50 protein-coding genes and 1 pseudogene (2 of these 51 cut by a window edge) are annotated in these 57,671 nt (G+C 67.3%); 25 read left to right on the top strand and 26 right to left on the bottom strand.

Features of this window, described 5'->3' with window-relative positions; translation table 11 throughout:
- Positions 1-17, bottom strand: partial view of a fasciclin domain-containing protein gene (locus IT361_10995; GenBank protein MCC6318206.1) — the 5' end (the start) only. It extends 526 nt beyond the left edge of the window; only the first 17 of its 543 coding nucleotides appear in the window; it begins with the start codon at positions 15-17; its stop codon lies beyond the left edge, outside the window.
- 231 nt (positions 18-248) lie between these two features.
- On the opposite strand from IT361_10995, the gene IT361_11000 reads away from it, so the two are divergent.
- Entirely contained in the window at positions 249-488 is a 240-nt protein-coding gene (locus IT361_11000; GenBank protein MCC6318207.1) for a DUF2958 domain-containing protein, read from the top strand.
- A gap of 58 nt (positions 489-546) precedes the next feature.
- Positions 547-957, top strand: a complete 411-nt coding sequence (locus tag IT361_11005; GenBank protein ID MCC6318208.1) for a hypothetical protein — start codon at positions 547-549, stop codon at positions 955-957.
- A 685-nt stretch (positions 958-1,642) separates the two neighbouring features.
- On the opposite strand, the gene IT361_11010 is transcribed toward IT361_11005, so the two are convergent.
- The gene (locus tag IT361_11010; GenBank protein ID MCC6318209.1) at positions 1,643-3,493 is read right to left on the bottom strand and encodes a hypothetical protein; all 1,851 of its coding nucleotides are present in this window, start codon (positions 3,491-3,493) and stop codon (positions 1,643-1,645) included.
- A 485-nt stretch (positions 3,494-3,978) separates the two neighbouring features.
- Between IT361_11010 and IT361_11015 the strand changes: the two are divergent.
- A pseudogene (locus tag IT361_11015) lies at positions 3,979-4,678 on the top strand (IS630 family transposase).
- Here the strand turns inward: IT361_11015 and argH are convergent.
- The 3 genes from argH to IT361_11030 all read right to left on the bottom strand — a co-directional run bounded on the left by argH (position 4,675) and on the right by IT361_11030 (position 7,909).
- Entirely contained in the window at positions 4,675-6,075 is a 1,401-nt protein-coding gene (gene argH / locus IT361_11020) for an argininosuccinate lyase (protein MCC6318210.1), read from the bottom strand. The pseudogene IT361_11015 and the gene argH overlap by 4 nt on opposite strands.
- 36 nt (positions 6,076-6,111) lie before the next feature.
- Positions 6,112-7,371 carry an argininosuccinate synthase gene (locus IT361_11025; protein MCC6318211.1) on the bottom strand — a complete coding sequence of 420 codons (1,260 nt, stop codon included), beginning with the start codon at positions 7,369-7,371 and terminating at the stop codon, positions 6,112-6,114.
- 82 nt (positions 7,372-7,453) lie between these two features.
- Positions 7,454-7,909 (bottom strand): arginine repressor, encoded by a 456-nt coding sequence (locus tag IT361_11030; GenBank protein MCC6318212.1) that lies wholly within the window; start codon positions 7,907-7,909, stop codon positions 7,454-7,456.
- Positions 7,910-8,102: 193 nt separating this feature from the next.
- Between IT361_11030 and IT361_11035 the strand changes: the two genes are divergently transcribed.
- From IT361_11035 to IT361_11050, 4 genes are read left to right on the top strand one after another with little or no spacing between them, the layout of a single operon-like run.
- Complete coding sequence (locus IT361_11035; GenBank protein ID MCC6318213.1) at positions 8,103-9,062, top strand: N-acetyl-gamma-glutamyl-phosphate reductase; 960 nt, start codon at positions 8,103-8,105, stop codon at positions 9,060-9,062.
- Entirely contained in the window at positions 9,059-9,823 is a 765-nt protein-coding gene (gene argB / locus IT361_11040) for an acetylglutamate kinase (GenBank protein ID MCC6318214.1), read from the top strand. The genes IT361_11035 and argB overlap by 4 nt, the downstream gene beginning before the upstream one ends.
- A gap of 24 nt (positions 9,824-9,847) precedes the next feature.
- A complete protein-coding gene (locus IT361_11045) occupies positions 9,848-11,044 on the top strand; it encodes an acetylornithine transaminase (protein ID MCC6318215.1) in 1,197 nt (398 codons plus the stop codon).
- Positions 11,045-11,103: 59 nt separating this feature from the next.
- Positions 11,104-11,772 carry a nitroreductase family protein gene (locus tag IT361_11050; protein ID MCC6318216.1) on the top strand — a complete coding sequence of 223 codons (669 nt, stop codon included), beginning with the start codon at positions 11,104-11,106 and terminating at the stop codon, positions 11,770-11,772.
- 3 nt (positions 11,773-11,775) lie between these two features.
- Here the strand turns inward: IT361_11050 and IT361_11055 are convergent, their stop codons facing one another.
- A complete protein-coding gene (locus IT361_11055) occupies positions 11,776-12,393 on the bottom strand; it encodes an outer membrane beta-barrel protein (protein ID MCC6318217.1) in 618 nt (205 codons plus the stop codon).
- A 171-nt stretch (positions 12,394-12,564) separates the two neighbouring features.
- On the opposite strand from IT361_11055, the gene IT361_11060 reads away from it, so the two are divergent.
- Positions 12,565-14,100, top strand: a complete 1,536-nt coding sequence (locus IT361_11060) for an alkaline phosphatase family protein (GenBank protein MCC6318218.1) — start codon at positions 12,565-12,567, stop codon at positions 14,098-14,100.
- A 6-nt stretch (positions 14,101-14,106) separates the two neighbouring features.
- On the opposite strand, the gene IT361_11065 is transcribed toward IT361_11060, so the two are convergent.
- Entirely contained in the window at positions 14,107-15,873 is a 1,767-nt protein-coding gene (locus IT361_11065; GenBank protein ID MCC6318219.1) for a hypothetical protein, read from the bottom strand.
- Positions 15,874-16,720: 847 nt separating this feature from the next.
- On the opposite strand from IT361_11065, the gene IT361_11070 reads away from it, so the two are divergent.
- The 5 genes from IT361_11070 (at position 16,721) to IT361_11090 (ending at position 20,916) form a co-directional block, all read left to right on the top strand.
- Entirely contained in the window at positions 16,721-17,296 is a 576-nt protein-coding gene (locus IT361_11070; protein ID MCC6318220.1) for a hypothetical protein, read from the top strand.
- A gap of 36 nt (positions 17,297-17,332) precedes the next feature.
- A complete protein-coding gene (locus IT361_11075) occupies positions 17,333-17,905 on the top strand; it encodes a hypothetical protein (protein MCC6318221.1) in 573 nt (190 codons plus the stop codon).
- Between the two features lie 5 nt (positions 17,906-17,910).
- Positions 17,911-18,624, top strand: coding sequence for a hypothetical protein (locus IT361_11080; protein MCC6318222.1), 714 nt, complete (start codon positions 17,911-17,913; stop codon positions 18,622-18,624).
- 127 nt (positions 18,625-18,751) lie between these two features.
- A complete protein-coding gene (locus tag IT361_11085; protein ID MCC6318223.1) occupies positions 18,752-19,312 on the top strand; it encodes a hypothetical protein in 561 nt (186 codons plus the stop codon).
- Positions 19,312-20,916 carry a carboxypeptidase regulatory-like domain-containing protein gene (locus tag IT361_11090; protein ID MCC6318224.1) on the top strand — a complete coding sequence of 535 codons (1,605 nt, stop codon included), beginning with the start codon at positions 19,312-19,314 and terminating at the stop codon, positions 20,914-20,916. Before IT361_11085 ends, IT361_11090 begins: the two co-directional genes overlap by 1 nt.
- Here IT361_11090 and IT361_11095 read toward each other — a convergent pair.
- A complete protein-coding gene (locus IT361_11095; protein ID MCC6318225.1) occupies positions 20,885-21,421 on the bottom strand; it encodes a hypothetical protein in 537 nt (178 codons plus the stop codon). The genes IT361_11090 and IT361_11095 overlap by 32 nt on opposite strands.
- Before the next feature lie 228 nt (positions 21,422-21,649).
- On the opposite strand from IT361_11095, the gene IT361_11100 reads away from it, so the two are divergent.
- The 4 genes from IT361_11100 (at position 21,650) to IT361_11115 (ending at position 25,408) form a co-directional block, all read left to right on the top strand.
- The gene (locus tag IT361_11100; GenBank protein MCC6318226.1) at positions 21,650-22,408 is read left to right on the top strand and encodes a fatty acid desaturase; all 759 of its coding nucleotides are present in this window, start codon (positions 21,650-21,652) and stop codon (positions 22,406-22,408) included.
- A gap of 97 nt (positions 22,409-22,505) precedes the next feature.
- Positions 22,506-22,784, top strand: coding sequence for an oxidative damage protection protein (locus IT361_11105; protein ID MCC6318227.1), 279 nt, complete (start codon positions 22,506-22,508; stop codon positions 22,782-22,784).
- A gap of 5 nt (positions 22,785-22,789) precedes the next feature.
- Entirely contained in the window at positions 22,790-24,592 is a 1,803-nt protein-coding gene (locus IT361_11110) for a glycoside hydrolase family 3 C-terminal domain-containing protein (GenBank protein MCC6318228.1), read from the top strand.
- A gap of 129 nt (positions 24,593-24,721) precedes the next feature.
- Positions 24,722-25,408 carry a hypothetical protein gene (locus tag IT361_11115; protein ID MCC6318229.1) on the top strand — a complete coding sequence of 229 codons (687 nt, stop codon included), beginning with the start codon at positions 24,722-24,724 and terminating at the stop codon, positions 25,406-25,408.
- 260 nt (positions 25,409-25,668) lie between these two features.
- On the opposite strand, the gene IT361_11120 is transcribed toward IT361_11115, so the two are convergent.
- The 15 genes from IT361_11120 to IT361_11190 all read right to left on the bottom strand — a co-directional run bounded on the left by IT361_11120 (position 25,669) and on the right by IT361_11190 (position 41,064).
- Positions 25,669-26,052: a hypothetical protein gene (locus IT361_11120; GenBank protein MCC6318230.1), complete on the bottom strand. Its 384-nt coding sequence runs from the start codon at positions 26,050-26,052 to the stop codon at positions 25,669-25,671.
- A 15-nt stretch (positions 26,053-26,067) separates the two neighbouring features.
- Positions 26,068-26,349, bottom strand: a complete 282-nt coding sequence (locus tag IT361_11125; GenBank protein MCC6318231.1) for a hypothetical protein — start codon at positions 26,347-26,349, stop codon at positions 26,068-26,070.
- Positions 26,350-26,519: 170 nt separating this feature from the next.
- Entirely contained in the window at positions 26,520-26,726 is a 207-nt protein-coding gene (locus IT361_11130) for a cold-shock protein (protein ID MCC6318232.1), read from the bottom strand.
- Positions 26,727-27,754: 1,028 nt separating this feature from the next.
- Entirely contained in the window at positions 27,755-28,804 is a 1,050-nt protein-coding gene (locus IT361_11135; protein MCC6318233.1) for an SPFH/Band 7/PHB domain protein, read from the bottom strand.
- Between the two features lie 9 nt (positions 28,805-28,813).
- Positions 28,814-29,872 (bottom strand): PD40 domain-containing protein, encoded by a 1,059-nt coding sequence (locus tag IT361_11140; GenBank protein ID MCC6318234.1) that lies wholly within the window; start codon positions 29,870-29,872, stop codon positions 28,814-28,816.
- 10 nt (positions 29,873-29,882) lie between these two features.
- Positions 29,883-31,463 (bottom strand): S41 family peptidase, encoded by a 1,581-nt coding sequence (locus IT361_11145; GenBank protein ID MCC6318235.1) that lies wholly within the window; start codon positions 31,461-31,463, stop codon positions 29,883-29,885.
- A gap of 134 nt (positions 31,464-31,597) precedes the next feature.
- Positions 31,598-31,774 (bottom strand): hypothetical protein, encoded by a 177-nt coding sequence (locus IT361_11150; GenBank protein ID MCC6318236.1) that lies wholly within the window; start codon positions 31,772-31,774, stop codon positions 31,598-31,600.
- Positions 31,775-31,789: 15 nt separating this feature from the next.
- Entirely contained in the window at positions 31,790-32,683 is an 894-nt protein-coding gene (locus IT361_11155; GenBank protein ID MCC6318237.1) for a replication initiator protein A, read from the bottom strand.
- A complete protein-coding gene (locus IT361_11160; GenBank protein MCC6318238.1) occupies positions 32,680-33,396 on the bottom strand; it encodes an SDR family NAD(P)-dependent oxidoreductase in 717 nt (238 codons plus the stop codon). Before IT361_11160 ends, IT361_11155 begins: the two co-directional genes overlap by 4 nt.
- A complete protein-coding gene (locus IT361_11165) occupies positions 33,393-33,938 on the bottom strand; it encodes a hypothetical protein (protein ID MCC6318239.1) in 546 nt (181 codons plus the stop codon). The genes IT361_11160 and IT361_11165 overlap by 4 nt, the downstream gene beginning before the upstream one ends.
- A gap of 244 nt (positions 33,939-34,182) precedes the next feature.
- Positions 34,183-34,908, bottom strand: coding sequence for a hypothetical protein (locus IT361_11170; GenBank protein ID MCC6318240.1), 726 nt, complete (start codon positions 34,906-34,908; stop codon positions 34,183-34,185).
- A 163-nt stretch (positions 34,909-35,071) separates the two neighbouring features.
- The gene (locus IT361_11175; protein ID MCC6318241.1) at positions 35,072-36,133 is read right to left on the bottom strand and encodes a response regulator; all 1,062 of its coding nucleotides are present in this window, start codon (positions 36,131-36,133) and stop codon (positions 35,072-35,074) included.
- A gap of 24 nt (positions 36,134-36,157) precedes the next feature.
- Positions 36,158-39,265, bottom strand: a complete 3,108-nt coding sequence (locus IT361_11180; protein ID MCC6318242.1) for a GAF domain-containing protein — start codon at positions 39,263-39,265, stop codon at positions 36,158-36,160.
- A gap of 81 nt (positions 39,266-39,346) precedes the next feature.
- Positions 39,347-40,132, bottom strand: coding sequence for an ABC transporter substrate-binding protein (locus IT361_11185; GenBank protein ID MCC6318243.1), 786 nt, complete (start codon positions 40,130-40,132; stop codon positions 39,347-39,349).
- Between the two features lie 122 nt (positions 40,133-40,254).
- On the bottom strand, positions 40,255-41,064 hold the full coding sequence (locus IT361_11190) for a zinc ribbon domain-containing protein (GenBank protein ID MCC6318244.1): 810 nt from the start codon (positions 41,062-41,064) through the stop codon (positions 40,255-40,257).
- Between the two features lie 126 nt (positions 41,065-41,190).
- Between IT361_11190 and glnA the strand changes: the two genes are divergently transcribed.
- Complete coding sequence (gene glnA, locus IT361_11195; GenBank protein ID MCC6318245.1) at positions 41,191-42,534, top strand: type I glutamate--ammonia ligase; 1,344 nt, start codon at positions 41,191-41,193, stop codon at positions 42,532-42,534.
- 121 nt (positions 42,535-42,655) lie between these two features.
- Here glnA and IT361_11200 read toward each other — a convergent pair whose 3' ends face one another.
- The gene (locus IT361_11200; GenBank protein ID MCC6318246.1) at positions 42,656-44,308 is read right to left on the bottom strand and encodes a L,D-transpeptidase family protein; all 1,653 of its coding nucleotides are present in this window, start codon (positions 44,306-44,308) and stop codon (positions 42,656-42,658) included.
- A gap of 82 nt (positions 44,309-44,390) precedes the next feature.
- Here IT361_11200 and IT361_11205 point away from each other — a divergent pair, with 82 nt between their 5' ends.
- Positions 44,391-45,350, top strand: coding sequence for a pyridoxal-phosphate dependent enzyme (locus IT361_11205; GenBank protein MCC6318247.1), 960 nt, complete (start codon positions 44,391-44,393; stop codon positions 45,348-45,350).
- 39 nt (positions 45,351-45,389) lie between these two features.
- Here the strand turns inward: IT361_11205 and IT361_11210 are convergent, their stop codons facing one another.
- Positions 45,390-46,004 carry an outer membrane beta-barrel protein gene (locus IT361_11210; protein MCC6318248.1) on the bottom strand — a complete coding sequence of 205 codons (615 nt, stop codon included), beginning with the start codon at positions 46,002-46,004 and terminating at the stop codon, positions 45,390-45,392.
- 121 nt (positions 46,005-46,125) lie between these two features.
- On the opposite strand from IT361_11210, the gene IT361_11215 reads away from it, so the two are divergent.
- The 6 genes from IT361_11215 to IT361_11240 all read left to right on the top strand — a co-directional run bounded on the left by IT361_11215 (position 46,126) and on the right by IT361_11240 (position 55,691).
- Positions 46,126-46,758, top strand: a complete 633-nt coding sequence (locus tag IT361_11215) for a sigma-70 family RNA polymerase sigma factor (protein MCC6318249.1) — start codon at positions 46,126-46,128, stop codon at positions 46,756-46,758.
- A 105-nt stretch (positions 46,759-46,863) separates the two neighbouring features.
- The gene (locus tag IT361_11220; GenBank protein ID MCC6318250.1) at positions 46,864-49,386 is read left to right on the top strand and encodes a serine/threonine protein kinase; all 2,523 of its coding nucleotides are present in this window, start codon (positions 46,864-46,866) and stop codon (positions 49,384-49,386) included.
- A gap of 224 nt (positions 49,387-49,610) precedes the next feature.
- Positions 49,611-51,401, top strand: coding sequence for a trypsin-like peptidase domain-containing protein (locus IT361_11225; GenBank protein MCC6318251.1), 1,791 nt, complete (start codon positions 49,611-49,613; stop codon positions 51,399-51,401).
- Positions 51,402-51,485: 84 nt separating this feature from the next.
- The gene (locus IT361_11230) at positions 51,486-52,892 is read left to right on the top strand and encodes a serine/threonine protein kinase (GenBank protein ID MCC6318252.1); all 1,407 of its coding nucleotides are present in this window, start codon (positions 51,486-51,488) and stop codon (positions 52,890-52,892) included.
- Positions 52,885-53,832, top strand: coding sequence for a Stp1/IreP family PP2C-type Ser/Thr phosphatase (locus IT361_11235; GenBank protein MCC6318253.1), 948 nt, complete (start codon positions 52,885-52,887; stop codon positions 53,830-53,832). Before IT361_11230 ends, IT361_11235 begins: the two co-directional genes overlap by 8 nt.
- Positions 53,829-55,691 (top strand): protein kinase, encoded by a 1,863-nt coding sequence (locus tag IT361_11240; GenBank protein ID MCC6318254.1) that lies wholly within the window; start codon positions 53,829-53,831, stop codon positions 55,689-55,691. Before IT361_11235 ends, IT361_11240 begins: the two co-directional genes overlap by 4 nt.
- Positions 55,692-55,847: 156 nt before the next feature.
- Here the strand turns inward: IT361_11240 and IT361_11245 are convergent, their stop codons facing one another.
- Positions 55,848-57,671: the 3' portion of a hypothetical protein gene (locus IT361_11245; GenBank protein ID MCC6318255.1), read on the bottom strand. 678 nt of this gene lie beyond the right edge of the window; only the last 1,824 of its 2,502 coding nucleotides appear in the window; its start codon lies off the right edge, out of view; it ends in the stop codon at positions 55,848-55,850.

Raw genomic sequence — 57,671 nt, forward strand, 5'->3', positions numbered from 1 at the left:
AGCATCTGGGTGCGCATGGGGGCTCCAAGGGCGCCGCTCGACGGGCGCGGGTTCGGGTGGACTGAGACCATCAGCTCCACAGTGCCGATGCCCGTCGTCGCGAACCGTCAGGCGCCTGCCATGCATGTCGCGCGGATTTCGCGGGTTCCGGCGTAGGGGAACGCGAGAGACGTCCAGGTACTCCAGTTGTTGGAGCCGCCCATCATCTCGGAGGGCGGCGCGTCGGCGTCGCGCGGGGGTCCGACCCGATTGTACACATCAAGTTCTTCACGCCGGATTCCAACTGGACGTGGTTCGTGACGGAAGGTCAGGAGGAGGATGGCGACTTCAGGTCCTTTGGCTACGTCATCGGCATGGAATCCGAGTGGGGGTATTTCCTCCTCTCGGACCTCCAAGCCGCTCGCGGCCACCTGCGTCTACCGATCGAGCGCGATCTCTATTTTGAGCCCTGTCCTTTCAGCACGTTACCCGGGGTGAAGCCGCTATGACGGAGGCACCAAGGGACGCCGTATCGCAACACTCAGGCTCGTCCGCGAGGGTGGGTTCGTGGCCCCCGCCGACTACCCAGGGCGAGAGCCACAAGTGACGAGCGCAGGCGCCATCTACCGCTTCATGCTGCCGTACGCGGCCCGGGAGGTGGTTGAGGCGTTCTGGATTCTCGCGCTGGATGCCCAGACGCGCGCGATGAAGGGCGCGCCCATCGTGATAACGAGAGGCATCCTGATCAGCGCTCTGGTTCACCCACGCGAAGTGTTCAGGGCGGCCCTTCACGCGAACGCCATGTCCATCGTCGCCGTGCACAACCATCCGAGTGGAGACCCGATGCCTTCGCCGGATGATAGCGTGATCACCCGGCAGCTCGTTTCCAGCGGTGAGATGATCGGCATTCCGCTTCTCGATCACGTGATCGTCGCCAGCGGTAGGCATGTGTCGTTCGCCGAACAACGGCTTCTATGAACCAAGGGCGCAGCAGAAATGCTGCGCCCTTCTGTCATGACCGCACCGCCTCGCATGGAACGTGCTAACGCCGAAAAGAGACCGTAATAGCGTCGACGCTAGACGCCGAGAAGGCACGTTCTGTGAACCCGGTTCGCGTGAGTTGTACGAATGGTGCCCTTGAAGCCGAGCCAAGAGGTATTTCCACACCTGCCCGCCAAGTGGCTCGGACTGCCGCGCTCTCGTCCACTCGGACTTTTCTTCGTTGGTTCACCCGCGGATCGGAAGCAACGATTGCTCCCAGCCCCCCGACAAAGCGAATCGGCCAGCCTACTCGTGGAGCCACACTTCCTTCCAACGCTAGGCCGCTCATCCAAGAGGGAAACACGCCATCGGGTAGGCAACCGTTGCCGGTCGGATGACACAGGTCAATGCCGTCGACGAGGAAGACCCCTCGGGTCAGCGACGCAAGTGTACGTAACGAGAATGTCGTCGCTATGTGGCGCTCTACACCCAACACGAGGCCAACCGTTCCGATGCCGCCTTCCGGGTGGGAAGTGCGGACGCCGCCTACAGTCACGCCAGCTACAAGCAGGGTACGAGGCGTACTTTGCTGGGCAGCAGATGAGCTGGGTGACAGTGAGAATGCGATCCCACCTGCCCCCATCACAACAATCAACAGACCGCGCATGCTAGCATCTCCGGGTTAGAAGCCACATGTCGGATTCCCGGACGATACCGAAACGGCCCGAGAGTCAACACTTGGCGTGCTCGATCCATCCGTGACTGTGACTCCGACCGTGAATGATGACCCCGTGTTGGTGTATAGGAGCTGAGACGAGTTCCCTCCGGTCGCCTGACCGTTGATCGTCCACTGGTAGGTGTACGAGCCAGTTCCTCCGGAAGCGGAGGCAGTCCAGTAACAGCCTTCATTCGGCCGGACCTCAAACTGACCTTCAATGGTCGCGGTGATCGCGGCAGGCCGCTGGAAGTACACCGTGTTGCCATTTGGCGAGAATGCGCCTGGGGCACTCGCGACGACGTAATACGCAACCCAAGGAGCCGGCGGCGGCGACGACGATGTCGCCATCACGGTATAGGAGCCGTCGGTAAACGTCGTGGAAGCCGTTTCTGTCAGGTAGGTGTACGCTCCGCCACCGCTGGAAGTGCTGGAGTAGACATGATACCGGCTTGCGTTCGCGACGGCAGGCCAGCTTATGCGCGGATTGCTGCCCACAAGGCTACCGCTCGTCGTGGGCGCGCCTAACGTCGTCGCGCGCGTGACGTTTAGGGTATTGCCGAAATCGAGCTGGATCTGGCTAATTGTCGACCAGCCGGTGCCTGCACCGTTGAGTGCTGGTCCCACCGTGGTTCCAGCAAGAAACACATAGGGCCCACCGACCGGCAGTACGATGGAACCGCCGCTGTCGCCGCCATGATCTGCGTTCGTCGACTCATTCGTGCATCTCACGGTTCTTATGTTCCCCGGTGGCCAGATACCAGTCAGGTTGCGATCCTGACATGTGTAGCTAACCGTGCCGCTCGTCCATCCCGTCCAATAGCCGAGCTTGTACACCTGCTGTCCCATGAAGCCGTTGGAGGTACCAACAACGACGAAGTATGGGTCGCTCGGGTTCACCCCAGTCTGGCCGATGCCGCTCGGCCGCGCGACGAGACCGCGCACGAGAGGTTTGCCTGCACCGCGCTGGAACAGCGCCGCATCGCTACGCCGACACAGGTGGAGCACCCCGCAATTCCAGGGCCCAGGATCGGCTACTTCGGTACCCGCGAGTGTCCCTCCCCATGCCTGATTGGCCACCCTTCCGTCGACGTTCCAGATGTCTGAGGTACAGTGGGAGGCCGTTACGAACCCCTGACCCCATGTTGGATGCTCGGCAGTGAATCCGATCGTGCACGTCCATCCCGGACTATTCTGACCGATGGCGAGGCCCCCAACCACTGTGTCTGCATTCGCAGTTAGAGTAGTCCACGTGAAATAGCCGATCGATGGAAGGAACGACGGTCGCAGGCCCGCGTCGGCTACGACCACGAGCGCGCTGGGGTCGCCTCCGGTGCGGGCTAGCAGGCTGCGTGCAGTGCCCTCTGCTGATGCCACTCGACTCGACTGTGCGCCAATGCGAATGACGTTGTTCTTCTCGTCAAGATCGAGGCTCTCGATGCCTGGCCCGCTCGTGAAAACGCTGTCGAACACCAGATCACGCCACCGGGAGAGCTGCGCGAAGTTGTATTTCACTTGGCGCCAGAGGACGGGCACTGTCGTCCCAGTGGGCACCGCAATCACGCGACGATCGATCAGAGCACGTACCGCGAGAACGGCGCTGGGGCCATCGTTAGGATCGGCCACGTTCACGACGATGCGCCCTTGGGTATCGAAGAAGAAACCGGACGCGGACGGCACCTTCTGCGAAAGCTCAGCAAAGACTGTCTCGCCCGAAGGTACTTCTCCTTGAACTGCGGCAGCGTTGACCGAAGATGACACACTGCGTGCAGTGGGTTCGGATGGAACTTCGTCGCGGCAGGAGATCGTCAGTGTCACCAGTAGACCGAGCGCCCCCCGAGTGATGCAACGACTGACGTACTCGGCAGCGGAATTGCGCGGACAACGTCCTGAGCCCATGTCTCCCCCTCCTGTAGTGTGGATACCAGCCCCAGCTCCATGAACACCTGGGCAGGCCCAGGTCGAGAAAGGGGGCTTTGGAGTCTCATCAGCTACGCCTGATCTGGACCCTCATAGATCTACTAGTCGTCACTTGTCGAGCCCGCCTTAGTTGGTGCATGTCATGAGTGTTGATAGAATGGGTTAGCGCTATCTTCTCTCGTCATCTCACGAGAGGTATGCGCGTGCGCACCGGTCGCCCGAAGGCCTTTGACTTGACCCTCAGCGCCACCGAGCCCAGCGGACCGCCCTCGCCAAGTCGCGCGCCCTGGCGCATAGTCTCGTCCGCCGGGCGCAGATCATCCTCCGCTCCGCGGCGGGCGACGCGAATACCACGATCGCCGCCGCCATGGGCGTCACCCCAGCGCTACTTCGCGTTGTTTGGGGTCCAGCCCCATCGGGCCCGCACCTTCAAGCTCTCGCCGGACCCGTTCTTCGTGGAGAAGGTCCGCGACATTGTCGGGCTGCATCTGAATCCCCCGGACCACGCCCTCGTGCTCTGTGTGGATGAGAAGAGCCAGATTCAGGCGCTGGAACGCACCCAGCCGAATCTCCCCCCTCGGGCTGGGCTACGTCGAAGGCTACACCCACGACTACACGCGCCACGGCACGACGACGCTCTTCGCGGCGTTCGACGTCGCGACGGGCGAGGTGCTGACCGCGTGCAAGCCGCGCAACCGGCACCAGGAGTTCCTGGCCCTTTTGGCGACGATCGAACGCGAGGTCCCGGCCGACCTCGACGTCCATCTCATCGTCGACAACTACGGCACGCACAAGCATCGCAAGGTCAAGGCGTGGCTGGCCCGCCGCCCCCGCTTCCACCTCCACTTCACCCCGACCTACAGCTCCTGGCTGAACCAGGTCGAGCGCTGGTTTGGCCTGATCACGCAGCGCGCCATCCGCCGCGGCTCGTTCAAGCACGTGCGCGAGCTGGTGGCGCGCATCGAGCAGTTTGTCGCCCACTACAACACCACGGCGCGCCCCTTCCGCTGGACCGCGTCCAGCGACAGCCTCTTGGCCAAAGTCGAACGACTTACAAAGCAAATCTCCGGGACGTCACACTAGCTCTCCGCGTGGAGCGACGCGCGCGCCTGCTCCAGTTGACGCAGCACCGCAGCAGGTCCGGTCCCGCCATCCACGTTGCGGCGCGCCAGGGATTTCTCCGGCGAAAGCGCCTCGAGCACGTCGTGCCCGAACTTCGCGTGTGCTGACGAAAAGACGGACAGCGGGAGGGCATGCAGTTCCTGTCCGCTGACCTCGGCCTCGCGCACGATCGACCCGACGGCCTTGTGCGCTTCGCGAAACGCGACACCGCGGTCCACGAGGTAGTCGGCCAGGTCCGTCGCCATCATCACGCTCGACACGGCGTCGCGCATGCGCTCGCGCTGCCACCGCACCTCGGCGATGGTGCCTGCCACGCCCGGGAGCACCAGCTGCACCGCATCGAACGCACCAAAGAGCGCGCGCTTGTCGTCTTGCAGATCCTTGTTGTAACCGCTCGGCAGGCCCTTGATGGTCCCGAGCAGTGCAACGAGGTCGCCAAGGAACCGCGCGCCGCTTCCGCGCGCGATCTCCAACGCGTCTGGATTGCGCTTCTGCGGCATCATGCTCGACCCGGTCGTGAACGTGTCGCCAAACTTCACGAACCCAAACTCGCTCGTGCCGAGCAGGATGAAGTCCTCGGCGATGCGCGAGACGTGCGCGCCGATCATGGCGATCGCGAACAACGCCTCGGCCACGAAGTCACGATCAGCCACCGCGTCGATCGAGTTCTGCGTCAACCGGTCGAAGGCCAGCGCTTCCCGCAGGTCGTGACGCGGCACCGGGAAGGCGCATCCCGCGATCGCCCCGGAGCCGAGCGGGAGCGACGACGCCGAGTGTGCGACCCGAGCGACACGCTCGCGATCGCGCGCCAGTGGCCAGAAGTGCGCCAGCACCCAGTGCGCCGCCAGCACGGGCTGCGCCCGCTGCAGGTGGGTGTAGGCCGGCATGATCGCGTCACCAAGTTGCTCGGCCTGTTCGAGCAGCACGTCCTGTACGGCGCGAATCGACGCATCGAGGGACGCGCAGGCCTCGATGACCCACATGCGCGTTCCCGTGGCCACCTGATCATTGCGCGAGCGACCCGTGTGGAGGCGCGAGGCGACCTCGCCCACGGCATCGTGCAACATGCGGTCGACCATCGTGTGGACGTCTTCGTCCGACGGATCCGGCTGTGCGCCGGCCCAGATGCGCTCCGCGACGGTGTCGAGGCCCGCCACGATGCGCTCCGCCTCTTCGGTCGACAGCACTCCTGCGACGACGAGCCCTCTGGCCCACGCCTGCGATAAGTGCACGTCGTGCGGCCAGAGCCGAAGGTCGGTGCCGATCGATCGGTTCACCGCGTCGAGCGCTGCGGCCGTCTGCGCGCCAAAGCGCCCGCCCCAGAGCCGGTGCGTGCCCGCCGCGGGAGTGGCGGGCACTCCCGCGGAGGTGGGTTCAGTCACGTGCGCGTCCGGTTAGGCGAGTTCGAGAGAAGATTCCGTGGGCGACTCCAGCTTGCCTTCGGCGATAAGCTTGCGGTCCTTGAGCGCGCGCACGCGCTGCGGCAGGCCGTACAGTCGGATAAAACCGGCCGCATCGCTCTGCTGGTACACGTCATCCTCGCCGAACGTGACAAACGCCTCATCGTAGAGGGCGTGGTCGCTCTGGCGGGACGTGATGGACACCGCACCCTTGAAGAGCGACAGCCCGACCGTGCCCGTCACCCGTCCCTGCACCACGTCGATGAAGGCGTCGTACGCCTTCTTCTCGGTCGTCCACCAGCGGCCCTCGTAGACGAGGTCTGCATAACGCGGTGAGATGGCGTCCTTGGCGGCGATGGTGCGACGATCGAGCACGAGCATCTCGAGTTCCGAGAGCGCCGTGTAGAGCAACGTGCCACCCGGTGTCTCGTATACCCCACGCGACTTCATGCCGATCAGTCGATCCTCGACGATGTCGGCGCGACCTACGCCGTGACGACCGGCGATGGTGTTGAGCGTCGAGACCAGGGCCACCGGATCGAGCGCCTCGCCGTTCACCGACACGGGCGTGCCCTGCTCGAACCCGATGGTCACGGCTTCGGGCGTGTCGGGCGCGTCGGCCGGGTCGGTCGTGAGCAGGAAGAGGTCCTTGGGTGGTGCCTGACCGGGATCTTCCAGCACGCCGCCCTCGTGCGAGATGTGCCACAGGTTGCGGTCGCGCGAGTAGATCTTCTTCGTACTCGCCGAAACAGGCACGTTGTGCGCGGCGGCGTACGCGAGGGCGTCTTCGCGCGAACGAATCTTCCATGCCGCCTCGCGCCACGGGGCGATCACCGGCAGGTGTGGCGCAAACGTCATGTAGGTGAGCTCAAAACGCACCTGATCGTTCCCCTTGCCCGTGCAGCCGTGCGACAGCGCGTCGGCGCCCACGGCGAGTGCCACGTCGACCTGTCGCTTGGCGATGATCGGCCGGGCTATCGAGGTCCCCAGGAGGTACTTGCGGTTGTAGATCGCGCCAGCGCGGAGGGTGGGGTAGACGAAGTCCTCCACGAACTCGCGGCGCATGTCCTCCACGTGGCAGTCGTCGGCGCCCGAGGCGAGAGCCTTCTCGCGGACCCCGCGCAGCTCCTCCTCACCCTGTCCAACGTCCGCGGCGACACAGATGACCTTGGCGCCGGGATAGTGCTCCTTGAGCCAGGGGACGATGACGGAGGTATCAAGCCCGCCGGAGTAGGCGAGCGCAATCTTCTGCATGGCTATGCTCCACGTGGGAATGTATTCACTCAAGCTGCATAATTTACCAGCCCTGAGGCTGGTGAGTCAACCCACGAGGGCTTCAGCCTTCGGCGACCTTGAGCAGTCGTTTTTCGACGGTCTCGCGAGCGGCCGCCGAGCGGCACACGATCAGGATGGTGTTCTCTCCGCCGATCGTTCCGACCACTTCCTTCCAGCCCGCGTCGTCAATCGCCTCGGCCACGGGCTGCGCGCCTCCGTAGATCGTCTTGAGGACCAGCAGTTCCGAGACGCCGTCGATCGAGGAGAAGAACTGCGGCAGCACTTCCTCGATGAGCGTGCGATCGTCAGACTCGCCCAGCGTCTCGGGTGAAACGTAGCGCGGCCCGTCCGGGGTCGGCATGCGAGCCACTCGCATCTCTCGCAGGTCGCGCGACAGCGTGGACTGTGTCACCTCCCAACCGGCCTCCTGCAGGCGTAGCCGGAGGTCTTCCTGGGAGCCGACGGTCCTCGCGCCGATGATCTCGCGGATGGCGTGATGGCGTTCGCGTTTGTTCACAAGCAGTGTGGCGGGACGAATTGTCGCGTGGCGTTCGACCGCGGGCCGGTCGGCACACCGACGCGCCGCGCGTGCGGACGCCAGGTGCGTGACAATACGCCAGCCCGAGAAGCCCGGCCAGCCGAGCCACCGGCAACGGGTAAGGGCCCAATGGCGTCTTGACACGGGGAGCATGCAACAATATGCATTATGTGTGCATAAGATCCCCGTAGGCGTCTTCGGGGCCAGCGGGTACGCCGGGCGTGAGCTCTGCGCGATCCTCGCCGGCCATCCCCACTTCGAGTTGGCCTTTGCGACCGCCAACGCCCAGCGTGGGGAACATGCGTTCCTCGGAGGCCGCGAGGTTCGCTTCATTGCGACCGATGACGCCCCGTTGCGCGACGCGGAACTCGTCTTCAGCGCCCTGCCCCACGGGGCCTCGGCGACCTGGGTCGAGCGCGCCCAGGAACACGGCGCGCGCGCCGTGGACCTCTCCAGCGACCTGCGACCCGGCCACACCACGCTCAAGGTGCCGTACGGGCTCACCGAGGTCGCACGCGACGCCCTGCGAGGCGCCGAGGTGATCGCCAACCCGGGGTGCTATCCGACCGCCGTGTTGCTGTCGCTGGTTCCACTTCTCGCCCGCGATCTCGTGCGTCCTGGGTCGGCGATCGTCGTTGATGCGGCGAGCGGCGTCACCGGAGCCGGCAACTCGCCAAAGCCAGAGCTGTTGTTCGCTGAAGTCACGGAGAACTTCCGTGCGTACGCGGTCGGGAACGAGCATCGCCACCTTCCGGAAATGCGCGCGCTGGTCGCCAGCTTCGGGTCGGACGTCGACCTCCTGTTCACGCCGCACCTGCTCCCCGTGGCACGCGGCATCCTGGCCACCGTCACCGTCCAGCTCACCGAGGAGCTTCCTGATCCACTCCGGATCTTGGACGAGCACTTTGCCGGAGAACCGTTTGTGGAAGTCACGCCTCACCTCCCTGCCCTGCGGGACGTGGTGCATCGCAACGTGGTTCGACTCACGGTACGCAAGGCCGCCGGGCAGCGCGTTCCCACGCTCATCCTGCTCTCGGCCATCGACAACCTGGTAAAGGGCGCTGCGGGCCAGGCCATCCAGAACGCCAACGTATCCTTTGGGTTCGCCGAAGCGGCCGGTCTGCCCCGATGACCCGCGTCGTCAAGATCGGCGGTCGTGCCCAGGGCGATCCGTCGCTGCCGGCCGCAATCGCGGCGGCGCAGCGCGGGGGACGGTTGTGCGTGGTGCACGGGGGAGGCGACGAAGTGAGCGAGCTGCAACGCGCGCTTGGTCAGGCGCCGCGTTTCGTCAACGGTCGCCGCGCCACCACGCCCGAGGAACTGGGTGTCGTCCGCATGGTGCTCTCGGGGACCGTGAACAAGCGCCTGGTCTCGCAGTTCACCGATGCCGGCGTCGATGCGGTGGGCCTGTCCGGCGAAGACGGCGACATTTTGCGCTGCGTCGAGTTTGGTGGCGGATCCCTCGGGGTCGTGGGCACGCCGTCACGTGTGCGCCCGGCGGCGCTCGAGGCGCTCATGGACCGCGGGTTCGTTCCCGTGATTTCGCCCGTGGGTCGTTTCGAGAAAGGCGGCGGAGGCTGCAACGTCAACGGTGATGACGCGGCCGCCGCCATCGCCGCGGCGCTCAACGCGGCGGAACTGCTGCTCGTCGCTGACGTGCCCGGCGTGCTCGACGACCGCGGAGACCTCATCGCCCGCCTCGATCCCAGTGAGGCCGCTGCCCTCATTCAGAGCGGGGTCGCGCGAGGCGGAATGATCGCCAAACTCGAAGCCGCGCTGCGGTCGCTCGAACTCGGTGCGCTCCGCGTGCGCATCGGCGGCATCCCGGCCATCGCGGACCTCACGATCGGCACCAGCATCGTCGTCGCCCCAACGGGCGCCGTCTCACCGTAGCATCTCTTCGAACGCCAGACCGCCATGGCCACCATGACTCCGCCCGTGTCGACCGCGATCACGCCCTCGCTGCTTCCCGTGTACAAGCGAGCGCCGATGGAATTCGTCGGCGGTACCGGCGTGGAGCTGATCGACGCCGACGGACGCCGCTACCTGGACTTCACCAGCGGGATCGCGGTCAACGCGCTTGGCTACGGCGATCCCGGCCTGCAACGTGTCATGCATCAGGCGGCGGACGGCTTGATCCATACGTCGAACCTCTTCCGGACGTCGCCGGGCGAACAGCTCGCGGACAAGCTCGTGCGCCTGTCCTTTGCGGAGCGCGTCTTCTTCTGCAACTCCGGAGCGGAGGCGAACGAGGGCGCCTTCAAGATCGCTCGGCGATGGGCCCGCGGCATCGGAGGGCCCGCCAAGCACGAGATCATCGCGGTGCGTGGTGCGTTCCACGGGCGACTCTTCGGGACGCTCGCGGCCACCGATCGCCCAAACTATCGCATGCCGTTCCGCCCGCTGGCCGGCGGGATCTCCATCATCGAACGGGATCTCGACGATCTCGAGGTCGCGCTGAACGCCGAAACGGTCGCCGCGGTGATCCTCGAGCCGATCCAGGGCGAGGGCGGCATGCGTGTGCTCGACCAGGCCTTCGTGCGTCGCGTTCGTGAGCTCACTCAGCAACGCCGGATTGCGCTCATCTTCGACGAGATCCAGTGCGGACTCGGTCGGACGGGACGCGTGTTCGCCTACGAAGGGCTTCAGGTCGTGCCCGACCTCATGACGCTCGCCAAGCCGCTGGCCGGGGGGTTGCCGATGGGGGCGATCCTGGTGTCCGAGGCCGTGGCGAGTGCGATGCAGCCCGGCGATCACGGCACGACCTTCGGCGGTGGACCGTTCGTGGCGACGGTGGCGTCGTATGTGGTCGATCGCTTGTCGGATCCGGCGCTCCTCGCGCACGTGCGCGCCCTTGGAGACATCCTTCGCGAGGAACTCGAGCAGGTTGCCGCGCGTACCGGCCGCATTCGCGCCATCCGTGGTGTGGGCCTGATGATGGGGATCGACGTCACTGAACCCGCTGCCGAGATCGTGGCGCGCGCACGCGACCTCGGTCTGCTCCTCGTGTCCGCCGGTGAGCACACGATCCGGCTGCTCCCGCCGCTCATCATCGGAGACGCGGACCTGCGTCGCGGCGTGCACGTCCTGGAGACCGCACTGGTCGCCTCGTAGCGTCGGGGCGGGGGAAGGCAGGGAGCGCTAACTTTGCGCCGCCCACTTTCTCGCCCTCGATGACCGACGCTCCTCGTTTCGTTCCTCTCGAACATCGCCGCGTGACAGACGCGGATATGCTCGAACGCGCACGGGCCTTCCACGCGGACATGGACCGCCGCCGCACGACGCGGCATTTCTCCAGCGATCCGGTTCCGCGCGAGGCCATCGAGTTCGCGATTCGCACGGCGGGCACGGCCCCGAGCGGTGCGCACCAGCAGCCGTGGACCTTTGTCGCCGTCTCCGACCCGGCGATCAAGGCGCAGATCCGCGAAGCGGCGGAACGCGAGGAGCACGAGTTCTACCACGGGCGCGCGCCGGCCGACTGGCTCGCCGCTCTCGCGCCGCTTGGCACCGACGAGGTCAAAGCGCATCTCACCGATGCGCCGTGGCTCGTCGTGGTGTTTCGCCAGGCCCACGGGACCGACGCATCCGGTGAGCGCACGACGCACTACTACACGAACGAGTCCGTGGGTATCGCGGTCGGGTTCTTCATCGCCGCCGTCCATCGGATGGGCCTGGTCACGCTCACCCACACACCCAACCCGATGCATTTCCTCGCCGAGCTGCTGCAGCGGCCATCCAATGAGCGTGCCTATCTGATCCTGCCGGTGGGGCACCCCGCGCCGGCGGCGCGGGTTCCCGACATCACGCGCAAGCCGCTCGACGCCATCGCGGTCTTTCGTTAGGCGTCAGAACACCAGGCCAAAGGTCACCGGGATCGAACGCACGTCCTTGAAGTACGCGCGGGTGTTGTCACCGGCCGGCACGTTGTTGAGCCGTGCCTCGATCATCCCGCCGATCCCGCCCAGTCTGAATCGCACGCCAGCTCCCAGGTTCACCGACGCCTTCACGTCGCTCGCCTCGAGCGCATCCAGCGACTTGTCGGTCTTGAACGAGACCGCGCCGATTCCCGCCAGCACGTAGGGCTGGAAGCCGCCGGACCCCAGTCCCAGCTCGAGGTTCGCGAACCCGCCGAGCAGCGTGGACAGCGCACCGGAGTATTCGTCGCGCGCGGCACCTCCTGAAGCACCCACGCCGGCAAGGCGCTGACCTGAGAGTTGGCCCAGGGCCTCCTTGATCCTGAATCGAGCGTAGCTGATCTCCGGGCGCAGCCGCAAGCTGCCGAACCCGTTGAACAACACCGACGCATCGGCGTGCAAGCCCAGGTCGTGGACGTCGCCGAATCCTCCCGTCGGAACCTGGAGGCCGCCGGCAACAACGAGCTGGACCTGGCGCTGAGATCCCTGAGCACCCGCGGATATCGCGGTGACGACGAGGAGCGCGGTGACGAACAGCGAGCGACACATGGGGGCTCCTGATTCAGGTGACCGGCGTGGGGGACGCAACCCACCTTCAACAACGCGGTCCGGTGTGCAGTTTTCTCACAGGACCTTCCGCCTTCCCGGGCTATACAGATGCGTTTGCTGCTCGTGCTCCCCCTGACGTGTTCGCTCCTGGCTTGTGCTGCTCGGGCCCAGGTGGCGAGACCTGTACCGCCCCTGGCGGACCGGCCGACGCTGGTGCTGCATTTCACCGTCGATCAGCTCAAGGCCGAGTACCTTGACGTGTACGCCCCGCAGTTCACGGGGGGGCTCGCGCGGCTGTTGAAGGGCGGGGCGGTGTTCACGAACGCGTTCCAGGACCACGGGATCACGGAGACTGCCCCCGGGCATGCGTCCACGCTCTCGGGCCGCTTTCCACGATCCACCGGGATCGTCGGCAACGAGGCCGGCGTGAAGGATCCGGAAATGCCGCTGCTTGCCGGTGCGCGCGGCGATCCGGCGTCGCCGTTCAGGTTTCGTGGTACGACCCTCGCCGACTGGATGCGTTTCAGCAACCCCCTCGCGCGAGCGCTATCCATCTCTCGCAAGGATCGGGGCGCGATCCTTCCGCTCGGTCGCGCGAGGGGAGAAGCCTACTGGTTCGGCACGAACGGCATCGTGACGACGAGTCGATATTACGGCGACACGTTGCCCACCTGGGTCCAGGCATTCAATGCACGTCGGCTGCCACAGCGTCACGCCGGGTACACGTGGGAACTGCTGCTCCCGGCGAGCGAATATGCTGAGCCCGATAGCGTCGAGGTGGAGGCCAAGGGCGAGGACTACACGTTCCCCCACCGGCTGTCCACGGACACGGCGCGCGCCGCTTCGGGGTTCTACCAGTTCCCGATGATGGACAGTGTGTTGCTGCACCTGGCTCTCGACGGTCTCCAGGCGCGGCAGCTGGGTGAGAACCCGGTACGCACCGACCTGCTCGCGATCTCGCTGTCCACCACCGATGCCGTGGGGCACAAGTACGGGCCCGACTCGCGCGAGATCCACGACCAGATTCTGCGGCTCGACCGCTATCTCGGGCAGTTCCTCGACTCGCTGTACCGGCTCAGGGACTCGACGAAGATTGTGATCTCGCTGACTGCCGACCACGGCGTCACGCCGTACCCGGTGCCCGGCCACTGGACGCGATACCGCACCGAGCCGGCGGGATACGCCGACCTCAGACCGCTCGCTGCCGCGCTGCGCCACGAAGTGGTCGAGGCTGGCGTCGACAGCGCGGGGTTCCGCTGGGAACTCGAAACGCTGTATCTCGACCACGATGCCTTCGCACGGGCGGCCGTGAACCGCGACTCCGTGGCGCGCGCCTACGTGCGGCGGGCCTCACAGATTCCGGGCGTGCTACGCGCCGATGTGTGGAGCGACATTGCCAAGGAGGATCCACGTCGGGACGTCTTTGTTCGTCGCTGGCAGCACATGTTCCCACCCGACCTCCAGGTCGCCGCGGTCGTCGTGCTCAGGCCCTTCTGGTACTGGGCAGGCGGCGAAACGGCCAACCACGGGTCGCCGCATTACCAGGACGCCCACGTGCCGATCATCTTCGCCGGGGCGGGTATCCGCCCGGGACGCTACGCCGACTTTGTTCGCGTGGTCGACATTGCGCCGACGTTGGCCGAGGTGGTGCGCGTCAGGCCCATGGAAGCCCTGGATGGCACCGTGCTCCGGCAGGCATTGCGTTAGGCAGCCTTATCGGAGCAGCGCCAGCGTCACCGAAATCGCCACGACGAGCAGCACCGAGCCAAACAACCACCAGCCAAAACGCGGCGGCACGACCGGCATCGGCGGTTCGACGCGTCGGTGATGCGACGCGCCCCGCCGACGGTGCGGACGGTGGGACTCGTCGGGCGGGATCAGGTCCGCAACAGCCCTGAGTGGCGCGACCGTCGCCGCATCGTATCCGCCACCGCCGTTGGAAGACGGTATGACGACGGGGTCGACCGCCGTCGGCGACTCGGGCGGCAACTCCGGCTCGTCGGTGGGTTCGCCAACGTGGCGTGTACGCGCGCGGAGCGCGATGTACGCACGTGGAATGCGAGGGGCGTCGCCGGGCGTCGAAAATCGCGTCCGGGCGATGCGGCGCATTTCATAGGTAGGCGTGCGGCGCAGCGCGGGCGCCGGCTCCTGGATGAGGGTCGTTTCCGCGGCCCCCAACGGCTGGGGTCCTGGTGTCGCCGCTGTGGGCGCAGTATCGGCTCCGGGCTCGACCGGCGAGGGCATCGTCACGAGGCCACCGGGCGGCGCCACGCCCGCCACGACGTGTTCGCCCTCGGTGCGGGTGACGCCCGCCGTTGGCTCGCCCCCCCGGGCATCAGCTCGATGATCCGGTTGACCAATGGGCGTCGTGGCCCGGGTCGCGATGGGCACCCCCGTGGTGCTGCTCCCGCCCGGACTCCGCGCGGCAGGCATCGATCGATTGCGCGGTTGCGGTGCGATCTCGCGATCCTGGCGAGGGGCGGGTTGCCCGGACTGGCTCACACTCGCGCCAGCGCCCGCCTCGGTTGGCCCGACGTGCGTTGGTGTGATCGCAATCCGTCTGCGCTCGGCGCGCGCCCGCACCGCCTCACGGAGTGGCGAAATTCCGCGCATGCCGGCGTCGGCCACCTCGCGCGCTGCTGGGGTTCGGCCGCTGCTCGCGACGAATCGTGCGAGCGGGTGCACCAGCGAGATGGCGGGATCCGGATCGACGACCGGCAGCATCGAACGCGGCGGCTCGAGCGCGGCAACCTCCTCGCGGCTGCTCTGCACGTGGTGTACTTCGACCGAACCCGCGCAGGCGCAGCCGAGCGTTTGGGCAAGATCGAGCAGGGAGCGGGTGCCGGTGAGCAGGTGGTCGGCGATGTCGAGAGCGACATCGCGTCCCACCACCACGAACCTGGCCTCCAGGCCGCGCTCGGCGATCGCGCTCTCGGATGGAGCGCCACCCGGCAGCGACCAGTGTCGCCGTCGGTCAGGCGGTACCGTGGACTCGAACACCAGGGGCTGCTGCACAATCGAGATGCCACGCGCCTCCAGGAGCCGGAGCAGTTCCGATGGCGTCATGCGCGCGTCGAGCGCGTCGTCCTCGGCGCCGGGGCAGGCACCGAGATAGGTGAGCCGCATCGCGACCTCGGGCTGGAGGGCCCGCAAGTAGCGCGCGGTCGCCACCGGGGGCGCGACCGTCGACATCAGGTGCGGAACGATCTCGTGCCCAGCGGCGAGGAGCCGCTGCCTGACGAGCGGGCACGCGCAGAACACCGTCGCTCGCGCCCCGCGCTGCTCGAGTTGCCGGAGCGCATGCTCGGCGAGCAGCTCCTCACCCCAGCTCACCGGCACGACAAGATCCCACCCCGCGGCAAGAAGCGCATGCGTCAGCTGAATGGCCCGACCCGGCAAGGCTGCCAGAATCAGGTCATTCCCGACGATTGCGATCTCGTAGGGGCGATCCTGCGTACTCGAAGACGGACGTGCTGACATCCGGTGAGCAATGGGATAGCGGGCTCAGCCACAGTGAAGCAAGCCCGATACCAGCGACGCCCCAGCCTTCGGCAAACGCCGTAAGTGGCTGAATGACAGCGCCTTGCGTACAGGGTTTACTGTGGGATCCTGCAGGAAGAACGTGCCGAGGAAGGCCTGACTCCGGCGCCCTGTCGCTACAGTGCCGAGCCGCGCCCCGAGTCCGGAGGGCGAGGTGCGGTGTCGTGCTTCAGGCGAGGTGGCGGCGAAGCGAGGCTGGGCGGAGGGAGGGAGAAGGAGGGGAGGGGGGAGTAGCCAGAAGGCTCGTCAGCATTGCGGCCCGGAACGCATCCGCCCCGAGGTCAGCGAGTTCTTGCGATACGCGCAGAACTCCGGGGTGAGCGCGAATTGCATCGCGGCTCGGATGTGATGCAGAGCACAGTTCGCACCACAAACGCTCGCAAAGCCGGCTCGGTCAAGGTCGCGGAACGCGATTCGTCAGATCGACCGGTGCGAACTGCGAGGCGGCCTCGCAGCGGCCGTGGCCCAACGCAAGGGCGGCAGTATCGGCAGGTCGGCGCGCGGACTTGAATACTCTGCTGGACAACGAGTTATGGTCGGATTGACAGGGTGTTCCATCCCTGAACAGCGCGATCTGACCGACAACGGTGATCGACGCCAACTCACGGCATCGTGGCACGTTGCAACGGTCAATCGGCGTCAGACGTCGACCTGTCAAGGAGTTGGACGCTGTTCAAGAGGGTGACGGGGGCACGGATCGTTCGTCTCTCGGCGGCAACCCAGGCGGACAGGACCGTGCCAGCAGATGCGGACGGACTGACCGCCAGCAACAGGCTCAGCCACCTCCATGTCCTTCTCCCGTTACCTCCGCCGCGCGATCGCGGCCCTGCTGGTTGTCAGTGCGTCGAACGCCAGCGCGCAGTCCGGTGTGCTCTCGGCGACGGCCACAGTGACCATCAACGCGACGAAGCTGCCATCGCTCACGGTGTCGGTGACATCGGGTGGTACACAAACGCTGGCGTCCATCACGGACAATGCGGTGAACAACTTTGCGTCGCCGGTCAACATCACGACGGCGTGGGACATCAATCCGTCGGCGGCAGCGGTCGTCCTCGTGGGCTACTTCGGGACGCCGGCGCAGGCGCTCGCCAACGGCCCGAACTACATCGCCTCGAGCCTGGTACGCGGGCGACTCGGCGTCGCGGGTCCGTTCAACGCCTTTACCGGCGGCGTCGTCACCGGTGGCTCATCGACGGTCGGCGTGGCCGGTGGCACGCTCTCGCTCTTTTCGCAGAACATCAGTGGCGCGAACCGGCGATCGAGTCGCTCGGACGCGCTCTACCTGCAGCTCAACCTGGTGGGCCAGACCACGGTTCCCGGGACGTACACCGGCACGCTGAACCTGCGTGCCATCACGCAGTAACTCGCCATCACCAAACCCTTTTCGAGGATCTTCGTCATGCCTTCCGTTCGCGCGCTCGGTACTGCCCTCATCGCCATCACCCTCGCCTCTGGTGCGGCATCGGCGCAATCGGGCCTGCTCTCGACCAACCAGACCGTGGCCATCAACGCCTCCAAGGCGGCCTCGCTCACGGTGACGATCAACTCCGGCGCCACGCAGACGCTGGCCGCGCTCACGGACAACGCCGTGAACAACTTCGCCACGCCGGTGAACATCACCACCGCCTGGGACATCAATCCGTCGGCTTCGGCGGTGGTCCTCGTCGGGTACTTCTCGACGCCCTCGCAGGCGCTGGCGAACGGCACGAACTACATCACGTCGAGCCTCATGCGTGGTCGCGTGGGTGTGGCCGGTCCGTTCAACCCGTTCACGGGTGGTGTGGTGACCGGTGGTTCCTCGACGGTCGGCGTGGCCGGCGGCACGCTGCAGCTCTTTTCGCAGGCCATCACCGGCGTCAACCGCAACTCGAACCGGACGGACGATCTCTACCTGCAGATCGACCTCACGGGCCAGAGTGCGGTGCCGGGTACGTACACCGGCACGCTGAACCTCCGCGCGATCACGCAGTAACCCGCATGCGTCGCGAGGGATTCCTGTGCCTCGCCGCCGCGACCTTCCTGGTCGCGGCGGCGTCGCCGTGTGAGGCGCAGACCGTGCGCCCTGCGGTGATCGAGTATGCGGGTCAGGGCCGTGGCAGCTTTGATCTGGTCAACGAGACGCTCTTTCCGATGACCGTCGTGCTCGAACCGCGAGGGTTTGCGGTGAGCGAGAAGGGAGAACTCTCGGACGTGCCCTTCGACAGTGCGAACATCGAGCTCAAGCTGTCGGCGATGAGCTTTCGCATTCCGCCGCTGGCATCGTATACCGTTCGCTACGAGGCGCGCGCCCGGCAGCTGCCGGCGTGGTTCATGGTCCTTGGCGCCATGACCGGCGCGCGCACGAGCGCGGGTCTCAATGTGCGGATCGAGCTGCCGCACGTGGTCTACCTGCTCCAGAAGGAGCCGCTCGAAAAGGCGGCGGTCTCCGTGCGCTCGTTCGTGTTCGACACCACCACCCATACGGCGGTCGTCGAGCTGGAGAACACCAGCAACTCGTTAGGGCGTGTGATGGCGTCGGAGCTGAGCGCCGGCGGGAAGCAGGGCACGCCGTTCGGCGGGTTTCCGCTCTTTCCCCAGAGTCGCCGCCGCGTGGAAGTGCCATGGACCGGTGAGACCGAACCCGATCACGTGATGCTTCGCTTCAAGGGGTTCAGCGTGGAGGAGCGGCGACGTCCCGCCGGAGCACCATGACCCCGCGTCGCTCCACGGCTCCGGTACGCGGCCCCCGATGACGCCGCGCCGGGCGCATGCAACGAAACGATGGCCCGCCGCGAGGTGGGCCGTTCGTGCGCTCGGGCTGCTCGTGTCGCTTGCTGTCGTGCCACGGGACTCCGCGGCTCAGGTCGCGAGTATCGCCTCGTCGGCGCCGATCCTCTCCGGCGTGGCCGCATGGAACGTCAGCACGGCGGACACGAGTCGATCCGGCCCCAACTGGCTTTCGATCATCGTGACCTCGGGCGCCGCTCAGACCATGCCCGCGATCCTCGACAACAGCATCAATCCGTTTCCGATGCCGGTGTCGATCACCACGCAGTGGAACCTGGTGAGCCTCGTCACGCTCATCGACGTCGTGGGATACTTCGCCGCGCCCTCGTCGGCACTCGTGAACGGCGGCGCCGCCATTCCGTCATCGCGCGTCGAGGGGCGTATGGTGTCCGGGCGCGTGCCCACGTTCACCGCGTTCACGCAGGCCCCGGTGTTCGGGAGCGGGTCCGCTGGCGGCACGCTGCACCTCGTGCGGCAACCGGTGATCCTGGGCTGGAACAACCGCTCACAACGCACGGATCAACTGGACCTGCGCCTCAACCTCGCGGGTGCACCGGCGCTGGTGCCGGGGACCTACACCGGGACGCTCACCCTGCGGGCGGTCGCCTACTGATGCGCCGCATCCTGCTGGCTCTCACCGTCGCCGCCACCCCGACGCTCGCGCGATCGCAGGTGTTTCAGGTGCAGGGCGGTGGTTCGTCGCTGTTTGCCGGATACGGCGGGATGCTCAACGTCTGGGGGAACGGCTACGAAGCTTCGCTCGGCGTCGGCTACCTCGACGGCCTCCGGATCGGCGTCGCCGGTCGACGACTGATCGGTGGGCGCGACACGCTGCGTGCCGGGAATGACCTGCTGCCGTTCACCTTTGACACCGACGTGTTCGGCACCGGCGGATCGTTGTTCGCGCAGGGACTGTCGATCCAGAGGCGTCGCGGGCGCACGCAGAGCTGGATCTTTGCTGGTGCCAGCGCCAATGCGCTTGCCGCGCCCTACTTCGGTGCGCAGCGCGCCGTGCGCGCCATGGGATGGGCGCGTGTCCGACATGATGTCTCTCGCGCGCTGAGCGTGAGCGGTCACGCCGTCCTCACCGATCGGCAGAGTCTGTTTGGCTCAGCGCGCTGGCGGCCCGTCCACGGGGTCGACGGCAGCATGACGTTAGGTGTCGGCAGCAACGCGCCCTATGCCGCGCTGGGACTCGACGTCGCGCGCGAACGGCTCGACGTACGGGCGGCTCTCGTGGGCATGGGCGCGGGATTCCGCCGCGCGTCGGGGCCCATGCCGCTCCAGACCGAGCTCGAACATGCCAACGCCCTCGTGACCTGGAAGCCTGCCGATGGCTGGGCCGTCGGTGTGGGACGCCAGCACTTTCGGCAGGACTCGAGCTTTGCCGCGCTGCCCCAGCGCGCATCACTCACACAACTCACCACGACCGGTCGCTTCGCAGGCGTCGCCTTCTCGGGTGGCTGGTTGCGCTCGGAAGCGGATCGCCGATCCAACCTGTCGTCGTATTTCACGGCGCGCCGTCAGCTGACCGGCTGGCTCCAGGGCGAAACATACCTGCTGCGCGTTTGGGAACCCCGGCCGGCCCGCAGCACCACCCCGGTGCTGCTCCTCAGGGAGACGCTGAGTCCGCGACTCTCACTGCTGCAGGTGATCACGCACGAAAGGGGGCGCAGCAATATCTCGTTTGGCGGGACGCTCGCGTCGGGACTCAACACCATCGGCCTCGACTACCAGCTGGCGCACTCGCCATACCTCACGGGCGACCCCTTCGTGCACTCCATGGGTGTGAATGCCCGAGTGCATGTTCGAGGCGTGAGCCTGGCGCTCTCGAGCTTCGTGACGCCCGACGGTCGCGTCCACTACTCGGCGCAGGGCAACACGTTTCTGTACCGCGGCATGGACGGCGGGCCGGCGGCGCCGAGCGGCGGACGCATTGATGCGTTCGTAGCGAGTGGCCGCGTCGTGGACACGACCGGAGCGCCCATCGAAGGCGCCGCGCTCGAGGTCGGGAGCGACGTCGTCTACACCGATTCCCAGGGACGCTTCTTCGTGCGCCAACCCACCGGGCGCGACCTCACCCTCCGTGTTCTGCTCGACGACTTCCTTGCCCCGGGGAAGTTCGAAGTCGTATCCGCACCGGCCGCGCTGCGTCCCTCGAAGGACGGCCGCGCGACCCCCGCGCTCATCGTGGTGCGGAAGGTGGTGGGACGCTGAGTGCATCGGCGGCAACTCGCACCACCGTGACACGACTCACGCCGGTGAGTGCATCGACGCCGTGGACCTCGACGCGCCAGACGGTGCGTGAGAGCGCATCGGGAGTCGCCGTGACGGCCCGGAAACGCAGCGGCGCATCGTCGACTTCTGCCCAGACGACGGGATCCACGCGCGTCAGGCGACCCGTTCGATCCCGCACGTAGAGCGGCTCCTCGGATACAGCGTCCGCCAGCCGAACCCTGATCGAGGAGACCTCCCCGGGCCAGACGGCCGCAAGCTCGATGTCGCGGACGGTCCGGACCGCTGGCACCTCGCGAACGGCTATCAGAGAAACACTCGCCGCTGCCGAACGCAGCCCTTGGGCGCCCGCACCGCGCGCCAGGAGCAGTAGGGCAAGCAACAGTGCTGCGGCAAGCAACCAGTGCCATCGAGGGTCCGCGGCCGCGCGCAGGCGACCCGGGCGACGGCGGGCCTTGGCGTCCGGTCGCCGCCGTTGGCGGGGCATGGGAGAGTTCCAGTCCATGGCAGCCAGTGTCGTCACCGCACCCCTCCAGACTTCAGCGGACGCGAGAGTTTGGCGCCGAGAATCGTTCCGCGGGAGGCCCCGACCGTCTCGCATCAGCCCGCCCTCGGGGTCGATTCTCCCCGGGCCGCCCCGGTAGATTCCCCGTCCCCCGTCGCCCGCCCCATTTCCGGGAAGGGCTGCGGCGTTCCGGACCTCGTGGAGTGTGCAATGCCAGCCTTTGGAAGTTGGGCCAGCGATTGGTGGAAACCCCTCCTGTTCATCGTCGTCGCCGGCCACATCACGAACTCGTGCGTGACCTTGTTCCTGCATCGCGCGCAAACCCATCGCGCGGTGACGCTGCACGGGATCGCGGCCATCCCGATGCGCTTCTGGCTCTGGCTCACGACGGCGATCGTGACCAAGGAGTGGGTGGCGTGCCATCGTAAGCATCACGCGTTCGCTGACCGCGAGGGCGATCCCCACTCCCCGCTGATCGAGGGGCTGCGGAACATCGTGCTCAAGGGTGCGTTCTATTATCGCCGAGCGGTGCGGCAGCCGGGCATGCTCGAGAAGTACGGAAAAGGCACGCCCACCGATATCCTCGAGCGCGTCTTGTTCACGCCACTCAATTGGCTCGGGATCGTGCTCATGCTCGCGGTCGACGTCTACCTGTTTGGCCTGTTCATCGGTGCCATCGTGTGGACCGTCCAGATGCTGTGGATTCCGTTCTGGGCCGCGGGCATCGTGAACGGCGTTGGGCATGCCATCGGCTACCGCAACTTCGAGGTGAAGGACGAAAGCCGGAACATTTCGCCGGTCGCGATCTGGCTCGGCGGAGAAGAGCTGCACAACAATCATCACGCTGACCCGCACTCCGCCCGCTTCTCGCAGAAGTGGTACGAGTTCGATGTGGGTTGGCTGTACCTCCGGCTCCTTTCGCTCGTGGGGCTGGCCAGGATCCAGTACGCGCGCACGGGTCACGACTGACCGGCGCCCTGACCGTTCATCGCGGCGACCACCCTCACGCGACCGGCGCGAGTTCGCGGTGGTCGCCGCGTGTGCTTTCTCTTCCGGAGTCCTCACCATGAGTGACGTCACCTGCGGCCGTTGCGGCCAATCCCGGGCGGGGTTCGAACGCCCGCCTTTTCCTGGCGCCATTGGCCAGCGCATCGTCGCCGAAGTGTGCCAGACCTGCTGGGGCGACTGGCTCAAGCAGCAGACCATGCTGATCAACCACTACGGGTTGCAGGTGATGGAACCCCAGGCGCGCAGCTTCCTCACCCGCAACATGCAGGCGTTCCTGTTCAAGTCGGGCGATGGGGAGGATGTGGACACCACAAAGAAGGGAACCATCAACTGGTGAGTCGCATGTTGCTGCGTTCGTTGCTCGCCCTGGTGCTGTGTGCATGCACGGGCGGCGCCGCTGCCACGCCGGTGGAGTCCCTGGTACGAGCGACGCCCTCCTATGCGCCTTCCACCGCCGCATCGCGGGCGTGGGCGGATTCGGTGCTGCGCACGCTCAGCCTGCGAGACCGCGCCGCCCAACTGGTGTGGCCGTGGATTCTCGGCGACTACGTCCCCGAGGGGAGCGCCGAGTGGGAGCGCATCTCGAAGTTCGTGATGGATGATCACGTTGGGGGGCTGATCGTGTCGGTGGGATCGCCGACCGAGATCGCGGCCAAGCTCAATGCCCTGCAGCGCCTCAGTCGGTTGCCGCTCCTCGTCAGCGCCGACCTCGAGACGGGCGTGGGCTTCCGCGCGCGCGGGGGGTATTTCGTCCCCAATGCGATCGACCTCGGTGGGGCGACGAACTTCCCGTGGCAGATGGCCCTGGGTGCGGCCAACGATCCTGCGCTTGCTTATGAGCTGGGGAAGGTCACGGCACTCGAGGGTAGGGCTCTGGGCATCCAGATCGCCTTTGGCCCGGTGCTGGACGTAAACAACAACCCGGCGAACCCGGTGATCGGTGCGCGATCCGTCAGCGAGGACCCCCGGCTCACGGCTCGAATGGGTGTTGAAGTCATTCGTGGTCTGCAGCAGAACGGCATGCTCGCCACCGGCAAGCACTTCCCCGGCCACGGCGACACAGAAACCAACTCGCACCTGGCCCTGGCCACCGTATCCGCACCACGGGCGCGACTCGACACCATGGAACTGCTGCCGTTCCGCGAAGCGATCAACGCGGGTGTGGGCGCGATCATGACCTTCCACGGTTTCCTGCCCGCGCTCGATTCCTCCGGAGTACCGGCAACGCTCTCGCCGAAGGTCATGACGGGGCTGCTTCGAAATGAGCTGCGCTTTGACGGGCTGCTGGTCTCCGATGCCATGGACATGGCCGGCGTGGTGGATCAGTTCGGCGACGTGGAGGCGATCAAGCGTGCCGTGGCGGCCGGGAATGATGTGTTGCTGATGCCGCGCCGCATCACGGCTTCGATCGACGCGGTGGTCGCCGGCGTCTCCGAGGGGCGCTACGACGACGCACGGATCGATCGCTCGGCGCGCCGTGTGTTGGAGCTCAAGTACCGCTTTGGCCTGTCACAGCAGCGGACGGTGTCTCTGGACGAGGTACGCGCCGTCGTGGGCGATTCCGCCCACGTTGATGCCGCGGAGCTGCTGGCCGCGCGCGCCTTTGTGCTCGTGCGCGACTCGATCAATGCGTTCCCATTGCGGGATGGAGTCGCAGGCGCGAAACCGCGCGTGCTTACGATCACGTACGCGCGACGAGCCGAGCTCGGCGCCGGTGTCACATTCAACGCCGAGCTCGCGCGTGGAGCGACCGTCCAGTCCGCGTACATCAGTGCGGACGATGCCGCGCCGGACTATGCGCGCGTCGCCGCGTTGGCGGCGCAGTCGGAGGTCGTGGTGATCGGATCGTACGTCAACATCTCTTCGGAAACGGCGACGGCTGACGCACCCCGCGCGTTTGTGGAGTTCGCGCGACAACTGGTTGCGACCGGAAAGCCGGTCGTGGTGATCACATTCGGCACACCGTACCTCTTGAGTCAGGTGCCATTTGTGCCGACGTACGCCGTGGCGTGGGGCGGCACGCCCGCCTCGCAACGCGCGGCCGCGCGCGCGTTCCTCGGGGAAGCCGAGATCAGCGGTCACATGCCGATCTCGATACCCGGCCTCGTACGCACCGGCACTGGCGTGGCGCGCGAGCGACGCTAACGCTGCGACGCAGGAACGCGCACCGCGGCGCTGCGCGATTGACCGCGAGGACGGTGACCGGTAGAATGGCGGGGGCGCGCGCAATTCGGGGTTGACTTTAGTAGCCGCCGGCTACTTATTCGCCCGCCCATGCGCGATCGTTCCACCCTTCCCGCACGTCCCCCCACCGCTCGCCGCACGTCCTTCACCATCGACGTGGTGGTGGTGGCGCCGGGCGCGGGCGCACTGGATGTCCTCTGTATGGGGCGGCACCGGTCCGCGCGGTCGCTGCCGTACGGCGTGCCCAGGGCATCGGAGTCGCTGGAGCGGTGTGCGCGTCGTCTCGTGCGCGACCTCACGGGTCGTGAGCCGGCGTGGATCGAGCAGATCGGGGCGTTCGCCGACGGGCGTCGGCACGCGAGCGGCAGTGAACTCTCGATCGGATTCGTTGCGGTGATGCCGGCGAGCGCGAGGGCTGATCCGGAGGGCGCCGCCTGGGTCGACTCAGACGAGCTCGGCGGACTCGGTGCGCGTCAGCGCGCGATCGCCGAAGCGGGCCTGGCGGCGCTTCGCGCGCGGATGGACCACGCACCGATCGCCTTTCGGCTGCTCCCCGCGCAGTTCACGCTCACCGAGCTACAAGCCACATACGAGCTGCTCCTCGGCAAGCCGTTGCACAAGGCGAGCTTTCGACGTGCGCTGCAGTCCGCGTACCTCGTGCAGCCGACCGATGCGTGGCGGAGCGAGGGGCGTGGCCGGCCGGCCCAGTACTTCGAGTACGCGCCCCGTCGTCGGCGCAGCGCTCGTCGCGGCGTGCGCTTCGACCTGCTGGGCTGACGCGCCGCCCGGCGCGAGGCGATCGCGACCCTCGGGACGGACGTGGACCGCTCTCATCGGCGGCTCCTTCTGCCAGATCGCATGCCGGCATCCGGCCCGGTGCAGCTCGGGCCGCCTCGCCCACCGGGGCAAGGCCGAGCGTGATGGAGGCGACAACATCAGCGTGCGGCGCGTCGCACCGGCGGGCTCGTCGATGGCGGGAGCTCCGCGATTCGTGACTGGAACCTGGCTTGACCGTCACGCGTATTAGTTGCAAAGTGTCAATTACAACAAATGGGGGGCTTCACGTGCTCGCCTTTCTCGACGCTTTCTGTACAGCCCTGCTGCAGCGCGACGACGTCGTTGTGCGCCAGTTGCTTCACCATCCGCTGGCGGCGGCCCTGCCGCAGGCGGTGCGGGAGGAGGCCCAGCGTGTCCTGGACGGCGAAGCGCGTCCGTTTGCCGCCCCCCTGCAGGCCTTGCGACTCTACCATCAGACGGCCCACCTCCTCGGCGTGTCGCACGACGCCGCCTCCCGGCTCGAACCGCCGCGGCCTGCTGTCCCGGCCGGTGAACGCGCCCGGCAGATGGAGTTGGGTCTCCCGGCACGCGTCGCGTGAAGACACAAAGCCCCGATCCACATGGATCGGGGCTTTGTGCATCACGAATGGCTCAGCGGATCAGAAGCGGGCTCGTCCGCCATTGCGGCGAAGCAAGCCGCGGGCGACCTCGACGTTATCCGAGGCGATGGCCACGAGCCGCCGAACGAGCTGTCCCAGGGAGCCGCCCTCGGCGCTCTCTATCACGGGCGGTTCGTGGCCCTCGCGTCGGGATGGGTCACTGCGACGCTCGACCGCCACATGCACGCGGTGCATGGTGGCATCATCACGCCCCTCGGCTTCCACGTGGACGTAGCCGCCACCCGGCAGCGGCCGTTCATACAAGACTTTGGTGCGATCCATCGAATGACTCCTTCCGACCCCGCGCGTGCGAACCCTGCAAAGTTCGCGCTGCCGTGGTGCGTCTCGTCGAGTGACGCAGCACGCCGGTCCTCGCAACAATGGCTGGCCGAAAACACACGCGCCCCGGGGAGTACCCCGGGGCGCGCGACTTGTGGCCAGCGGAAGTTGGATCAGACCTTGGTGACTTCGGCGGCCTGGGGTCCCTTCTGCCCCTGGACAATTTCGAACTCGACCTTGTCGCCCTCGGCAAGAGACTTGAATCCCTGCTGTGAGATTGCGCTGAAGTGGACGAACACGTCGGGGCCCCCTTCGCGAGAGATGAAGCCAAATCCCTTTGCGTCGTTGAACCACTTCACGGTGCCTTGGATACGAGCCATCGTACAATTCCTCTTCCCTTGCGGGGCGAAACAGGTGGAGCGGAATCGGACGGAGCTGCTGCGGCACTCCGCCGATCGGAAACACGCGCATCCGTCGGTGGACCGCGCGCGAAGAAAAATGCTCGCGCACCCGATACCGACCGAGTGCACGAGCACGAACGATCGAACCTGACGCGGAGCTGACCCTACGCAGCGCCTGCAATATATCGCGCTGTCCGGCCACACGCGGAGCACGTGAGCGTGACATGCGACTTGGGTGGTGGCGGAACGAACGCCGGCTCGCGGGCGATCTTTCCCGACCCACAGGACGGGCAGCTCAGCGGGGAGCCGGTGCGATCCGTCGCGATCAGGTGCAGCGCCTGCGCGGGGTTGTACGTCGCCGGACGTGGCTTACGCATGAGACCTCCGAAGCTGAAACGAATCCCTGACGGCGGAGAAGTCGCCTGTGCTTGCCGAAAGATAACCGTCTAGCGTTGCAAGTCCAAGTCACTAAACAACTTGTAAGCGCGCTACCCGACTACGTTTCAGGCTTTCCCCGACACTCTCACGCCGGATCGCCGACCTCGACCCTCGGATTTCGCCACCCTCGGGTCGGCCTCCGCGATCATGAGGTCAACGCACGCGAGGCCGGGAGCGTTGTAGCGCGTCCCCACGCGGGGCGCCGGCTACACGGCGACCCGTACGCACGTGTCACCGACGGGCGCGCCCCAACGAAGGATCGCGGATTCGCCGCGCGTCCCAAGCGTCGGCTTGGCACGGGGCTGCCGGACTCGACGGCGAATCTGTCGACCTACAAGCCGTAGATCACGTCGCCGTGCGCATCCAAGCCGATCTCCTGCTCCAGGCCACAAACCCCACACGTGCGTGAGGCAATCCAGACCGTCTTGAGATCGGGCTTGTGCGACGCAGGCGCGGGGCGAACGCGCAGTTTCCTGAAGGAGTACTCCAGGCAGTGTGAACAGGCGAGCGACCGCGCGATGCGCTCGGCACGGTCCTGAGAAATCCGTCGCGCGGGCGCCATGAATTGGCTAGCCGTTGCCGGCGTCCTTGTCGCCGCTTGGCAGGGCCCGCGCCCCTGCTCGCGGCGTCGGCGAGCCAGCCTCCCCGCTGCCAGCAGTTGGCTGTTGCAGCATCGCGCGCAAGCCTCCCAGCGCGCCCATCACACCTGCGGCCTCACTGGGCAGGAACAGCGTGCTGCCCTTGCCCTGCGCGACCTGTGGCAGCGCATCGAGATACTTCTGGCCGAGCAGGTACATCGCGGCTTGCCCGTCCGGCATTGACGCCGCGATGCGCCGCAGGGCCTCGGCCTCCGCCTGCGCCAGAGCGAGTCGTGCTTCCGCCTGACCCGCGGCCCGCAGCACGGCCGCGTCGCGCTCGCCCTGGGCGCGCAGCACCTGCGCTTCTCGCACGCCTTCGGCCTCGAGGATGGCCGCGCGCTTCGTCGCCTCCGCGTTCGTTACCGCCGCGCGGCGTTCGCGCTCCGCCCGCATCTGCAATTCCATCGACTGCTGAATGTCCCTCGGGGGCTCGATGGCCTGCAGCTCGACGCGCGTGACGTCCACCCCCCATCCCAGCGAGGCCTCCTCGATGACCTCCCGCATGCGCCGATTGATCTCATCGCGTGAAGCGAGCGTGCTGTCGAGTTCCATCTCGCCCACGATGTTGCGCAACGTGGTTCGCGTGAGGGTCTCGAGCGCGTACGGAAGGTTCTGCACGGCGTAGGTCGCCTTCTGCGGGTCCGCTACCCGATAGTAGAGGACCGCGTCGATATCGATCGTGACGTTGTCCTTGGTGATCACGGGCTGGCTCGGGAAGTTCAGCACCTGCTCGCGCAGGTCGATCCGCGACGTTGAGCTGTGCGTGATCCTCTTGAGCCCCGACACGTCGCTTTCGAAGTAGCGCACATCCAGCGTGCGGGGACGTTCGATGAACGGGATGAGAATATTGAGTCCCGAACGCGCGACCCGATGGAAGCGCCCAAGGCGCTCGACGACGATGACTTCGGCCTGCCCGATGATGCGCACGGACTTCGCGAGCAGGACGAGCGCAATTCCCACAACGATGGCTGCGGTGATCATTGGGCCTCCCTACCGCCAGTCGGCGAGGAAGAGGTTCGTTTCGTTTGGCTTGGCGTCATGCCGATTGGACGCCCAGAGCAGCTGTTTGCCGTCGGGGCTGAACATGGGGAAACCGTCGAACACCGGAGAAAAGGTGATCTGCTCCACCTGATCCGCGGTCGCGCGCGTCGCCGACGCATCGACGAGAAACAGGTCGAAGTTGCCTCCGCGGGGCGTGCGATGGTTCGACGAGAAGATGATCTGCCTGCCGTCGGGGGTCCATGATGGCCCGAAATTGGCGCCGCCCAGCGCGGTCACCTGGCGCTGGTCGGAACCATCGGCGTTCATGACGTACAGCTCGACCCGGGACGGGCGCACCATGCGCTGCGAAAGGAGCCGGCGATAGTCCGCGAGCTGAGCAGAGTCTGCGGGGTGATGCGCGCGATAGACGATCTTTGTGCCGTCGGGGGACCACCACGGGCCCCCGTCGTAGCCCGGCGAGTGGGTGAGCCGCTGAACGTCGCTGCCGTCGGCGTTCATGGTGTAGATCTCGAGATCGCCGTCCTTGAGGGAGGTGAAGACGATCTTCGACCCATCGGGCGACATGACGCCCTCGGCTGTGTACACGTCATAGTTGGTCAGTCGTCGCAAGTCGCTGCCATCGCGCCCGACGGTGTACAGGTCAAAACGGTCGAGCGGCCAGACGTAACCCGCGGAAGGATCCGGCCGCGGGGGACATGTGGAGTCGTGGGCATGCGAGGACGCAAAGAAGAGGCGCTCGCTGCCCGGAATGAACCATCCACAGGTGGTCTTTCCCCGGCCGTTGGACACGCGCACGAGCCCGGATCCATCGCGACGCATGACATACTGCTGGTCGCACGTGCGCCCGTCTCGCGTGGACTGGAACGTGATCCACTGACCATCGCGACTGAAGTAGGCCTCGGCGTTCTCGCCGCCGTTCGTCAGCTGGCGGAGGTTGGTGAGGTGTCGCTCGCCGCTCTCGGCGGGGATCACCGCGACCTGTGCGCGGCGCGCGCATGAAAACGCCGCCACGAGGCTCGTGGCGGCGATCATCAGTGAGGGTCTCATTCAGGAAAATCTACTTCCTGGCCTGACTCGTCGCGAGCGCAATGAGTTCGCGGGTCGACGGGTTCTTCTTGAGAATGTCGATGGCGCGCTGGAGCTGCGGGTCATCCGGCAGCGTGCGGCGCCGCAACGCCGAGTCGCCAAAGGCAAGTCGTGCGACGCGACGCTCGATCTCGCGGTCGATGTAGCGGGATGCTCCGTCGTAGAGCGCGCGGTCGACGGTCACACCCTTCTGTTTGAGACGGGCGTAGAGATCTTCCCGCCAGGCGGGCTGCACCTGGAAGTCGATCCGTACCTTGTCCTTGAGATCCTGGGCAAGGAGATAGACGGCGATGTACATGTCCTGCGACCTGGTCGCTGTCGCGCGGAGGAACGCCTGCTCCGGGGTCGTGAACGTGTCCGGCTTCACGAGGATGTCGGGCGTGATGGCGCCGCCGCCGTAGAGCAGGCGGCCCGCAGTCGACTTGTAGGTCGGTCGCGCACGACGCGCCGAGTCGCTCTCGAGCGAATCGGGATGCACCTCGACGTACTGTCCGTCGGGCAGGAGCTTGCGCTCCTTCTGAATGGAGCGCCCGGACGGCGTGAACCATTTGCCGGTGGTCATCTTGAGCGCGTAGCCACCGTCGAGGTTGTACATCGTCTGCACGAGGCCCTTGCCGAAGCTCGTCTGACCGAGAATGAGCGCGCGGTCGTGGTCCTGGAGCGCGCCGGCGACGATCTCGGCGGCCGAGGCCGAGTACTGATCGATCAGGATGACGATCGGCATCTCGGCGGCAATGGGCTTTTCACGCGCGTTGTAGACCTGCGGTTCGGCGCCGCGCCCGCGCACCGAAGCGATCTCGACGCCCTGCGGCAGGAACAGGTTGGAGATGGACAGTGCCTGATCGAGGTACCCGCCGGGATTCCGACGGAGATCGAGAATCAGGCCTTTGGCCCCTTCAGACTGGAACTTGCGAACGGCCGAGGAAATGTCGCGCGTCGACGACTCATTGAAGTTGTCGAGCGGGAGGTAGCCGATGCCGTCGAAGGTGATGGCGTAGGCCACCGCGGGGACGCGAACGATGGCGCGCGTGAAGACATTCTTGATGGGCTCCGTCACTCCCGGGCGCGCGAAGGTCACCGAGACCTTGGAACCCGGTGTTCCGCGCAGCGAATCGGCAACACGCGCATTGCTCCAGCCACGCGTCGAGAGGGTGTCGATCCCGATGATGATGTCGCCTTCGGTCACGCCAGCTGCTTCGGCCGGCGTGTTGTGAAAGACCTTGGCGACCACCGTGCCGCGTTCGCGCTGGTCCTCGATCTGCATGCCGAGACCGCCATACCGGCCACCCGTTGTGGTGTTGAACTGGGTGAGCTGGTGCGGCGAAAACAGCTCGGAGTAGGGATCCTGCAACTGGCCGACGAGCCCCCGCGCGGCCTTTTCGTAGAGCATGGCTTCGTCGATGGAATCGACGAATCGGCTCTGGACGAGGTCGAGCACCTGTCCGAGCAATCGCCCGCCGTCCTGGGTGGCGCGATCCTGGGCCATGAAGCCGCCGGCGACGAGTGGCGCGGCGACGACAAACCCGAGGGCGATCTTTCTGATCGGTTTCATGCGGTCATCCAGTGAGGGACGGACAGGCAGTGTGCAACGAATACGCCCGGCCCGCGAGCGGGTTCCTCAAGACGGGGACGAGCCGCGCCGGCGGGCCGGGTTTGCGAACCGGGGCGGGACCGACCGGAAGACACCTACGGCTGCCGTGTGACCCCGGGCATCCGCAGGAGGGACGGCGTGTCGGTTACGCGCGTCACCGGAAGGGTGCTGCATCCGGCGTCAGCGGGCTGGACCGGGGGCTTGGGCGACGGGGGCGTGACCGGCGGATCGGGGAGGAAGCGACTGAGGATCGGCAGGCGGGGATCGGCCATGGCTGTGCCTCCTGGTCAGGCGGAACGCATCGCGAGGACGTAGTCGACGTACCAGACGCGGTCTTGTTGGTGGACCCGCGCGTCGCGCACGATCCCGGCGGTGAGCAACATTTCATGCGCCGGCTGCAGCACGCGTTGGAGGTGGGACGGGTATCGCTGGACGAGCGGGACCTGTTCGGCCAGCGCTTCGAGTTCGATGCGCCAGGTGACGGTGTCCTCGGCGCGTGCGACCTCGAGCAGTCGGTAGAGGCGACGGGCAACCGGAGACGACAGGGCCTGATAGTGCGCGGCCACGAGCGACGTGGCGTGGCCGTTGGCGATGTTGGCGCGCAGGAGCGGCGCCAGCGTCACGCGGGCATCGCCCGGTTCGGAGGTGGTGACGTTGGGGAAGAGGGCGAGCTGCTCTCGATCAAGCACTCGCCGTCGATCGATGGAGACGGCCGACAGCACGGTGAATCGCCCGTCGAGCGTGTGTCCGGAGGACGCGCTGTAATACGCCGCGTTGGACTCGAGCGACGTGCGCTCGAGTCGGTTGAGCGCGGCGCGCAGCTGTTCGTAGGTGCGCCCATCGGCGCGGCGACCGATCGAACGGAGGAACGCGTGCAAAGTGAAGGTGACCGAACCGTCCTCGGGCTCACCAGCGTCGACAAACCGTCGGCAGATCTCCACGTACACGTCCTGGTCGAACGTGCCGGGCAGCCGGTCGCCTGGGCTCGGGAGAACGCGCCAGCGGCCGCCAGCAGGCGGTGTGTAGAGGATCGAGGCCTCTTCCGCCGAATCGCTGAGACGGAACAGGGGCAGCGCTTCGAGCGCCCGGTCGAGCAGGATGAGCTTACCGGGGGGGCGCCGTGGCGGGTGCGTGCGCCGGCGCTCGTCGCCGTTCGGGAACTCTCGCGGCCGCGCGTTCATCCGAGCTTGATCACCTGCCCGTTCACCGAACCGGCGGCCTCCGAGCAGAGGAGGGTCACCCAGTCAGCCACGGTCTCGCGTTCCACGTATGAGGTCCCCGGGTCGAGCGTGGCGAGATTGCTGGCCGTGCGGATGGCGGTCGGCGCGAGCGCGTTGGCCCGGACGCCGTGTTTGTGTTCCTCGGCCGCGACCGCACGCATGAGCGTGAGCACGCCGGTCTTGGCCGCTGCATAGGCCACGTGCCCGGACACCCGGTTCCCGGGGAGTGCCGCGGCCGAGGCGAAGTACACGATCGCGCCGCGTCCACGCCGAACGAGGGGAAGGAACGCACGCGTGGTGAGGAACGCGGTCGTGACATTCACGTCGAACATGCGTTGCCAGGCTTCTGGCGCCGTGTCAGCGACGGCCGCGCCAGCGTAGCCGCCGGCGAGACACACGAGGCTGTGCACCTCCCCTGAGGCGCGTGTGGCGAGCGACGATGCGACGGCCCCGAGGGCCGAGGCATCCGTCAGGTCGCACGCGTGGGCCTCCGCGCTCGCGCCGGCGGCACGGAGCTCAGCAGCGCGCTCGGCGACTTCGCCTGCGTTGCGGTCCAGGAGCACACAATGCGCGCCCAGCGATCCGAACGCCGCGGCCACCGCCTGCCCCGCCTGGCCAGATCGTCCGACGCCCGTGATCACGGCCACGCGGCCATCCATCCGCGGGCCGCTCACGCCTTCTCCATGCGACCGATCGCCGTGCGCAACGCTTCGCGAAGCTGGACAATGGCTTCGTCGTGCGCAGCGCTCGAGTCATCGCGCACATGCAGCTCGATGCCATCAGCAACGGCGACACGCCGCCACGTGTGCAGGCCGTTGCTGTCGTTGTTCGCGGCCGCGGGGACACCCGCCGCGAGCGCCGCCGCGAGCCACTGGGCCACGCGGCGCTCGAGTGCATCGCCGGTCACCTCTTTCATCTCGCAGCGAATGGCCTCGAGGTTCAGGCCTTCGCGCTGGCGGATCTTGATGGAGAGCAGCTGAAGGAAATGCCGATAGCCGTACGTCGCTGAGGTTCCCGCGCCTTCGGGGCGGTCCATCAAACGATTCGAGACGTAGAAGCGCACGGCTCGCGCAGACGGCATGGCGCGCGCCGAGGCGTTGGTTGGCCGTACGCCCACCGCATCCACCAGTCCGGAGACGTGCGCTGCGAGTCCGCGCGCATTCCAGGGTGCAAACCGCGCATGCGCGCGCAGCAGGGCGACAGGGGACTCCGGCATCCGGGTAGATTACGCGGCGCCCGGTGGCAGGCGCCAGACGAGCGAGCAAGCAACTCGTCAGGCGCGCACGGCGCGCGAACGCCGGGCCATGGTGCGGATCGGTTTCGTGTCGCGATTGATGGATCGCCATCCCCCCGATCATGCCACCGCCGCCGACCGCCAGGGACACGCGGTTCGCCCAACGGAGCGGATCGGCGTCCACCGGGCTATTGTCGTGCCGGTCGACGCCCGATCCGTCGGGAGTTCACCGCTTCTTCTTTGCCGCCTTCTTCGCGGTGGCGGCCTTCTTTGCAGGCTTTCTTGCGGCAGCCTTTGCGGGTGCTGCCTTCTTTCCGGATTTCTTTGCCTTGGCCGGTGCCGACTTCTTCGCGGCGCCCTTGCTGACGGTCCCCTGCTTTGCGCCAGCCTTCTTTCCGGTGGCCTTCTTTCCGCCGGCCGGCTTGCTCACTGTCTTGGCAGGCTTGGCGGGCTGACTGGACATCTTGGGCGCGGGCTTCGGCTTGGCAGCGGGCGCACTGGTCCTGGGAGCTGGCTTCGCCTTGGCAGCAGGCGCGCTGGCCTTGGCCGTTGGGGAGACCTTGGCGGCGGGTGCGGCCGGAGTCTTGGTCGGCGCCGCGGCCTTGGCTGCGGGCGCGGACTTCACCGGCGGTGTCGCCGCGGCGGCCGGTGCGGCCCCGGCTGGAGCTGGTGGGGTGGCCGGTCGAGCCGCGCGGCGACGCGGCGCTCCAAAGACGTCCTCATCTTCGACGTCGTCCTCGGCCGCTTCTTCTACGGTCTCGCTTTCCTCCTCCTCGTCGAGTGCGGCTTCGTCGGGATCCTCCCAGAGGGAATCGTCGTGCTTGGTCGATCCCCAGCCGTCGTCGTCATCGCCATCATCGTCGTAGGACGCGCCCCCACCGTATCCGACGTCGTCCATCTCGTCGTCGTCGCCGAACCGCAAGGCGCCATCCTGCGTGTCAACGCTTGCCATGTATTCCTCCGTGGTGAAAATCGGCCAAATAGGGAGTTGGACTCTGCTGCCCGGGACGCGTCCCCGGCGCATCGTCAGCAGGCGAATGCCTGTGACTGCGCCACCCGGGAGACACCTTGTACAATTGCGACGGGATTCCGTCAAGCCGCGTTCGTGTGCCGCCTCAATCCCGCGGGGCCTGGGATTCCAGGACGTCGGCGTCGAAGCCCAAGAGTCGCCGCTCGCGGATCACTCGAGTGAGCGCATCGCAGACACCCGGGTCAAAGCGCGTACCCGCTTCCCGGGAGACGCGGGCGGCTGCCTCCTCGGTGGACAGGGGAGGGGTCGCGGTTCGAGGCGCGGTGAGTTCGGTGAAGGCGCGGGCGGCGGCAAGCACACGGCCGCCTAACGAAATGTCGTCCCCCCGTGCCCGGCGCGGTCCGCCGGATCCGTCCCAGAACTCCCCCTGATCCCGCACGCCCTCCACGAGATCTGGCAGTGAGGTGAGTCCGGACAGGATGTCGAGGGCGCGCTGGGTGCTGCCCGTCGACCCACGGGAGCCGCGCGGACCCACGAGAACGCCAATGTCCGACAGCTGTGCGGCGCTGCGAATCTGCCACGCGCGATGGGGGGAGAGCCCGATGGCCACGGCCACCGCTTCGGCCACCGCCGCCAGGCGCCGCATGCGGCCTGCGTGTCCGGCTTCGCGGGCCTCGAGCAACTCGGTGACCCGGACGAGGGCATGCACCACGCCATCGGCGAGCGATTCCACCTCGCGGGCGTGTTCACGGGTGAGACGAGCGCTTTCGGCTTGCAGGAGGCGCTCCACATTGCGTTGCTCGAGGAGCAAACGTCGGCGCCGGATGGCCCGCTCGAGCGCATGCCGGACCTTCTCGAGCTCCAGCGGCTTGGCCAGGTAGTCCATCGCGCCGAGCCGTAGCGCTTCGGCGGCACTGGGGGCATCGGCGAGGGCGGACAGCATGACGATCGCGAGATCCGGGTCCACCCGGCGGGCCTCGGGCACCAGCTGCAGTCCCGACATGTCCGGCATGCGGATATCGCACACCATCAGCGTGTAGCGCTGGTTGCCGAGGTGGGTGAGTGCTTCGCCGGCGCTGGCCGCTGTTTCTACGAGGTAGCCGCGCCGGCCGAGGTAGCGGGCCAGGGATTCCCGGACCGCTTCCTCGTCGTCGACCAGGAGGACGCGATCGACGTCCGCATCTCCGATGACGAGGTTGGTCAGCATGGTCCCGCTCCGCCGAGCCGGCCGCTACGCGGTCGCAAGCGTGCTGTGGTCGCGGGCACGCGGAAACGTGAGCTGGAAGCGCGTGCCTTGGCCGGGCACGCTCTCGACATGAAAGTAGCCCCCGTGGGCGCGTACGATGCCGTAGCTCACGCTGAGCCCCAGCCCGGTGCCCTCTCCGGCCGGCTTCGTGGTGAAGAACGGCTCGAAGATGCGTTGCTTCGTTTCCTCGTCCATGCCGACGCCGCTGTCCTCGACGAACAGTGAGACGACGTCGACCGTGGACTCCGAGCGCACGATGAGTCGCTTCACGTCGGCACGCAGGAGGGCATACTCCGCGTTGATCACGAGATTCAGCAGGACCTGCTGCAGACGCTGACTGTCTCCGGCGACGACCGGTGCAGCGGGATCGAGATCGACCTTCACCTCGATACCGGCCGAACGCAGGCCGTAGCCACGGAGTCGCAGCGTCCGCTCGACCATTTCGTTGAAGTCCACGAGTTCCTGCGACGGTCCGGTTTTGCGCGAGAAGAGCAGAAGGTCGCGCACCACGCCGACGGCACGATCCGCCTCGCGCTTGATGAGGCGCACCGATTCGTGCTGTTCGGCGTCGAGCGGATCGTCCATCAGGAGCTGAGCGAAGGCCGAGATACCAGCCAGCGGGTTGTTCAGTTCATGCGCTACGCCGGCGACGAGTTCGCCGAGGGCGGCCAACTTCTCGCTCTGACGAAGTTGCTCCTCGATCCGGCGTTCCGCCGTGAGGTTGCGCACCGTCACCACCTGCGCGACGGGCACGTCATTCACGTCGCGGATGTAGCTGAGCAGCACGGAGGCCGGGAACGTGGACCCGTCGCGGCGTCGATGGATGTGCTCGGCCGCCCACACGCCGGCCGCTCCCGAGGTGCCGTCCGGGCCGACGCGACGCGCAACGTTTGCCGAGTCGACCAATCGGTCGAACAACACGGCCGGCGCGCCGTCGAAGGCATACATGTACTCGGCAATCGCCGCGGCGTTGGCATACATCACCTGACGATCGAGGCCGATGATGAGGACCGCCTGGTCCATCGTGGCCAGCGCGGTGGCCAGCATGTGTTCGCGCGCGCGCCGCTTCTGCTCTTCTTCGTTGAGGAGCAGGACGTCGGCGGCGAGGGCGAGTGAGGCGGCGAGATCGCCGAGCGTCTCGGCGTCGGTGCGATGGCCGGGGATCGGCGGTGCCGATGGCATCGACCAGAGCACGCCGAGCAACTGGTCACGCGCGACGAGCGGCACGAGCGTCGCTCCCGGTGGCACCAGGTGTCCTTCACCGATGGCCGCGAGGGCGTGGGCCGTCGCGTCCTGCTGCACGAGGGGTGACGACAACCGGGCCGCGCTCTCGGCGATGCCGATCGAAACGCCGGCCATGGGCTGCAATACGCCGGAGGCGGCGAGATAGTGAAGCGCCGCGCCGCTGGCGTCGACAAAAGCGATGGCCTTGCCCTCCGAGGGCACGGCGCGATCAATGGCGGTGAGCGCATCGAGCGCGGTGCGATCCGGTGCTGCGGCGCCCAGCACCGCGCGCGCGATGGCCGCCGCCGCTTCAGCCACTTCGCGCGACCGACGCTCCGCATCGAACTGGTCCGCGTTGCGGAAGGCGAGCGCGACCTGTGTGGCGAAGTCGCGCAGCAGCAGGCGCTCGTCCTCGGAGAAGGCATGGTGCGTGCGCCAGCGCAGCGCCAACGCACCCCGCACGCGGCCCTCGACGATGAGCGGCAACCGCGCGAACGACATGATCTCATCGGGGATGCGTGTGCCAGCGGTCAGCGTCCACACGGCACTCAGCGGATCGTCGCGAATGTCCTCGAAAAAGCCCTCCTCGCCGGCCAGCAGGGGTGCGGCAAACTCCGGTGCGGTGACGATGCGACTCGCCACACGCGAGAGTGTGTCGGCGCCGATGCCCGCGACGTAGCGGACGCTCGCAGTGCGGCGCGCCTGGTCCACCGAATACAGGGTCAGCCCCGAGGCGTCCAGCAGCTCGCGGGCAACGCGTGAGAGCTCGTCGAAGAACGAGGTCGCATCCACCGCATACGAGAGCGATCGGGCTGCCGACGACAGCGTCTCGGCGTGGCGTGCGGTGTGGGCAGCTGCGCGGTAGAGCCTGGCGTTCTCGATGGCGACGGCGGCGTGCGACGCCAGTGCGGCAAGCAACTCCTCGTCCCGTTCGTTGAACTCGCGTGTGAGATTCGCGGCGACCAGGAGCACGCCGATGGGGCGATCGGCGACGAGCAGGGGCGCGAGGATCGCGTTGACGGGTTCGGGGCCGAGCGTCGCCGCCAGCGCGTGGTCACCGGAGAGTTGCTGCAGGTCGTTGGTGCGAACGACGCGTCGGCCCAGCGCGACGCGCCGGACAAGGGTGGGTCGTGCCGGCGTCCGGTACCCGATCATCGATGCCCCGAGTCCGGCGGCACCCACCACGACCACATCGTCGTCATCAAGCAGCGTCAATGCCGACCCCTGGCCACCAAGGAGACGCGCGCTCGTTTCGGCCACGAGCCGGACCACGCGCTCGAACTCCAGCGATTGATTCAGTTGCTGAACGATGTCGGCCAGGGACCGGGCTTCGTTGGCGAGCTGCTGATCGTGCGCCAGGAGCCAGGCATTCCGGATGGCGAGGGCGGCCAGGTCGGCAAGGCACCCAAGGTTGGTCGTGTCAACGTCGGAGAACGCGCCGTCTCGCGGGTTCACGGCGAGAAGCGCGCCGACGACCGCTCCACCGGCGATGAGCGGCGCTGCGGCAAACTGCCGAACGCCGAGTGGTTCCAGGAATGCAGGATCGGCGAGGACCGAAGCAACCCCGTCGTGTACCACGGCATGCCGTTCAGGGAGCGCGCGAGGCGCAAAGACCTCCGTGCTCAGGAACGACTGACCAGTGAGGCTCGTGAGCGACGGCGCCGATTCGACGATGGCGAAAGATCCGCCGGCCCGCATGGCGATGCAGCCGCCTTCACACGCGACGGTGGCGCCGAGGAGCTCGATCACCGCCGCCGCGACTCGGTGCGGTTCTTCGAGCGTCGCGTTGATGATGCGCGTTGCCCGCAGGAGTTCCGCGGTGTCGAGTGCGTGCTGCGCCGCCTGGAGCGAAGGCTTCGTGAGGCTCACCGTTGGAAAAGGCGTCGTGGCCGGGTCGCCATGAGTTGACCGCTCGAAGGGACTGTGCGCAACCTCACAATTCTATTCGATTCACTCCTCGACGAACTCAACGTCGACCGTGTGGGGAATGACGCCCTGCTCAAAGCCTTTCTGGAGAAAGAGCCGAACGGCAGCTTTTCCGTCGGCGCCGTAGTCGAGCGTGCGCTCGTTGACGTACATGCCGACAAACGTGTCGGCCATCTGCCGCTCGAGTCCGCGAGCGTACGACATGGCATGGTCCAGCGCGGCCGCTCTGTGCTTAAGCGAGTACGCAATACTGTCCCTCAAGTGCCTCGAAAGTGTCCTGATGAGATCGGTGCCCAGGTCCTTGCGAACCACGTTGCCACCCAAGGGAAGCGGGAGCCCGGTCTCCTGGTGCCACCAGGCACCGAGGTCGGCGATGAGGTGCAGTCCGCGCTCTTGGTACGTGAGCTGGCCCTCGTGGATCAACAGCCCGAGGTCGACCGTACCTGATACGACCTCGTCTTCGATCTGATCGAAGGGCGTGGGGACGGCGATGAAGTTCGGCTCGAACAGCCGGAGCGCGAGGTAGGCGCTGGTCATCGGCCCCGGAATGGCAATGCGTGCGCCCTTGATGGACTGCGGGCTCATCGGCACTCGCGCGACCAGGCGCGGGCCATAGCGGTCACCCATGGAGGCTCCGTGGGGGAGCAGGGCGTAACGATCGGCGAGGTACGCGTAGGCGTGGATCGAGACGGCGGTGACCTCGAGTTCGCCCCGCAGGGCGCGCTGATTCAGCGATTCGATGTCCTGCAGCTCGTGTTCGTAGCGCAGGTCGCCGGTGTCGATCTTTCCGGCAGCGAGCGCGTAGAACATGAACGCGTCGTCGCTATCGGGGCTGTGGCAAACGGTGATGGTGCGGGGCACGGTATCGGGCACTGGAAGTTGGGAGCGGTGGCAGGAGGCGCGAACGTGCGTGTGCAGGTGCTGCGGGTCGGTCAGCGTCGGGTGAGTGCTGCCGCCGCGTCGATGTCGTTCTTGTGGCGAACGTACTCCTCCAGACTCTTGGCCATTTCCGTTTGCTCGGCCTTGGCGACACGAGCAAGCAGTCGGCCTGCGGTCGTGGAGTCGTTGCGCGCCTGGGCCACGCGCGCGGCGAGGATGAGGCCAAGCAGGTGGTCCGGGTTTTCGCGCAACAAGGTATCGGCCTGCGCCTGAGCGACAGCGAGTTCGCCGGCCATCTCGGCCATGCGGCCGTAGTCGTAGCGAAGGTCGTTGTCGAGGGGTGCGAGCGCCTCGTACGCTCCCATGGCCATGGACGCAAAGAAGCCCGCCGAGTCCGCCTTGCCCTGAGCCGACAGGTTCATGACGCGATCGAAGAGGCGGTCGGCTCGCTCACGTGGGGACATCGATGAGATATCGGGCGCGCGCCCGCCAGCCGCGCCGGGCGGCGGTGCGCCGAGCGGTGTTGCCTCGGACGAGGTGGGTGGGGTAGAGGCCCCCTGCTGTGCGGCCACCATGATGATGAGCGCGAGGAGCGCCGCGCCCGCCATCACCCACGGGAGAATCGATCGCCGGGCGCTATCGCCTGGGGACCCCAGACTCGATGCGGCTCCGGGCGCCGCACCGGGCGTCCCCGCGGCGGTACCACAGCGGTGACAGAAGCGGGCGCCCGGCGTGAGGAGCGCGCTGCACGACCCGCAGGTGACTCCGAGGAGCGCGGCACCGCACTCTCCGCAGAACTTGCCGCCAGACGGTGTGCCACAGGCCGGGCAGGGGATCGTGTTGGGTGACGACGAGGTGGACATGACGGGGAACATACGCGATCGATGGCGACGCGGTGGCCTCGAATCCTCGAGGGGATGCGCGGCGGTTCGGGCTGAGTGCGCCCGTCCCTTTCCTCGTGCAAGCCGCTGAGTTTCCTTCCTCAGCCCATGCCGAACACCTTCTCGGGCGCCTCCGCCAAAGACGTACTCGAGTACGCCGCCGCGCACAACGTGCGGTTCCTGCGACTGCAGTTCACGGACATCCTGGGCGTGAACAAGAATGTGGAGCTGCCGCGGTCGCAGTTCGGCAAGGCGCTCGCGGGCGACATCCTGTTCGACGGCTCATCGATCGAGGGGTTCGTCCGGATCGAGGAGTCGGACATGCTGCTCGTGCCCGACATTTCGACCTTTCGGGTGTTCCCGTGGGGAGATCCCGAGAGCCGCGTGGCGCGCGTCATCTGTGATGTGCACCGTCCCGACGGCACGCCCTTCGACGGCGATCCCCGGCAAGTGCTCAAGCGGCAGATCGCGCGCGCCGCCGAGATGGGCTTTGTGATGAACGCGGGGATGGAGGCGGAGTTCTTCGTCTTTCGGACGGCGCAGCAGGGAGAGTCGGCCACGGTGACGCACGACGTGGGTTCGTACTTCGACCTCGCGCCGGCGGACCTGGGCGAAGATGCGCGCCGCGCCATCGTGTCGGCCCTCGAACAGATGGGGTTCGAGGTCGAGGCGGCGCATCACGAAGTCGCACACGGGCAGCACGAGATCGACTTTCGCTACGCCGACGCGCTCACGACGGCGGACAACATCGCGACGTTCCGTTTCGTGGTGAAGTACGTGGCCAACCAGTTCGGCCTCGTGGCGTCGTTCATGCCCAAGCCGATCTTCGGGCAGAACGGCAGCGGGATGCATACACACCAGTCGTTGTTTCGTGATGGTCGCAACGCGTTCTGGGATGCGAAGGCGGAGTGGGAGCTGAGCCGCGTCGCTCTGCACTACATCGGGGGGATCCTGCGTCATGCGCGGGGTTTCTGCGCGGTCACCAACCCGCTGGTGAACTCGTACAAGCGGCTGGTGCCGGGCTTCGAGGCGCCGGTGAACGTAGCGTGGTCGATGCGCAACCGGTCACCGCTGGTGCGCGTGCCAAATCGTCGCGGGCCGGGCACGCGCGTCGAGGTCCGCATGCCGGATCCGTCGGCGAACCCCTACCTCGCGCTGGCGGTGATGCTGGCGGCGGGGCTCGATGGTGTGGCGACGGACGCCGATTACCGCGAGCCGGTGGACACGAACATCTTCGAGATGTCGTTCCGGGAAAAGCGCCGGTTGCGCATCGACGACCTGCCGCACGACCTGCACGAGGCGTGCGATGAGCTGGAGAAGGACGACGTCATCATGGCCGCGCTTGGCGACCATGTGGCCAAGCACTTCCTCGATGCCAAGCGGCAGGAATGGCGGGAATACATCACGCAGGTCCACCAGTGGGAGCTGGACAACTATCTGCTGAAGTACTGAAGCAGTCGAACGCGCCGCGTCAGTTTCACCTGTGTGTCAACCGAGTGGGCGCAGCGAGCAAACACTGGTGCGGCTGCCGGCTGTACGCCGCACCTTTGCCAGGCAAACCGGGCGGTGCCGCCTAACGCGGATACGGGTATCCCTTCGCCAGCAACTGCTCGAGTTCGTCGTCGTACTTGTACACGTCCCGGAAGGACCGGAGCAGCCCCGTGTCGTCGATGCCGGCCGTGTGGTAGACGATGAGCACAGGGATGTGCGAGTCGAGTCGCACGGTCTCCGGCTTGCCGGCCTTCATCGCCTTCTTCATCCGATCATCCGACCAGGCCGTGTCGCCCTCAAGGATCCACCCGGCGAGTCGCGTTGGCTCCGAGACGCGAATGCACCCGTGGCTCAGCGCGCGCTCATCGCGCTGGAAGAAGTGCTTCTCGTTCGTGTCGTGCAGATAAATGTTCAGGTGGTTGGGCAGCATGAACTTGATGCGGCCGAGCGAGTTGTAGTCCCCGGGCAGTTGTCGCACGCGCACGCCGTTGCCGATCTTCGCGATCGTGGCGGAGTCGGGAGTCAGCGCTCTGGCCGTGTCCGATGTCCCGCGGACGAGGATGTACCGGTTGCGCGCGAGGTACGTGGAATCCGCGAGCAGCTTGGGGATGATCTCCTCCTGCGCGATCGTCTTCGGTACCTCCCAGAAGGGCGAGAAGATGAGATGCTCCACCTCATCGACGAAGAGCGGCGTAAACCGATCCTCCACGCCACGGCCAACGACGACCTTCATCCCGAACGCGGGCGCCTGACCGCCGCGAACCTGGTCGTAGACGCGCAGGCGATACTCCGGCACGTTCACGATGATCGCGCGCCCATCCGCGCGTCGCGGCAGCCACCGCCAGCGCTCCAGCGAGAGCTCGGCGTCGCGCACGCGCTTGCGCAGGATCGCGCGCATGCGCGTTCTGGTGGGCACGTCGTACGCGCCCGTCTGCTTGAGGCGGTTGGACTTCTGGAACCGCGTGAGCGTGCGCGCGAGCGACGCATCGAGCGTGGTGTCGGCGGGCGGCGGCGGCGTGGCGGAGTCGGCCGGGACGCCAAGTGTGACCAGCACAGCGCGCAGTCGCGGTGCCTCGTGGAAAACAGCGCCGGTGGCGACCGGTCCCGCGTCGAGCAATGAGTCGGCCGCCAGGCGTCGCGCAGTCGGGAGCGCTGCCTGGAGCTGCCGGTACGGCGTCCATTGCGGTGCCGCCTGGTCAAAGACCGGCCACGGGTCCCGCGTGCGCGACACGGCGTACACGCCAGCACCCAGGTCAAACCCGGCGCGCGATCGAGAGAGCGTGGGATACGCCTTGGGCTGCCGCACGCGTCCCCAGCGCAGTGCACTGAGCGCACGCGCGGTAGCGACGCTCAGCGTGGCCTCGAATCGCGCCTGCGTCGAATCGTCAAACGGGCCCTGCCTCACCAACGAGTCCAGAAGCGGCGCATCGTAGTCGCGCGGCTCGAGTCCGAGGGAATCGACCGCGCCGAGGAATCGCACGACGCCCAGCGCGGACGCCGTCGGGCGGCCGCGGTCGGTCCAGAGCGGCGCCCAATTGACCCGCTCGTACGCCCGCTGTACTTCTGACGCCACATCGCCAATGCTCGGCCACCGAGCCCCCGCCAGACGTGGCGCCTGGAGATAGGCACGCACCGGCGACGTTGGGAGCACGGTCGTGTCGGCCAGCTGCGCGTCGGACAGCGACGGCAGCAGCAGAGCGGCAACGAGCGTCGAACGAAGAACGGCCACAATCACCCCGTGAATTCGTGAAACCTAGCCATGGCAGCGCGCGGTGGTTCGGCACTCCGACCGCCAACTCGCCCGACCGGCGCTGCGCGTGATCTCCGCGGACGACATCCGTGCGGCCGAGCGCCGCGTCCGCAGCCACATTCGTCATACCCCGGTGTGGGCCCTTCCGTCACCACACGGCGGGCCCAGTCTGCTGGCTAAGGCTGAGCACCTTCAGACCACCGGGTCCTTCAAGCTCCGAGGGGCGTTCAACCGGCTCCTCACGCTTTCGGAAGACGATCGACGCCGGGGTGTGGTGGCCGCCTCGAGCGGAAACCACGGAGCGGCCGTCGCTCACGCGTCTCATGTCCTCGGCATCGAAGCCACGGTTTACGTGCCGGAGGGAGCGTCCCCGCCCAAGGTTGCAAAGATCCGCGACCAGGGCGCGCGGGTGCTGTTCGTGGGGACCGATGGCCTGGACACCGAGCAGGAAGCTCGGCGCGCGGCGGAAGCGTCCGGCCGTCCCTACATCTCCCCGTATAACGATGAGGGGGTGATGGCGGGGCAGGGAACTCTGGCCGCGGAGCTGGTGCGGGACGCTGGCCCCCTGGACCGGGTGTACGTCGCGGTCGGCGGCGGTGGACTCATCGGCGGAATGGCGATCTACCTGGCGGCCGCCTCCCCAGAAACCCGCGTGGTCGGTGTCCTGCCAGCGGCCTCGCCTCACATGGCGGTTTCCGTCGCGGCCGGCCGGATCGTCGATCAGCCCACTCGCCCGACGCTCTCGGATGGAACCGCGGGTGGCATCGAGCCCGGCGCCATCACGTTCGAGGCCTGCGCGCGATTCGTCCACGGGTGGATGACGGTGAGCGAATCGGAAATCGCCGCGGCCATGCGCTGGTGGTCTGGCCATTCGCCGGACCCGATCGAAGGCGCCGCAGGCGTCGCCATCGCCGGCTGCCTTCGCGACCTCGATCAGGGAGGTCGCTCGGCGTTCGTGGTGTGTGGCGGCAACGTGGCGCCAGCGATCTGGGATGGTGTGATCGCTGGCAAGCTTCCGTCCCCCTGAGGGCGTCGAGGGCGAGCCGATCCGGCGGCGCGTCGTGGATTACTTGCCGAGACCGATCGCCAGCCCGAGACGGACCACGAAGTTGGATCCGCTGCCTGACGAGCCTTCGACCTTGGTATTGCCGACGCCGGGGATGTTGACTTCGACGTCACCGAAGTTGATGAGGCCATAGGTGGCCCCGAGGTCGAGGTTCACGCGGGGCGACAGGCGAAAGAGCACGCCGCCGCCACCGTTGAGCTGCGCCCCGCTGGCGGACGCCGACACGGATGTCCCCTGGACGTCGACGTCGATGGACTGCTGGAGAAAGGCGACGCGGCCCGAGAGGTAGGGGGCGAAGGTGCTCGACCCCACGTCGAGGATGCGCCGCGGCTCGAAGAACACGCCGGCCAAGGTGACCGTTTCCTTGCTTCCGTCATCGAACTCGAGGTCGTGGGCCGACGACTGGACGCCGGCGCCGAATGACCACACGCTCGGCGTCAGGCGAACCTGCGCCTCCAGGCCGATACCACCGGAAAGGCCCTCGTAGGCCTCTCCCTGTGCACCGACCGAGAGGCCGGAGACCTGGATCGACCAACGTTGCGCCGACTGGGCGTGCGCGAGTCCGGGCGCGAGGAGGGCGGCGGCGAACAGGGAAACACGGGCGAAGGGGCGCATTGGGGTCCTCGAGAGGTGGAGGCGATGTGGCGTCTCGTCCACTCAGGCGCAGACGGGTGCGTCCACGGCTCACGCGTCAGCGCGGGCCCACGTCTTGCGATGCCTTGGGGATCGTGGTCATATGGTAGAGCCCGACAGCGGCTTCCCCGGCCGCCACCCCTGCCTTCAGCGGTACGTTGTGACTTCTTCCCACCCGACGTCTGCCGACGTCACCCGGCTGCTCCTCGAGCTGCAAGGGGGCAATGCCGACGCGAGCGAACAGCTCATCCCCCTGGTGTACGGCGAGTTGCACGACCTGGCCGCGCACTACATGCGGAATGAGCGCAGCGAACACACGCTGCAGCCTACCGCGTTGGTGCATGAGGCCTACATGCGGCTGGTGGACCAGCGTGGCGCGACGTGGCAGAGCCGTTCGCATTTCTACGGCGTGGCGGCGCAGGCGATGCGTCGCATTCTGGTGGACCACGCCCGCCGCAAGCGCGCCGCCAAACGCGAGGGCGGTCAGCGGGTGACGCTCGATGCCGAGATCTCGGTAGAGGCGCCAGCGGATCGGTCGCTGGACCTGATTGCACTCGACGACGCCCTGATGAAGCTGGCAGCGGTGGAGCCGCGCTACGCCAAAGTGGTCGAGCTTCGCTTCTTTGGTGGCCTCGAGATCGAGCAGGTGGCCGAGGCGATGCAGATCTCGCCGGCGACGGTGAAGCGGGATTGGACGTTTGCGAAGGCGTTCCTCCAGAGAGAGCTGGATGCCTAGAGGGACGGATCGACGGACGGTGAGCCGTTGGGCCGGCGTTTCGCGCCTGATCGTTTGGTGAGCGCAGCCGACCCGAGTCGGTGAGACCCTGATGCCAGTGTTTGCATGACCACGTCCACGCGCTGGATCCGAGTCCGTGAACTCTTTGACGAGGCCCTCGAGGTTCCAACCGAGGCGCGCGAAGCGTGGGTGCGTCAGGCTGTGGGTGGCGAGGACGCGCTGGGCGAGGAGGTGCTTTCGCTGCTCGGGGCGCTCGACCACGCCCGGGCGACCCTCGAGCGGCCAGCGGCGAACGTGGTCGCGGATTCCTTCGACGACAGCGACGAGGCGCTGCTCGTGGGAAAGCGTGTGGGTCCGTACGACATCGTGCGGCTCATCGGCTACGGCGGCATGGGCGCGGTGTACGAGGGGGTGCGCGCGGACGACGACTTTGCCAAGCGAGTCGCCATCAAGTTCCTGCGACCCGGCATGGGCTCGGAGGTGGCGATCCGTCGCTTTCGCTACGAGCGGCAGATCCTCGCCACGCTGAACCACAAGAACATCGCGGCGCTGCACGACGGCGGCGTGACGGTCGACGGGCAGCCCTACTTCGTGATGGAGTACGTCGAGGGCACGCCCATCACCCGATACTGCGCGGACGAACGGCTCCCCGTACGCGAACGGATCTCCCTGTTTCGGCAGGTGTGCGCCGCGGTGCAGCACGCACACCAGCAACTCATCGTGCATCGCGACCTCAAGCCGGGCAACATCCTGGTGACGGCCGATGGCACGGTGAAGCTGCTCGATTTCGGCATCGCCAAGCTGTTGCGCGAGGGCGAGGGGCCGGAGCAGTTGCCGATGACGCGCGGCGGCGTGCGGGTGTTCACGCCCGAATACGCGTCGCCGGAGCAGGTGCGAGGCCTGGCGCTCGCCCCAGCGAGCGACATCTATTCGTTAGGCGTGATCCTCTTCGAGCTGCTGGCCGGTCGGCGACCCTTTTCCACCGACGGCAAGCTGCTGGCCGAGATCGAGCGCGAGATCTGCACGGTGCCGGCAACGCGTCCCTCGGCGGTGCTCACCAGCGACGCGGCGACGACGTTCGGCGACGGTGATGCGCAGCGCGTGAGACGCCGCGTCAGCGGTGACCTCGACGCCATCGTCCTCACGGCGCTGGCCAAGGAGCCGGCCCTGCGCTACGGGACGGCCGAGCAGCTGAACACGGAGCTGCGCCGGTGGCTCGACGGCCACCCGGTGACGGCGCGCCGCGCCTGGCTCGGCTACCGCATGCGGAAGTTCGTCGGTCGTCACCGCTACGAGGTCGCGGCAGTGACCCTGGCGGTCGTCGCCCTCATCGGTGGCATCGTGACCACCGCGCGCCAGGCCCGCATCGCGCGCAGGGAAGCCGCCAAGGCGGCCGAGGTCAACGAATTCATCACGACGATGTTGTCGGCCGCGGACCCGGGCAGCCGCGGCCGCGACGTCACGGTGCGCGAAGTCCTGGACCAGGCGGCCAAGGACGTGCAGCGGCGCACGATGGACCCGGAGGTCGAAGCGCAGATCCGCCACACGATCGGCCAGACGTACAACGGCCTCGGCCTGTACGACTCCTCGGAAGTCCACGCGAGGCGCGCGTACGAGTTGAGACGGCGGGTGTTCGGCCGGCTCAATCCGCTGACGGCCATCACACTGAGTTATGTCGCCGCGGCGGCCGAGGCACGGGGGGCCTTTGTGGAGGCCGAGTCGCTGGCGCGCGAAAACGTGGCGGTATGGCGGGAGATGAAGAAGCCGGACCCCGCGGAACTGGCCACCGCACTCGACAACCTGGCGCGGATGATCGAGCAGCAGGGGCGGCTCGACGAGGCAATGCGCGTGAAGCTCGAGTCGATCAGCATCCGACGTGGCGCCGACTCCGCCAGCCGGGCCAGCCTGCCGTTTTCGCTGAACAACGTGGCGGTGTCGTACCTCTACCAGGGGCGTTTCGCAGAGGCCGAGTCGCTCACGCGCGAGGCGCTGGCCATGCAGAAGGAGCTGACCGGCCCGACGAGTCCGGCCTATGGCGAGTTGCTCAAGAGCCTGTCCTCGGTGCTGGACGAGCAGGGGCCGAGCGCCGAGTCGGACAGCCTCATCGAGCAGGCGGTGGTGGTGATGCGGGCGGCGCTTGGGCCCGAACACCCGAACTACCTGCGGGTGCTCCTCAACCTGGCACAGCACCGGTTCATGCTGGGCGACATGAGGGGGGCGCTGGCCGCGGCCACCGAAGTCGTGCCGCACATCGGGAAGTCGCTCTCCGAGGGGGACGCCACGGCGGCGGCGATCCTCCAGGTGCAGGGTCTCGCGCTCGATTCACTCAGGCGATTCGACGAGGCCGAGGCACCGCTCCGTCACTCGCTGGCCTTGCGGCAGAAGTTCCTCCCGCCGGACCACTGGGCGATCGCCTCGTCGGAGTCCGTAGTTGGCTACCATCTCGCGCGGGTCGGGCGCTTTCCCGAGGCGGAGCGGATCCTGATCGCCGCCTACCGCAAGCTGGTGGACACGCGCGGCGCCGATGCCCAGGTGACCAAGCGGGTCGCGTTTCGCCTTGCCGAGATGTACGGTCACTGGGGGCGGCGGGCCGACTCGGTGAGCTGGGCAGCCAAGGGGCCGGCCTAGCGTTCCCGTGCGCGTGGCGCGCGAGCGAATCGCCCCCCGGGGTGCTGCGGAGCCGGTTCGCTGCCACCGCGATGCCCCCCGCGCCACAGCGTGATGCCCCGACGCGCAGGGCCGCGCTGATCCTTCTGAGCCGTTGCCGACCGATCCTGCGCCTGTCTCGATGAGCGCACGTTGCACCAACCACTCAGCCGCTCGTCCGGCTGACTCTCATCGAGGGCACGACCATGGAACGCGTCATTCTCCGCCATCTCAAGGGATCGAAGGCGAGCCAGCTGGAAGAGTTTCCGTTGCAGCAATTCTCCGAGCTCGTGTTCGGCCGCGATCCCAACTCATCGGTCCGCTTCGATCCGGAGAAGGACGACCTGGTCGGCCGCCAGCACGCCCGGATCGCGCGGGATGCGTCGGACCCGTACCGCTTCAAGGTCGTGGACCTCAACAGCCGCAACGGGACGTACCTCAATAAGCTGCGCGTCGTTGGTGAGATGCCGATCCAGCCGGGCGATGTGATCCAGCTCGGCGCTGGCGGGCCCGAGATCCAGTTCGACCTCGATCCGCTGCCGGCGCAGTACGTGAAGGCGACGCGCCTGGGCGTGGCCGGTGCGGTGGGATCGACGGCCATGGGCGTGAACGAAACGCGCGTTGGCGCGACGGCGGGATCGGCCACCGGCCCGATCGGGGGCGCAGCGGCACCGAATGCCATTGGCAAGGCCACCGTGGAGCGCATGATCGGCGAGACGAAGACCGCCGCCAATCGCAAGCTGTATGCGGGACTCGCTGCCGCCGTCGTCGTGATCGCGAGCGTGGCGATGTGGCAGAAGAACCGGGCCGATGCCAAGACGCGCGAAGCACAGCAGCAGGCGACCGCCGCCGGACAGCGTGCCGCCCAAGCCGAAGCCAAGACGGCCGGCATGGTGCAGAACCTCGCGAGCGAAACGGAGCGGGCCAAGCAGCTCGCCGGCGCGCTCACGCCCGCCGAGATCGCCGACAAGAACGTGGGTACGGTGGTGCAGATCGAGATGGCGTGGCACCTCATTCACACCTCATCGGGCGGCCAGGCGTATCATCTGTTCGTCGCCAACGAGTACAAGGACCGGCGGGGCAAGGTGTTCTCCCTGATCGACGATGGCCGTCGCTCGATCCCGGCGTACATCGCCGTGGGGAACAACAACATCGAGCCGTACCTGACGCTCTCGCAGGCGAACGGTCGTCCGATCGGCGTGGAAGGTGGCGGCACGGGCTTCGTGACCAAGAGTGACGGCTACATCATCACCAACCGCCACGTCGCGGCCAACTGGCGCGCTCCCTACAGCTTCGACTCGCGCTCAGACATCGGCATCCTGGTGAACGGGGCAGGCCAGGCCCTGTTCAACGACGACGGAACGCCGGCCATCGTGCGCCCACCCATGAACTGGATCCCGTCGGAGACCAAGCAGGACGGCCCCAAGGGCACGCGTGGTCAGTACGAAGGCCGCACCGACTACCTCAACGTCTCGTTCCCCAAGAACACGCTGCGCCGCGAGGCACGCGTCGAGGCCGTGTCGGACCGCCATGACGTGGCCCTCATCAAGATCAACTTCCCGGGCTCGCTTCCGACGGTCACGATCCACGACTCGTACAACGAGACCAAGCTCGGCGACCCGATGGTGGTGCTCGGCTATCCCGCGATCTCGCCCAGCGTGCTCCAGGTGGTGAAGCCAAAGGACGGCAGCGGCAACGACGCGCAGCTCCGTGCGGTGCCTGACCCGACCCTCACGAACGGCACCATCGCCAAGGTGATCCGCGCCAGTGATGGTCCGGTGAACGACAGCTACGGCCAGTACAACATGTGGGGCGACTCGTACCAGCTGAACATCAACACGACCGGGGCCGGCAACAGCGGCGGCCCGGTGTTCGATGCCCAGGGTCGGGTGATCGGCGTGTACTCGTGGGGCCGGCAGATGGATGTGCAGGTCAGCTACGCCGTGCCGATCAAGTACGCCCTCGAACTCATGACCATCTCGCCCAACGCTCGATAAGGCGAAGTGATCGGCGGGCGGTCGGGCGCTTGCTCGACCGCCCGTCGTCGCTCACCGCCCCGCGCCCACCACCTCCAGGCCTCCATGCCCACCATCCAGCGAGCGGCAATCGGTCGCTACCGGATCATCGACTTCGTCGGTGCCGGGGGAATGGGGGAGGTCTACCGCGTGGTGGACACCGCCAGCGGGCGGATCGCGGCGCTCAAGGTGCTCACCGCGACGCGCGGCGCCACGATGCTCGAGCGATTCCGCAACGAGGCAAGGATCCATTCCACGCTGCAGCACCGCGGCATTGCCACGATGTACGAGTTCCTCGAGACCGACGGCATGCCGTGCATCGCGATGGAGTTCGTGGACGGCGACACGCTGGAGCAGCACATCCGTGCCGCCGGGTCGCTGGACCAGGATCAGGCGCTGAAGATCTTCGCGGGCGTCGTCGATGTCGTGAGCTATCTGCACGAACGTGGCGTGGTCCATCGAGATCTCAAGTCCAACAACGTCAAGATCGACGATCGAGGCCAGGTCAAGCTGCTGGACTTTGGCATTGCCAAGTCGCACAACACGCCCAAGCTCACGACCGACGGCAACGTCATCGGCACGCTGCACTACCTCTCGCCCGAACAGCTGCGCACCGGGCAGGCTGACGCGCGCAGCGACGTGTGGGCGCTGGGTGTGCTGCTTTACGAGATGGTGACCGGGCACATGCCGTTCGAAGGCGGGGCGCTGGGCGTGGTCACGGAGCGACTGCTCAAGGGCATGTATGTGCCTGCTTCCACGATCCGGCCATCGGTCACGCGCGAGGTCGACCGGATCATCGGGCGGTGCCTGCGTGTGCAGGCCGGCGACCGTTATGCCAACGCCGAGGCCCTGCTCACCGATGTGCGCGTGCTGCTCACCGGGGAGCAGCGTACACGCGGTCTCCTGCGCATCGATCCGGCCACCTCGGGAGAAGTGGGGCGCGCGCTGCGGCGACACGGGCCGCTTGCCGCCAGCGTGAGCGCGGCGGGGCTGGCGTTGGCTTTCCTCATTTGGAGCCTGCCGCCGGAGACCACTACCGGCAGCACGGGGCAGGCGGCCGACACGACATTCGCATTGCCTCCGGCTGAAATCGCCGACACCCCGCGTCCGGAGCCGCGCTCCGGCGAACTCGTCATCGGCAGCGGCACCCTGTCCACCGCCACGATCACTGTACCGGGCGACCTGCACGCAGACGTCGTCTATCAGGGTCGCGTGGTCGGACGCACACCCTTCAGGGTCCGCGCGCCCGCGGGCGCCGAGGTGGTGTTGACGCTTCGCCTGACCGGATATGCCGACGAGCCGATTCGCTTCACGATGACGGTGTTCGACAACGAGTTCCAGCACGTGCTCATGCCCATCGCGGCGCGCGGCGACTCGCAGGGGTTCGCGGCGCGTCAGGATGCAGCTCGGGTCAAGTTCAACTCGCGGTCCGCCACGGCGGGCCTCTCCCTGGTCCAACTCCGCCATGCCTGACGCCCGTTCCCTGCCCGCCGCCCTCGGCGCGCCGGCATTTCTCTCCGCCGGGTGGCTCAGCCGCTGGTTTGGCGGACCACCCCCCGCGACGCCGTTGCGCGCCACGGTGGAGCTTGCCCTGCCTGGCGACGGCGCTCCCGAAGCGCGACTGCAGGTGGGGTGGAGCACCGATCCAGGGTGCGTGCGCGAGATCAACGAAGACGCGATCCGCGTGGTACGCCCGGTGAGCGCCACCGACCTCGCCACACACGGCGTGCTGGCGGTGGTGTGCGACGGCATGGGCGGTCATGAAGCTGGTGAGATTGCGAGTGGACTCGCGATCGAGGCGTTCGTGCGGGGCGCCGCGGCTCACGAACGCGATGCCGCCGCTCAACTCGTGCGCTGCGTTGAGGCGGCGAACCTGGCCGTCTTCGAGGCGGCCCAGCGCGATCGCAAGCTCGCCGGCATGGGCACGACCTGCACGGGGCTGCTACTGCGCGGGGGCGCAGCATACTGTGCTCACGTCGGGGACAGTCGCTGCTACCTGGTGCGTGACGGCGAGATCTTCCTCATGACCGAAGATCACTCGGCGGTCATGGAACTGGTGCGACAGGGCGTGATCACGAGGGACGAGGCACGGCACCATCCCGACAAGAACGTGATCTCGCGCGCGCTGGGCAGCCAGCGGCGTGTCGCCGTCTCGGCGTGGCCGCAGCCGCTGGGGCTCCGCCCGGGGGATCGGTTCCTCATCTGCTCCGACGGACTGTACGACCTGGTGGAGGATGTGGAACTGCGGGACACGATGCTGGGCCTCGACGCCCAGGGCGCCTGCGACGCACTGGTTCGACTCGCCCGTGAGCGCGGCGGCTTTGACAACATCTCCGTGGCTGTGCTCGCGCTTCCGGCGAATGACAGCGCCCGCCCGGTGCGGGAGACGCGCGCCATCGAGGTCGCGACATGATCGGCGCGTCCGTCGGCAACTACCGGGTGGTCGAGCGGATCGGCGACGGCGGAATGGGCACCGTGTACCGTGCGGTGGACCAGATGCTCGACCGAGAGGTGGCGCTCAAGGTCATGCGGCCGGAGTTGTCGCGACAAGCGGCACTGAGTGAACGCTTTCGCCAGGAGGCGATCGCGCTCGCGCGGCTCAATCACCCGAACATCGCGGCCGTCTACGGACTCGAGAAGAACGGCGACGACCTCGTGATGGTCATGGAGTATGTGCGCGGTGAGACGCTGGAGTCGATCGTGCAGCGCTCCGGCCGGCTGGCGTGGGCGCGCGCGTTCGAGCTGTGTCGCGAGGCGCTGGCGGCGCTGGAGCACGCGCACGACAAGGGCGTGGTGCACCGCGACATCAAGCCGGCGAACATCATGCTGGCCCGCGACGGCACGGTGAAGGTCATGGACTTCGGCATCGCGCGCATCATGGGACGCAGCCGCCAGACGCGGGTGGGCGCGGCCGTGGGTACCCCGATGTACATGTCTCCGGAACAGCTCAAGGGGGAGGAGGTGGACGGGCGCAGTGACCTGTATTCGATGGGAGCGGTGGTGTTCGAGCTCGTGACCGGCCGCATGGCCTTCGAGGCCGACAGCGACTACGAGCTGATGATGAAGCAGCTCAACGATCCGCCGCCCCCGGTGCGCTCGATCCTGCCCGACGTCCCGTTGATCGTGGACAGCGTGCTGCAGCGCGCGCTGGCCAAGCGCCGCGAGGATCGATACCGCGATGCGCGCGAGATGCGTGATGTGCTGACGCAGGCGCTCTCACACCAGGCAGCGGCACCGGCGCCGCATCGGCCAGCGCCGGCGACGCGCCTCGCCGCCGAGCCCTCTGGGCCGCCGCCGGCGTCCGAAATCGGCGTGACGGCGGACATGCCAACGGCCTCGTCATCCAGAGTCGCAGAGACCCGACTGGCCCCCGAGCCAGCGGGTCGGGAGATCGAACCTCGCGTCCTGGTGGATGCAGCACCGGCCACACGACTGGCGGTGCCCTCGGCGCCTGCCGGTGGCACGGATCTCACACGCTGGCTGACCGATTGGCGAGCCTGGAGCGCCGTGGCGGCATCGCTGTTCGTGGTCGCCGTGTTCGCCCGCTCGGGGCGTGAGGAGCGCGTGGAGCCGGCCGACCACGATTCGGCCGTGGTCGTGGCAGACACGCCGCGCGCACCGGTCCCGGGTTCGTTAGGCGACACCGCCGGGCGTGCGACCGTGCCGCCGCCACCGGTGACATCCGCGCCCGCCAACTCCATGGAGGGCCTGCGCCCGCTCACGCCAGGCCCGGCGGAGACGCCTCGCGCCACGCAGCCAAACGTGCCCGCGCGGCGGGAGCCACGCCCGGCCGAGACCGAACCGCGTCAGACCGAAGCGACGGCTCCCCAGGTCCGCCAGCCCGATCCGCCGCCCCCTCCACCTGAACGCACGGAGCCGCGCCCCGCCGGGAGCGACGCGCCGCCGGAACGCGGTGAGGATGCCGAGGCCGCGCGCCGCGAGATTGCCGGTGAAGTCGCGGGATTCGCGCGCGCGGTGAGCGCGGGCGAAGAGGGCCGCGTGGGGAGTGTCCTGCGAGCGGGCGAAGAGCTCGAGCGCGAGTGGCTCGGCCTCATGAAGGAGCGTCGGCTGCTCATGGACGTCTCGGGCGCGCCGGACATCGATCTCAGCGGGGCGCGGGCCACGGCACGCTTCTCGGCCATCCTCAACGTACGCTCGGCGTTCGGCGCCAACCGTAGGCGCACCGCCCAGTTTGTCGCCGAGGTGGCGCGCAGCGGCGGTTCGTGGCGTGTGACGAGCGTGCGCCCCGTGGGCGCGATCAGCCTCAAGTAGGAGCCTGCCCCCCCCAGGGGTGGGTCAGAGCGCACCAGCGTGCCCGCGCGACACGCTGATGCCGAAGCAGAGAAGGGTGCTGCGTTCCTCGTTCAGGGCACGCTCTATGGCGATCGCGCCGGACGCGTCGGGCGACCCCGTTGCGACTTACGGGACTCACGGCGTGAGACGGCCCTGCCGATACGCGGTCTTCGTGACGGCTCCTTCGGCGTTCATGCCGTTGCCGACGACCCATCCCGTGGCGGCGACCTGCCACGTGGTGCTCGCGCCCACCTGGAGTCCCCAGCTGTCCTGCCAGCCGTTGACACTGGCGAAGTCGGGAATCGTTACGTCGAACGCGCCGTTGAGCGCCATGTATCCCGAAGTCATCGAGATCGCGGTTGCGCGCGCTGCCTGCACGAACCGCGCGCTCCAGACGTTGTCGTATTCTCCTTGCCGCGAGTAGACGGCGCGCAGGCGTGCGTGGCCGACGGTGGATGCGGTGCTGACGGTCATCGGGCCTGGGGTGCTGGGCAGCACGAGCTGCGTACTGGTGGCGTCGCGCGCCATGGCGGTGATGCTGCGCGCCACCGTGACGAGGGAACCCGAGGTCGTGGTCGCCGTGGCGGTGACCGTGTGCAGGTCACCGGCCATCGTACGCGACGACGGCACGGCGGAGTACGCCACCGTCGACACGCCGATTGCGGTCCCAAGCGAGAGTGCAGCCCCGTTGGCGGTGAGGAACGTGGTGGCTGCAACCCCCTGCTCGCCAACACCGACCCCAACGATCTGCAGCTGGCGTGTCTCCGGATCGAAGCCTTCGCTCCCCGAGAAGTCGATGGTGCCGAGCGACGCATTGTTGGCCGGAACGAACGCGCGACGCAGCAGCAGCCGCTGCAGCACCAGCGGCGTCGGCCCCGCCAGGTCGACCGTGAAGCGCGCCGCTGCCAGGTCGACCGTGCCGGGCGGCACTCCGGTGATCGTGAACGTCGGAGAGGCCTGGGTTGGAGGGGTCGCCGGAGTGGCGCCGCCAACCGAAAGCAGCACCGCGTCGCTGGCGGCGGTCAGTCCGCCCACGGTGCCCGTCACCGTCTTGCTCGTGGGCGCGGTGCACGTCGCCTGACCGCGTGCCTGCAGGTCGACGAAGGTGCCGTAGGCAATGGAGAGAACCCAGGATCCAGCGCTCCCCGGTGTCACCCAGGCCACGCCGCCGATGGTGCTGATCGTGAACGAGTACGTGTTGGTCGCGACGGCGGTCGCCTGCTGCCATGCACCGAAGGCATTCTGATACGCGACCCACACCGGGATGCTCGCGGACTCGCCGCAGAACGTGAACGTGACGTTGCCGGTCCCGACCTGACCAGGCGTGACGGTGAGCGTCACCGTCGTGCTCACGTTCGCGACACCGGTGGCTGCGCCCGTCACGGTGATCTCGTAGCTACCGACGGGCACCGACGCGCCGACGGCAAAGGTGAGCGACGAGCTGTTCTGGGTCGTGACTGGAGCGCCGAACGTTGCAATCACGCCGCCGGGGACATTGCTCGTGGTGAGCGTCACCGGACCAGTGATCCCCGTTCGTACGACGTTGATGGTGGTTCCGCCCGAACTGCCCTGCGCGACCGAAACGGCAGACGGCACGGCGGCGATGGCGATCGAACCCCCGGACGATCCGGCGACCGTGACCGCGAACTGAACGCTGGCCGGGGCGATGCCCTGGCCCGTTCCCTGAACGACGACGTTGTACGTCCCGCTCGCTGTGCCGGTGGCTGCGGTGAAGTTCACGACGACGCTGTTGCCCGTCGTTGGTGTCGCGGGCGTGAACGCAGCGGTGAGGCCGCTCGGCAGGCCCGTGGTAGCGGCGAACGTGACTGCACCAGTGAAGTTGGTGCGGGCGATGGTCACCACCGAACCTTGCGGCGTGCCACCCGGTTGCACGGTCACGGCCGGGTTCGACGTGGAGAGCGCGATCGATGAGCGTTGTGGCCGAATCACTGTGAGCGT

This window comes from Gemmatimonadaceae bacterium (assembly GCA_020846935.1).
Taxonomy (GTDB): Bacteria; Gemmatimonadota; Gemmatimonadetes; order Gemmatimonadales; family Gemmatimonadaceae; genus RBC101.

Bases quoted from the DNA above. Each gene is read 5' to 3' on its own strand.
- IT361_11025 (MCC6318211.1), bottom strand. From the start codon at position 7,371: ATGCAGAAGATTGCGCTCGCCTACTCCGGCGGGCTTGATACCTCCGTC.
- argB (MCC6318214.1), top strand. From the start codon at position 9,059: ATGACCCGCGTCGTCAAGATCGGCGGTCGTGCCCAGGGCGATCCGTCG.
- IT361_11045 (MCC6318215.1), top strand. From the start codon at position 9,848: ATGGCCACCATGACTCCGCCCGTGTCGACCGCGATCACGCCCTCGCTG.
- IT361_11050 (MCC6318216.1), top strand. From the start codon at position 11,104: ATGACCGACGCTCCTCGTTTCGTTCCTCTCGAACATCGCCGCGTGACA.
- IT361_11055 (MCC6318217.1), bottom strand. From the start codon at position 12,393: ATGTGTCGCTCGCTGTTCGTCACCGCGCTCCTCGTCGTCACCGCGATA.
- IT361_11065 (MCC6318219.1), bottom strand. From the start codon at position 15,873: ATGTCAGCACGTCCGTCTTCGAGTACGCAGGATCGCCCCTACGAGATC.
- IT361_11070 (MCC6318220.1), top strand. From the start codon at position 16,721: ATGTCCTTCTCCCGTTACCTCCGCCGCGCGATCGCGGCCCTGCTGGTT.
- IT361_11075 (MCC6318221.1), top strand. From the start codon at position 17,333: ATGCCTTCCGTTCGCGCGCTCGGTACTGCCCTCATCGCCATCACCCTC.
- IT361_11080 (MCC6318222.1), top strand. From the start codon at position 17,911: ATGCGTCGCGAGGGATTCCTGTGCCTCGCCGCCGCGACCTTCCTGGTC.
- IT361_11090 (MCC6318224.1), top strand. From the start codon at position 19,312: ATGCGCCGCATCCTGCTGGCTCTCACCGTCGCCGCCACCCCGACGCTC.
- IT361_11095 (MCC6318225.1), bottom strand. From the start codon at position 21,421: ATGCCCCGCCAACGGCGGCGACCGGACGCCAAGGCCCGCCGTCGCCCG.
- IT361_11100 (MCC6318226.1), top strand. From the start codon at position 21,650: ATGCCAGCCTTTGGAAGTTGGGCCAGCGATTGGTGGAAACCCCTCCTG.
- IT361_11105 (MCC6318227.1), top strand. From the start codon at position 22,506: ATGAGTGACGTCACCTGCGGCCGTTGCGGCCAATCCCGGGCGGGGTTC.
- IT361_11110 (MCC6318228.1), top strand. From the start codon at position 22,790: ATGTTGCTGCGTTCGTTGCTCGCCCTGGTGCTGTGTGCATGCACGGGC.
- IT361_11115 (MCC6318229.1), top strand. From the start codon at position 24,722: ATGCGCGATCGTTCCACCCTTCCCGCACGTCCCCCCACCGCTCGCCGC.
- IT361_11125 (MCC6318231.1), bottom strand. From the start codon at position 26,349: ATGGATCGCACCAAAGTCTTGTATGAACGGCCGCTGCCGGGTGGCGGC.
- IT361_11130 (MCC6318232.1), bottom strand. From the start codon at position 26,726: ATGGCTCGTATCCAAGGCACCGTGAAGTGGTTCAACGACGCAAAGGGA.
- IT361_11135 (MCC6318233.1), bottom strand. From the start codon at position 28,804: ATGATCACCGCAGCCATCGTTGTGGGAATTGCGCTCGTCCTGCTCGCG.
- IT361_11140 (MCC6318234.1), bottom strand. From the start codon at position 29,872: ATGAGACCCTCACTGATGATCGCCGCCACGAGCCTCGTGGCGGCGTTT.
- IT361_11145 (MCC6318235.1), bottom strand. From the start codon at position 31,463: ATGAAACCGATCAGAAAGATCGCCCTCGGGTTTGTCGTCGCCGCGCCA.
- IT361_11150 (MCC6318236.1), bottom strand. From the start codon at position 31,774: ATGGCCGATCCCCGCCTGCCGATCCTCAGTCGCTTCCTCCCCGATCCG.
- IT361_11155 (MCC6318237.1), bottom strand. From the start codon at position 32,683: ATGAACGCGCGGCCGCGAGAGTTCCCGAACGGCGACGAGCGCCGGCGC.
- IT361_11165 (MCC6318239.1), bottom strand. From the start codon at position 33,938: ATGCCGGAGTCCCCTGTCGCCCTGCTGCGCGCGCATGCGCGGTTTGCA.
- IT361_11170 (MCC6318240.1), bottom strand. From the start codon at position 34,908: ATGGCAAGCGTTGACACGCAGGATGGCGCCTTGCGGTTCGGCGACGAC.
- IT361_11175 (MCC6318241.1), bottom strand. From the start codon at position 36,133: ATGCTGACCAACCTCGTCATCGGAGATGCGGACGTCGATCGCGTCCTC.
- IT361_11185 (MCC6318243.1), bottom strand. From the start codon at position 40,132: ATGTTCTACGCGCTCGCTGCCGGAAAGATCGACACCGGCGACCTGCGC.
- IT361_11190 (MCC6318244.1), bottom strand. From the start codon at position 41,064: ATGTCCACCTCGTCGTCACCCAACACGATCCCCTGCCCGGCCTGTGGC.
- glnA (MCC6318245.1), top strand. From the start codon at position 41,191: ATGCCGAACACCTTCTCGGGCGCCTCCGCCAAAGACGTACTCGAGTAC.
- IT361_11210 (MCC6318248.1), bottom strand. From the start codon at position 46,004: ATGCGCCCCTTCGCCCGTGTTTCCCTGTTCGCCGCCGCCCTCCTCGCG.
- IT361_11215 (MCC6318249.1), top strand. From the start codon at position 46,126: ATGGTAGAGCCCGACAGCGGCTTCCCCGGCCGCCACCCCTGCCTTCAG.
- IT361_11220 (MCC6318250.1), top strand. From the start codon at position 46,864: ATGACCACGTCCACGCGCTGGATCCGAGTCCGTGAACTCTTTGACGAG.
- IT361_11225 (MCC6318251.1), top strand. From the start codon at position 49,611: ATGGAACGCGTCATTCTCCGCCATCTCAAGGGATCGAAGGCGAGCCAG.
- IT361_11230 (MCC6318252.1), top strand. From the start codon at position 51,486: ATGCCCACCATCCAGCGAGCGGCAATCGGTCGCTACCGGATCATCGAC.
- IT361_11235 (MCC6318253.1), top strand. From the start codon at position 52,885: ATGCCTGACGCCCGTTCCCTGCCCGCCGCCCTCGGCGCGCCGGCATTT.
- IT361_11240 (MCC6318254.1), top strand. From the start codon at position 53,829: ATGATCGGCGCGTCCGTCGGCAACTACCGGGTGGTCGAGCGGATCGGC.